At 51.6% G+C, this 56,029-nt stretch carries 54 protein-coding genes, 2 tRNA genes, 4 other RNA genes and 2 pseudogenes (2 of these 62 only partly in view); 25 read left to right on the top strand and 37 right to left on the bottom strand.

The genetic code is table 11. From position 1 onward, the window contains the following. The 8 genes and pseudogenes from ACJ9Y9_RS08510 to ACJ9Y9_RS08545 all read right to left on the bottom strand — a co-directional run. Positions 1–391, bottom strand: partial view of a malonic semialdehyde reductase gene (locus tag ACJ9Y9_RS08510; RefSeq protein ID WP_028019117.1) — the 5' portion only. 200 nt of this gene lie to the left of the window's left edge; the window shows 391 of its 591 coding nt (coding positions 1–391); its start codon is at positions 389–391; its stop codon lies beyond the left edge, outside the window. A 9-nt stretch (positions 392–400) separates the two neighbouring features. Beyond that, positions 401–1,201 carry a pyrimidine utilization protein D gene (rutD, locus tag ACJ9Y9_RS08515; protein ID WP_028019116.1) on the bottom strand — a complete coding sequence of 267 codons (801 nt, stop codon included), beginning with the start codon at positions 1,199–1,201 and terminating at the stop codon, positions 401–403. 7 nt (positions 1,202–1,208) lie between these two features. Next, positions 1,209–1,595: a pyrimidine utilization protein C gene (gene rutC / locus ACJ9Y9_RS08520; protein ID WP_028019115.1), complete on the bottom strand. Its 387-nt coding sequence runs from the start codon at positions 1,593–1,595 to the stop codon at positions 1,209–1,211. Between the two features lie 11 nt (positions 1,596–1,606). Beyond that, positions 1,607–2,296 (bottom strand): pyrimidine utilization protein B, encoded by a 690-nt coding sequence (gene rutB, locus ACJ9Y9_RS08525; protein WP_028019114.1) that lies wholly within the window; start codon positions 2,294–2,296, stop codon positions 1,607–1,609. Beyond that, a complete protein-coding gene (rutA, locus tag ACJ9Y9_RS08530; protein ID WP_028019113.1) occupies positions 2,296–3,387 on the bottom strand; it encodes a pyrimidine utilization protein A in 1,092 nt (363 codons plus the stop codon). The genes rutB and rutA overlap by 1 nt, the downstream gene beginning before the upstream one ends. A gap of 311 nt (positions 3,388–3,698) precedes the next feature. After that, positions 3,699–4,136, bottom strand: a pseudogene (locus tag ACJ9Y9_RS08535) (SymE family type I addiction module toxin); the annotation flags it as partial. Between the two features lie 600 nt (positions 4,137–4,736). Further along, on the bottom strand, positions 4,737–6,839 hold the full coding sequence (locus ACJ9Y9_RS08540) for a UvrD-helicase domain-containing protein (protein ID WP_028019112.1): 2,103 nt from the start codon (positions 6,837–6,839) through the stop codon (positions 4,737–4,739). A gap of 61 nt (positions 6,840–6,900) precedes the next feature. After that, positions 6,901–9,126 (bottom strand): AAA family ATPase, encoded by a 2,226-nt coding sequence (locus ACJ9Y9_RS08545; protein ID WP_032667000.1) that lies wholly within the window; start codon positions 9,124–9,126, stop codon positions 6,901–6,903. A gap of 321 nt (positions 9,127–9,447) precedes the next feature. Here ACJ9Y9_RS08545 and rutR point away from each other — a divergent pair, with 321 nt between their 5' ends. Beyond that, entirely contained in the window at positions 9,448–10,086 is a 639-nt protein-coding gene (rutR, locus tag ACJ9Y9_RS08550; RefSeq protein ID WP_028019111.1) for an HTH-type transcriptional regulator RutR, read from the top strand. Here the strand turns inward: rutR and ACJ9Y9_RS08555 are convergent. Both ACJ9Y9_RS08555 and putA read right to left on the bottom strand, forming a co-directional pair. Continuing rightward, entirely contained in the window at positions 10,083–10,478 is a 396-nt protein-coding gene (locus ACJ9Y9_RS08555) for a lysozyme inhibitor LprI family protein (RefSeq protein WP_028019110.1), read from the bottom strand. The genes rutR and ACJ9Y9_RS08555 overlap by 4 nt on opposite strands. Before the next feature lie 51 nt (positions 10,479–10,529). Next, complete coding sequence (gene putA / locus ACJ9Y9_RS08560; protein ID WP_407226083.1) at positions 10,530–14,492, bottom strand: trifunctional transcriptional regulator/proline dehydrogenase/L-glutamate gamma-semialdehyde dehydrogenase; 3,963 nt, start codon at positions 14,490–14,492, stop codon at positions 10,530–10,532. Between the two features lie 422 nt (positions 14,493–14,914). Here putA and putP point away from each other — a divergent pair, with 422 nt between their 5' ends. Beyond that, the gene (putP, locus tag ACJ9Y9_RS08565; protein ID WP_028019108.1) at positions 14,915–16,423 is read left to right on the top strand and encodes a sodium/proline symporter PutP; all 1,509 of its coding nucleotides are present in this window, start codon (positions 14,915–14,917) and stop codon (positions 16,421–16,423) included. 117 nt (positions 16,424–16,540) lie between these two features. Next, a complete protein-coding gene (locus ACJ9Y9_RS08570) occupies positions 16,541–16,960 on the top strand; it encodes a DUF3574 domain-containing protein (protein ID WP_028019107.1) in 420 nt (139 codons plus the stop codon). A 31-nt stretch (positions 16,961–16,991) separates the two neighbouring features. Here the strand turns inward: ACJ9Y9_RS08570 and ACJ9Y9_RS08575 are convergent, their stop codons facing one another. Further along, positions 16,992–18,176, bottom strand: a complete 1,185-nt coding sequence (locus ACJ9Y9_RS08575; RefSeq protein WP_028019106.1) for a NupC/NupG family nucleoside CNT transporter — start codon at positions 18,174–18,176, stop codon at positions 16,992–16,994. Between the two features lie 257 nt (positions 18,177–18,433). On the opposite strand from ACJ9Y9_RS08575, the gene efeU reads away from it, so the two are divergent. The 4 genes from efeU (at position 18,434) to phoH (ending at position 23,014) form a co-directional block, all read left to right on the top strand. Further along, complete coding sequence (gene efeU / locus ACJ9Y9_RS08580) at positions 18,434–19,267, top strand: iron uptake transporter permease EfeU (protein ID WP_028019104.1); 834 nt, start codon at positions 18,434–18,436, stop codon at positions 19,265–19,267. 40 nt (positions 19,268–19,307) lie between these two features. After that, a complete protein-coding gene (gene efeO, locus ACJ9Y9_RS08585) occupies positions 19,308–20,435 on the top strand; it encodes an iron uptake system protein EfeO (RefSeq protein WP_028019103.1) in 1,128 nt (375 codons plus the stop codon). A gap of 5 nt (positions 20,436–20,440) precedes the next feature. Further along, positions 20,441–21,724 (top strand): iron uptake transporter deferrochelatase/peroxidase subunit, encoded by a 1,284-nt coding sequence (efeB, locus tag ACJ9Y9_RS08590; RefSeq protein ID WP_028019102.1) that lies wholly within the window; start codon positions 20,441–20,443, stop codon positions 21,722–21,724. Positions 21,725–22,225: 501 nt separating this feature from the next. Beyond that, positions 22,226–23,014, top strand: a complete 789-nt coding sequence (gene phoH, locus ACJ9Y9_RS08595; protein ID WP_008503509.1) for a phosphate starvation-inducible protein PhoH — start codon at positions 22,226–22,228, stop codon at positions 23,012–23,014. Between the two features lie 81 nt (positions 23,015–23,095). Here the strand turns inward: phoH and ACJ9Y9_RS08600 are convergent, their stop codons facing one another. The 6 genes from ACJ9Y9_RS08600 to ACJ9Y9_RS08625 form a co-directional block, all read right to left on the bottom strand. Beyond that, on the bottom strand, positions 23,096–23,779 hold the full coding sequence (locus ACJ9Y9_RS08600; protein WP_315959264.1) for a DUF2076 domain-containing protein: 684 nt from the start codon (positions 23,777–23,779) through the stop codon (positions 23,096–23,098). Between the two features lie 170 nt (positions 23,780–23,949). Then, positions 23,950–24,086: non-coding RNA, RtT sRNA (locus tag ACJ9Y9_RS08605), on the bottom strand. A 46-nt stretch (positions 24,087–24,132) separates the two neighbouring features. After that, positions 24,133–24,269, bottom strand: a non-coding RNA gene (locus tag ACJ9Y9_RS08610) — RtT sRNA. Between the two features lie 46 nt (positions 24,270–24,315). Then, positions 24,316–24,403: transfer RNA gene (locus ACJ9Y9_RS08615), tRNA-Ser, on the bottom strand. Positions 24,404–24,540: 137 nt separating this feature from the next. Next, on the bottom strand, positions 24,541–25,218 hold the full coding sequence (locus ACJ9Y9_RS08620; protein WP_028019100.1) for an isochorismatase family protein: 678 nt from the start codon (positions 25,216–25,218) through the stop codon (positions 24,541–24,543). Between the two features lie 20 nt (positions 25,219–25,238). Beyond that, positions 25,239–26,099, bottom strand: coding sequence for a pirin family protein (locus ACJ9Y9_RS08625; RefSeq protein WP_028019099.1), 861 nt, complete (start codon positions 26,097–26,099; stop codon positions 25,239–25,241). 109 nt (positions 26,100–26,208) lie between these two features. Here ACJ9Y9_RS08625 and ACJ9Y9_RS08630 point away from each other — a divergent pair, with 109 nt between their 5' ends. Next, positions 26,209–27,114: a LysR family transcriptional regulator gene (locus ACJ9Y9_RS08630; RefSeq protein WP_407226084.1), complete on the top strand. Its 906-nt coding sequence runs from the start codon at positions 26,209–26,211 to the stop codon at positions 27,112–27,114. Positions 27,115–27,429: 315 nt separating this feature from the next. Here the strand turns inward: ACJ9Y9_RS08630 and ACJ9Y9_RS08635 are convergent. From ACJ9Y9_RS08635 to ACJ9Y9_RS08645, 3 genes are all read right to left on the bottom strand, one after another. Continuing rightward, positions 27,430–27,566, bottom strand: a non-coding RNA gene (locus ACJ9Y9_RS08635) — RtT sRNA. Between the two features lie 46 nt (positions 27,567–27,612). Then, positions 27,613–27,749, bottom strand: a non-coding RNA gene (locus ACJ9Y9_RS08640) — RtT sRNA. A 46-nt stretch (positions 27,750–27,795) separates the two neighbouring features. Then, positions 27,796–27,883 (bottom strand) — tRNA-Ser (locus tag ACJ9Y9_RS08645). A gap of 232 nt (positions 27,884–28,115) precedes the next feature. Between ACJ9Y9_RS08645 and ghrA the strand changes: the two genes are divergently transcribed. The 4 genes from ghrA (at position 28,116) to ACJ9Y9_RS08665 (ending at position 31,031) form a co-directional block, all read left to right on the top strand. After that, the gene (gene ghrA, locus ACJ9Y9_RS08650; protein WP_028019097.1) at positions 28,116–29,054 is read left to right on the top strand and encodes a glyoxylate/hydroxypyruvate reductase GhrA; all 939 of its coding nucleotides are present in this window, start codon (positions 28,116–28,118) and stop codon (positions 29,052–29,054) included. Between the two features lie 84 nt (positions 29,055–29,138). Then, positions 29,139–29,876, top strand: a complete 738-nt coding sequence (locus tag ACJ9Y9_RS08655) for a phosphatase (RefSeq protein WP_028019096.1) — start codon at positions 29,139–29,141, stop codon at positions 29,874–29,876. Between the two features lie 21 nt (positions 29,877–29,897). Further along, positions 29,898–30,452 (top strand): molecular chaperone, encoded by a 555-nt coding sequence (locus ACJ9Y9_RS08660; RefSeq protein ID WP_028019095.1) that lies wholly within the window; start codon positions 29,898–29,900, stop codon positions 30,450–30,452. 96 nt (positions 30,453–30,548) lie between these two features. Continuing rightward, positions 30,549–31,031, top strand: a complete 483-nt coding sequence (locus tag ACJ9Y9_RS08665; RefSeq protein ID WP_075204560.1) for a DUF1097 domain-containing protein — start codon at positions 30,549–30,551, stop codon at positions 31,029–31,031. A 43-nt stretch (positions 31,032–31,074) separates the two neighbouring features. Here ACJ9Y9_RS08665 and csgG read toward each other — a convergent pair whose 3' ends face one another. The 4 genes from csgG to csgD are packed head-to-tail and all read right to left on the bottom strand — an operon-like array spanning position 31,075 to position 33,416. After that, positions 31,075–31,908, bottom strand: coding sequence for a curli production assembly/transport protein CsgG (gene csgG / locus ACJ9Y9_RS08670; protein ID WP_028019093.1), 834 nt, complete (start codon positions 31,906–31,908; stop codon positions 31,075–31,077). 26 nt (positions 31,909–31,934) lie between these two features. Next, positions 31,935–32,348 (bottom strand): curli production assembly/transport protein CsgF, encoded by a 414-nt coding sequence (csgF, locus tag ACJ9Y9_RS08675; protein ID WP_028019092.1) that lies wholly within the window; start codon positions 32,346–32,348, stop codon positions 31,935–31,937. A 23-nt stretch (positions 32,349–32,371) separates the two neighbouring features. Continuing rightward, positions 32,372–32,761, bottom strand: a complete 390-nt coding sequence (csgE, locus tag ACJ9Y9_RS08680; RefSeq protein WP_028019091.1) for a curli production assembly/transport protein CsgE — start codon at positions 32,759–32,761, stop codon at positions 32,372–32,374. Positions 32,762–32,765: 4 nt separating this feature from the next. Beyond that, positions 32,766–33,416, bottom strand: a complete 651-nt coding sequence (csgD, locus tag ACJ9Y9_RS08685) for a biofilm master transcriptional regulator CsgD (protein ID WP_028019090.1) — start codon at positions 33,414–33,416, stop codon at positions 32,766–32,768. A 761-nt stretch (positions 33,417–34,177) separates the two neighbouring features. Between csgD and csgB the strand changes: the two genes are divergently transcribed. The 5 genes from csgB to ymdB all read left to right on the top strand — a co-directional run bounded on the left by csgB (position 34,178) and on the right by ymdB (position 36,649). Continuing rightward, a complete protein-coding gene (csgB, locus tag ACJ9Y9_RS08690) occupies positions 34,178–34,633 on the top strand; it encodes a curli minor subunit CsgB (RefSeq protein ID WP_028019089.1) in 456 nt (151 codons plus the stop codon). A 41-nt stretch (positions 34,634–34,674) separates the two neighbouring features. Then, positions 34,675–35,127, top strand: a complete 453-nt coding sequence (gene csgA, locus ACJ9Y9_RS08695) for a curli major subunit CsgA (RefSeq protein WP_407226085.1) — start codon at positions 34,675–34,677, stop codon at positions 35,125–35,127. A gap of 61 nt (positions 35,128–35,188) precedes the next feature. After that, on the top strand, positions 35,189–35,521 hold the full coding sequence (gene csgC / locus ACJ9Y9_RS08700; protein WP_032666989.1) for a curli assembly chaperone CsgC: 333 nt from the start codon (positions 35,189–35,191) through the stop codon (positions 35,519–35,521). A 160-nt stretch (positions 35,522–35,681) separates the two neighbouring features. Continuing rightward, positions 35,682–36,002 carry a type 1 fimbrial protein gene (locus ACJ9Y9_RS08705; RefSeq protein WP_028019086.1) on the top strand — a complete coding sequence of 107 codons (321 nt, stop codon included), beginning with the start codon at positions 35,682–35,684 and terminating at the stop codon, positions 36,000–36,002. Positions 36,003–36,106: 104 nt separating this feature from the next. Further along, a complete protein-coding gene (gene ymdB / locus ACJ9Y9_RS08710; protein WP_028019085.1) occupies positions 36,107–36,649 on the top strand; it encodes an O-acetyl-ADP-ribose deacetylase in 543 nt (180 codons plus the stop codon). 34 nt (positions 36,650–36,683) lie between these two features. Here the strand turns inward: ymdB and mdoC are convergent, their stop codons facing one another. Further along, positions 36,684–37,823: a glucans biosynthesis protein MdoC gene (gene mdoC / locus ACJ9Y9_RS08715; protein ID WP_028019084.1), complete on the bottom strand. Its 1,140-nt coding sequence runs from the start codon at positions 37,821–37,823 to the stop codon at positions 36,684–36,686. 254 nt (positions 37,824–38,077) lie between these two features. Between mdoC and mdoG the strand changes: the two genes are divergently transcribed. The 3 genes from mdoG (at position 38,078) to ACJ9Y9_RS08730 (ending at position 42,464) form a co-directional block, all read left to right on the top strand. Further along, positions 38,078–39,631, top strand: coding sequence for a glucans biosynthesis protein MdoG (gene mdoG / locus ACJ9Y9_RS08720; protein WP_028019083.1), 1,554 nt, complete (start codon positions 38,078–38,080; stop codon positions 39,629–39,631). Next, a complete protein-coding gene (mdoH, locus tag ACJ9Y9_RS08725) occupies positions 39,624–42,152 on the top strand; it encodes a glucans biosynthesis glucosyltransferase MdoH (protein WP_028019082.1) in 2,529 nt (842 codons plus the stop codon). Before mdoG ends, mdoH begins: the two co-directional genes overlap by 8 nt. Before the next feature lie 84 nt (positions 42,153–42,236). After that, positions 42,237–42,464, top strand: coding sequence for a YceK/YidQ family lipoprotein (locus ACJ9Y9_RS08730; RefSeq protein ID WP_013097162.1), 228 nt, complete (start codon positions 42,237–42,239; stop codon positions 42,462–42,464). 6 nt (positions 42,465–42,470) lie between these two features. Here the strand turns inward: ACJ9Y9_RS08730 and ACJ9Y9_RS08735 are convergent, their stop codons facing one another. The 3 genes and pseudogenes from ACJ9Y9_RS08735 to ACJ9Y9_RS08745 form a co-directional block, all read right to left on the bottom strand. After that, positions 42,471–42,845: a MysB family protein gene (locus ACJ9Y9_RS08735; RefSeq protein WP_023311118.1), complete on the bottom strand. Its 375-nt coding sequence runs from the start codon at positions 42,843–42,845 to the stop codon at positions 42,471–42,473. 97 nt (positions 42,846–42,942) lie between these two features. Then, a pseudogene (mdtG, locus tag ACJ9Y9_RS08740) lies at positions 42,943–44,182 on the bottom strand (multidrug efflux MFS transporter MdtG). A gap of 140 nt (positions 44,183–44,322) precedes the next feature. Beyond that, a complete protein-coding gene (locus ACJ9Y9_RS08745) occupies positions 44,323–45,249 on the bottom strand; it encodes a Kdo(2)-lipid IV(A) acyltransferase (protein WP_028019080.1) in 927 nt (308 codons plus the stop codon). Between the two features lie 222 nt (positions 45,250–45,471). On the opposite strand from ACJ9Y9_RS08745, the gene ACJ9Y9_RS08750 reads away from it, so the two are divergent. Continuing rightward, the gene (locus tag ACJ9Y9_RS08750; protein ID WP_028019079.1) at positions 45,472–46,521 is read left to right on the top strand and encodes a rhodanese-related sulfurtransferase; all 1,050 of its coding nucleotides are present in this window, start codon (positions 45,472–45,474) and stop codon (positions 46,519–46,521) included. A 41-nt stretch (positions 46,522–46,562) separates the two neighbouring features. Here ACJ9Y9_RS08750 and ACJ9Y9_RS08755 read toward each other — a convergent pair whose 3' ends face one another. From ACJ9Y9_RS08755 to mdtH, 9 genes are all read right to left on the bottom strand, one after another. Beyond that, positions 46,563–47,138 (bottom strand): YceI family protein, encoded by a 576-nt coding sequence (locus ACJ9Y9_RS08755; RefSeq protein ID WP_028019078.1) that lies wholly within the window; start codon positions 47,136–47,138, stop codon positions 46,563–46,565. Position 47,139: 1 nt separating this feature from the next. Beyond that, a complete protein-coding gene (locus tag ACJ9Y9_RS08760; protein ID WP_028019077.1) occupies positions 47,140–47,706 on the bottom strand; it encodes a cytochrome b in 567 nt (188 codons plus the stop codon). A gap of 208 nt (positions 47,707–47,914) precedes the next feature. Then, complete coding sequence (locus ACJ9Y9_RS08765) at positions 47,915–48,028, bottom strand: YceO family protein (RefSeq protein WP_032666986.1); 114 nt, start codon at positions 48,026–48,028, stop codon at positions 47,915–47,917. A 60-nt stretch (positions 48,029–48,088) separates the two neighbouring features. Continuing rightward, positions 48,089–49,207: an N-methyl-L-tryptophan oxidase gene (gene solA / locus ACJ9Y9_RS08770; protein WP_028019076.1), complete on the bottom strand. Its 1,119-nt coding sequence runs from the start codon at positions 49,205–49,207 to the stop codon at positions 48,089–48,091. 116 nt (positions 49,208–49,323) lie between these two features. Continuing rightward, complete coding sequence (gene bssS / locus ACJ9Y9_RS08775; protein WP_008500827.1) at positions 49,324–49,578, bottom strand: biofilm formation regulator BssS; 255 nt, start codon at positions 49,576–49,578, stop codon at positions 49,324–49,326. Positions 49,579–49,853: 275 nt separating this feature from the next. Beyond that, complete coding sequence (gene dinI, locus ACJ9Y9_RS08780) at positions 49,854–50,099, bottom strand: DNA damage-inducible protein I (RefSeq protein ID WP_028019075.1); 246 nt, start codon at positions 50,097–50,099, stop codon at positions 49,854–49,856. Positions 50,100–50,173: 74 nt separating this feature from the next. After that, positions 50,174–51,220: a dihydroorotase gene (gene pyrC / locus ACJ9Y9_RS08785; RefSeq protein ID WP_028019074.1), complete on the bottom strand. Its 1,047-nt coding sequence runs from the start codon at positions 51,218–51,220 to the stop codon at positions 50,174–50,176. A 126-nt stretch (positions 51,221–51,346) separates the two neighbouring features. Further along, a complete protein-coding gene (locus ACJ9Y9_RS08790) occupies positions 51,347–51,907 on the bottom strand; it encodes a lipoprotein (RefSeq protein WP_028019073.1) in 561 nt (186 codons plus the stop codon). Positions 51,908–52,032: 125 nt separating this feature from the next. Further along, positions 52,033–53,241, bottom strand: a complete 1,209-nt coding sequence (gene mdtH, locus ACJ9Y9_RS08795) for a multidrug efflux MFS transporter MdtH (protein WP_028019072.1) — start codon at positions 53,239–53,241, stop codon at positions 52,033–52,035. 236 nt (positions 53,242–53,477) lie between these two features. On the opposite strand from mdtH, the gene rimJ reads away from it, so the two are divergent. The 4 genes from rimJ to murJ form a co-directional block, all read left to right on the top strand. After that, positions 53,478–54,062 carry a ribosomal protein S5-alanine N-acetyltransferase gene (rimJ, locus tag ACJ9Y9_RS08800; protein ID WP_013097146.1) on the top strand — a complete coding sequence of 195 codons (585 nt, stop codon included), beginning with the start codon at positions 53,478–53,480 and terminating at the stop codon, positions 54,060–54,062. A 9-nt stretch (positions 54,063–54,071) separates the two neighbouring features. Next, complete coding sequence (locus ACJ9Y9_RS08805) at positions 54,072–54,722, top strand: YceH family protein (protein ID WP_028019071.1); 651 nt, start codon at positions 54,072–54,074, stop codon at positions 54,720–54,722. 2 nt (positions 54,723–54,724) lie between these two features. After that, entirely contained in the window at positions 54,725–55,648 is a 924-nt protein-coding gene (locus ACJ9Y9_RS08810; protein ID WP_028019070.1) for a Gfo/Idh/MocA family protein, read from the top strand. A gap of 129 nt (positions 55,649–55,777) precedes the next feature. Then, positions 55,778–56,029, top strand: the 5' portion of a protein-coding gene (gene murJ / locus ACJ9Y9_RS08815; RefSeq protein WP_028019069.1) for a murein biosynthesis integral membrane protein MurJ. Its footprint extends 1,284 nt past the window's final position; 252 of the gene's 1,536 nt are visible here — the first part of the coding sequence; the start codon lies at positions 55,778–55,780; the stop codon falls past the right edge of the window.

The raw sequence follows: 56,029 nt of genomic DNA on the forward strand, positions 1-56,029 counted from the left end.
ATGCGGCCTGCATTGAGCTGTTGCGAAAGGCGGTCTCTTCGGCAAGTGCCGGGCTTGAGGTAAACCAGCTTCTGGCATCGCCATGCGGGAACAGTTCGGGCAGGCGCTCGTAGAATTCCCCGTCCCAGGCCACAATGGCCGTAACCGGGGCGGTGAGGGTTTTCTCCAGGTTGCCGCTGGAGAGGGCCGGGCGCAGCTTCTCTTTTCCCTCTGCACTTCTTACAAACACAATCCGCGCCGGGGAGCAATTGGCGGACGTGGGTCCCCATTTCATCAGGTTGTAGATCTCGCGCAGCGTCTCGTCGCTGACCGGAATGTCCTGCCAGCCGTTGTGAGTGCGCGCGCCAGTAAATAACGTCTCCAGCGCGGTGGGGTTAATGGCTTCGCTCATCAAAACTCCTTATAAAACGGGTTCAGGGCTGTGCAGCAGGCTGGCAAGCCCGTTCAGCAGCAGGGTGTTAAAGATGTCAGGTTCGGTGACATTGCAGGCATGGCCGCCCTGGCGCATCACCGCCTTGTGGCTGTGTGGGATCGCTACCTGCAGTTCCGTGGAACACACCGAGGGCACCAGCATGTCGTCAACGGAACAGATGATGTGTACCGGGCAGCGAATGCGTGCGGCGTGGCGGCTGAAGTCGGCCTTTTTCAGTGCGTCCAGCCTGCGCAACAGGTTGGCTTTGCCCTGAAAGTGAGTCAGCGCCAGGGCGTCTTCTGCCTCAAGACGCGGCGCGCGGGCGGCCATCCAGTCAGCCGGGTAGAGGAACAGCGGCTGTGCCTCTACCCACGCCTGCGCACCACCCGCATGCAGCAGACGCTCGCGGATCTGAAAGCAGCGGCGGGTATGGGCGTTCAGGGTCAGCCAGCCGTTGACGCACACCAGCGCAGTCAACGATTCTGGTTTATCGAGCGCCAGCTGCAGACCCACCAGCGCTCCCAGCGCATGGCCCACCACGCAGTAGCGCGTGATCCCGGCATCATTCAGCGCCTGCGCCAGCTCGTCGGCCATCTCAGCAAGGCTATAACCTTCCGGCAGGGTGGCGGGATTATTGCCCGTACCGCGCTGGTCATAGCACACCACCTGATACTCCTTCTCAAGTGTGGCCAACTGGGGCAGCCAGTAGCTGCCGCTGCCGCCGAGTCCGGCAATCAGCACCACCACGGGTGCCCCCTCATACGGGGGCTGTGAGGCAGAGAGTTTCATGGCGGCCTCACTTCGCGATGTGTGCAACGGACGCAATCTCAACGAGCGCCTCCGGCTTCACCAGCCCGCACTGAATGCAGAACCGGGCCGGTTTATCACCGGGGAAGAACTCCGCGTAGATTTCGTTAATCGCGGCGTAGTTTTTCCAGTCGGTGATAAAGATGCTGTTGAAGGTCACATCCTCCATGGTGCCACCCGCTGTTTCGATCACATTTTTGATCGTCTCCAGCACGTGGCGCGTTTGCGCCTTTGGGTCGTTGATAAACACCACGTTATTGTCTTTATCAAATGGCAGCGTGCCGGAGACATACACCACGCCATCGGCAAGGGTGCCGGGAACAAACGGGGCAATCGGCGTACTGGTGCCAGCGGGGATGATTACAGATTTCGGCATCATGTGTCTCCTCAGGCAATACGGGCGAGTGGGGGATTCAGGGCGTCGCAGAAATCAGCCACATTACTCACCCAGCCAAAAAAGGTTTCGATATTAAACAGAGCCGCTTTCTGGGCGAATTCCGGCCCCGCCTGATGCGTTGCGTCTTCCAGCACGACACCGAAATACTCAAGGAAAAAGCCGTCGCGCAGCGTGGATTCCACACAGACGTTGGTGGCAATGCCGGTGAAGACCAGGTGGCGAATACCCCGGCTGCGCAGCAGGCTGTCGAGTGGGGTGTTGAAAAAGCCGCTGTAGCGTGGTTTGGGCAGCACGATATCGCCTGCCTCAGGAACCAGTTCATCCACCAGCTGGTAATCCCATCCGCCTTTTGCCAGCAGCTTGCCCTGTAACTCGGGTTGTTTGCGCATGGTTTTCAGGGCGTTCGATTTGTGGAAGTTGGGCGAGCCAGGGCCTCCAGCCTCCACGTATTGATCGTCCCAGCCGTTCTGAAACCAGATGATGAGCATCCCGGCGGCGCGGGCAGCGGCTACGGCGGTTTTAATGTTCTCAATCACCGGTTTGGTGGCGGAAACGTCGAACCCCGCCAGATCCAGATAGCCGCCCTGGCTGGCGTAGGCGTTTTGCATATCCACCACAATCAGGGCGCTCTGCTGTGCATCAAACGTGATGGTTTCCGGACGTGCAGCAAGTGTCGTCATTACGCAACCTCCTTTGTGATAGCGGGAATATGGGCGCGGCACTGCATCAGCGGTTGGATACGCTCGCCGAAGGTTTCCACGCCGGTGAGGAAATCATCGAAGGTCAGCAGGACGCCTTCAGCGCCAGGCACTGCGGCCACTTCATCCAGCATTCTGGCGACGCTGGCGTACGAGCCAACCAGCGTGCCCATATTGATATTGACGGCGGAGGTCGGGTCGGCCATCTGGCGCACGTTGGTATCTGAGCCGGAACGGGTATCCTTCTGGCTCTGTTCGGTGAGCCAGCTTAGCGCCTCCTCGTCTGCGCCATCTTTGTAACGCTCCCATCTGGCGCGAGCGGCGTCGTCGGTCTCGTCGGCAATCACCATAAACAGCACGTAGGAACCTACGTCGCGCCCGGTTTTGTCGGCGGCCTCTTTCATCCGTGCGGCGGTCGGGGCGAAGGCGGCAGGCGTGTTTACGCCTTTTCCGAAGCAGAAGTTGAAGTCAGCGTATTTAGCAGAGAATTCCATCCCCGCGTCGCTCTGTCCGGCGCAAATGACTTTCATAGGGACAGAAGGCTGCGGGCTGACGCGACAGTCATTCATGGTGAAGAAGTCACCTTTGAAATCGCTTTTGCCGGTGCCCCACAGATCGCGCAGAACCTGCACATACTCGGTGAGGTAGTCGTAGCGACGAGAGAAGTAATCGTCACCCGGCCAGAGTCCCATCTGTTCATACTCCGGTTTTTGCCAGCCGGTCACCAGATTGACGCCAAAGCGCCCGCCGGAGATGGAGTCGATGGTGGAGGCCATACGCGCCACAATTGCAGGTGGCAGAGTGAGGGTGGCGGCGGTGGCGTAGATCTGAATACGCGAGGTTACCGCGGCCAGCCCGGCCATCAGAGTGAAGGACTCCAGGTTGTGATCCCAGAATTCGGTTTTGCCGCCAAAGCCGCGCAGCTTGATCATCGAAAGCGCAAAATCGAAATGGTAGTGCTCCGCTTTCTGCACGATGGCTTTATTCAGCTCGAAGGTCGGCATGTATTGCGGTGCAGTGGTCGAGATAAGCCAGCCGTTGTTGCCGATAGGGACGAATACGCCAATTTTCATCACGAACCTCTCTTCATCTCAGTGTGGGGTGAAAGTCAGACGTGGCGCTGCATCCTGCATATCCTGTTCAGCCTCGTGAAAAGGGTTTTGCAAAGGGGATGCCAGTTTTTAAAATGGCTTTGTTATTATGGTGTTAACGTGAAGTTGGTGAATTGAGTGCAAATAAAGTGGACTAAATGGTCAAAAGAAATGCACACAAAGCAGGCAACAGTGCGCGATGGCGGTGCAGGGGGGGAGGGGGATGCAGCACGATCCCGGTGCGGGCCGGGATCGCAAGTTAGCGTTTTTTGTGGTTTCAACTGCTCGTTCATGCGTTTAGGCTCCGGCAGATCGCCCGTATCATTCAGTGCCCCCGGGAACGTCGACAGCCACGCTTTCACCTTCTGTTTATTGGTATGCACCGCGCTTAACCCTTCTAAACAGCCCCACAGCTCGCGGGTATTCTGCGGGGTGATCACGATGCAATCCGGCATCACGCGGATTTTTACCGCGCGACCATACGCAAACCCGGCGCGGGACAACCAGTCACCGGACAGCGGCAGATAGTTATGCTCCATGCGCGTATACAGCTCACCGCATGATCCACCCGCCTCATCCCGCGCATGAACACGCCCGGAATGGGTCGGCTCCCCGTGCAAGTCCCGCGGGTTCTTTTTGCATACCTGCTCGCGAATTTCTTCGCCATTTTCAAATACTGCATTTTCCGTTTGGGCAACAGCCCGCTCTGGCATAAAATTCTTCGCAGCCATATTCAACTCTCGATTAGTTGTTTGTGGTTAGCGGTATAAGGGTGGTGGAACACCTTTATATCGCGATCTTGGTTATCTACTTTTCTCTATAAAACTCACTGTTTGTGTTGGCGGTTTCAGTACGCTGATTATACTCTTATGGATAAAAACACAGAGGTAAAAATGTCGGGGAAATGGTGAAAATGCGAGGAGGGTCGAGGAAAGGTGTGAGTGGGTAGGGAATGATAATCTTGAGTAATGTTTTACGGAAATGTATATATATTTAGAAATATTATGGGTATATATTTATATCGATTATTTGTTTCCATAAATTAGCTATAATCCTTGAATCAATTCTTGAGTTACCCACTCTGGCGATTATTTCGTAAAAGAGCTGTTGGTTAAAAATTTGCTGGGTGAGGTACGAGTGACGGGTATTCTTAAAAATCACAATGTAATAAAATTACGCATAAGATGTCATCTTTCAAGGTGAAATAGCCTGTAGGAATTATCTCCCGCAGGCTGTATTTAGGTTTGGTTTTATTATGTTAGATAAAAATATCAGTAATCACTTCCCTTAGTTATAACCACCATTAGGGAATATATAAATTGCATGGGTTCTTAACATGCATTAATTGACCATGTTGTGCTCTTTCCAAAAATAGATTCAACACCATTTTGGATTTCCGAGATATCATCCAGATACATTATTCTTAAATTTTGAATCGCTCGAGAGCAGGCAACATAGAGTAAGTTTTTGGTATTAGCATGTGCTTTTTCATAAATAGGGTCGGATAATAAACGGTTACGTTCAGCCTCATTCTGCTGTAAAAAATCAAAATATCTCTTAAATTTACATATATCTTTACCAAAACTATGCTCTAAAATAATGGCAACATTCATATACTCTTCACCTTTTGTGCCATGATAAGTATGAAAGTTAATGTCACTAACCTCAATGCCATCAATAAAATTAACCCATTTGATTAAGGATTCGATTGGTAACAATAAAATACTGTCGATCTTTTCTTTCGCCACTTCCTCATCATCCGAATCACTATTCATTAATATGTTAATACTATCAATTGATAAATATTCAAGTGAATCAAGGGATGTAAGACTATCTTTATCATAGTTAACGCGGTTGATTAATAATTTTATCATGGCCTCATTTATATTACTATTTTTAAGGCAGTCTGTGATTAATTTCACCCAGTCTCCATATGACTGAATGTCTTTATTTTGTAACGCACTAATAGCCAAGCTTGCTTTGGAGAACGCGAGGTCATTTCCTAATGGACCAAAAATATTATAGTAGGAAACTATATCCTGCTGTATATCCTGATAAAGCTTAACAAAATGATAAATGGTTAAAACTGTTGGATGTAGTTTTTCTAATTGCTGAGACAAGACTTGGGTGTTCAAATTATCATAAAATATTGATGAATTTTTATACACATCATAAACATCTTCAAACCCGTTAAATGTTGCCATAAGACGATTGGTTAATACCAGACAATGAATTTTGCGATCGTTAATATCGAATTTGTCCGTATTACATAAATCTTTTTTATAATCAGCCAGGAAATTTCTCGCTGCCTCTATTTTATTGTCGTTGGCATAATGAGATAATATTACTAAACCCATGTTCCTTTCATCAAAGATAGGTTTTTGAACTATTTCATCAGAGCGAATGTCATTAGCGACATTAATTATTTGTTGATGTGAACGCCGATTGAATATTTTATATATATCACTAAGTCCACTATGAATTTGTGCGATATCTCGACCAACACCATCTTCATAAATACACTGTGCAGTATCGCCGAAGTAACCTACCATCCAGTCTTTATTATGTTGTATAGCATAGTCATGGAGGATTTTGATAAGTTTAATAACGTTGCTGTGCGTATCTTGATATTCATCGATAAAGAAGTAAGGGTAACTATCAATAATAACACGGCAAAGAGTTGGATAAGTTTTAACGAGTTCCAATCCGTACTCAAGCAAAGTGTCATGGCTAAACTTCATATAGTGAAGCCTATCTATATTCACTCTGCTGTCGTAGAATACACGATTTAAGGTATTATTTTCTATTTTCTCTAGGCACTCTTTAAGTCTTTGTTTTTTGTAGAAAACCTCAACAACAAATTTGAAGTTTTTTATATTGCTTAAGCATTCATGTAAAAAATCCGGTTTATCGAAAAATGTGTCATTTTCATAGGCCTTTTTGAAACATTTAGCGCTAAGATTTTTAGAACGATAGAAAAAATCTCTTGTCTGCATGGCATATTGATAAAAATCTTGTCGCTTCGTTTCATCAAGATTAATATAAAACTTAGCCTTGTCAGGTTTAAATAATTCATTAGAATAATGATTTAATGCATTATGAATCTTAGCTTTATGGCAAATCAAAAGTTGAGGTTGAGCCTTTTTAATTATATCCCATAGCATTTCATGGATAGTTGAAACATGAACTTTATCTGAATTACCCAATCTGTTCTTAATTTCATTTACCGCTACATTAGTATAGGTGATACATGCTACTTTTTGCGGGCTATTAGTCGCTGCTATTTTGTTGCGCGTAACATATTTCAAAGTTTCTATAAGAGCATATGTTTTCCCAGCACCAGCACCAGCATTAAAACGAAAACTTTTAAAAACATCAATATGGCTAATAACGTTTCTTTGGACTTCTAATTCTAGAATCTCATTTTTTGTCATCAGGTTAAGCCTCTATAGTACCGTTTTTATAACTACTTTTTTAATGAGGTATTTTGTTTTTTTACAGTTTAGATTCTAGCCATTTTAAGCCACTTTCTAGATAATTGGGCAACTTGGGTAAATCTTCGCCTACTTCCGCAGAAAGGAATTTAAACAACAATTTGTTTGAAAAATCACTTTTACTATCAGAAAGTTTCTTTTGTAGCATATAAGATCTACTAAATAAATTTTCTCTTGAATTGTGACCGTTGTAATTTAATGTATCTCGATATATATTAGGTTTACATTCTTTGAGTACTTCATTAATAAAATCATTGTTATAATTAGTTAGGATTAATGCCTCTTCAAAACTAGTGGCATATTGTTTCTGAATTGGGTCTTTTTGGAATACGACATAAATATTCTCATCCTCAAAAAAATCTATATCATCAAGCTTGTCAGAATCAGTTTCTGATTTATTTTGAAGTTGTACATTTAATTCTTTTAAGGTTGCATTAGTTGTTGTACGTCCACTTAGATCAGTAATTTGAACATAATCCTTTTCTTTGCCTTGCGTGTACGGTGTATCACCATCTTTGGGTTGTTGGCCGCATATGCTACAAACTTCACTTTCGTTATGCTTTTCGTTCTTTTCACACTTCTCACGTTTAATATCTAGATCGGTAACAATTAGGCTCGGAACGCTCAGTTTTTTCGCCAAAGGCAGATACAATTTACCGTGAGCACCATTGATGTTAAAAACGGAAATATAATGATTACTTAGTTTTTGATGTTTTTCTAGGTAATAATTAATTAGAGTCTCCTCTGTAATTCCCTCAACGAAGATGACTGCATCAGAGAAAAATAACTCTGATATTTTATATTTTATATGTTTTTTAATGAAGTTAAGTTTTTCCTTTTTATTTTCGTCCTCATTAGATACTACAACTTCATCAGTTAAGTTTATCGCTTTCGTACATCTATTAATAGATGTCAAGTAGTTAAGGTTATTGAACGTATTACTGCTGTGAATCTTACTATTGACGATATGAGAGGAATGAGTCGTAATTGCTAATTGGCATTGTAGTATTTTTTTATTGGCAGCATAGCTATTGGCAATTTCTAACGCTTTTTTTACAGCATTATCAATGCGTTTGATGAAAAACTCCTGCATCTGAGGATGCATAAAAGCTTCAGGTTCTTCAATAAAAAGTAAATTAATTCTGCTGAGATGGCTTTTGTCTTCATAGCTGTCAACAAAATGTATTATTTCACCAATGATATTTAGTAGGTTTATGTAGCCTAAACCAAATTGGTCTTCTGGAATATAATCATCACCATCCATGAAATTATATTTGATTAGTCCCTTCATAATGGCATCATAACTAACATTTCCCGATAAGCTAAGATCAACTTTATTTGAGTTTTCTACTTGACCCAAAACTTGAGATATATCAGAACTTTTAGCGCCAACGTCTAGCGAAATCTGCTTGTTAATTCCCAGGATGCTTTTTTCCAATGTTGTGCGAGAATGAGTATCATTGCTGAACTGAAATGAAACTATTTTATTGAAAACGTCGCTTAGGACCCCTTCTTTTAGATGACGATTCGCTTTAATTTCTTTGATGTTTATTAGTTTTTTAAGTGAAAACTTTTCTGCTATCTCGTCTGATAGATCAACAAATAAAATATGATATAGATTTCCATCCACCTTAATAAGAGTGGTATCTTTCGATAGTAATGAATGGAATTTTTCGAAATGTTGTTTTTTTTCTAATTCACGGTCATCAAAACTAATTGTGCTAAAAATGTTTTTAACTTCTTCTTTGAACGCTGCCTCTTCAGCAAGAACAACTTTAACAATAATACATACAGTAACAGGTTTTCCATTTCCTTTTTCACTAATTGAGATGAAAGGAGATAAATGGGTCATCAAATCATCATCGCTAAAATCAATTTTAACCCTTAAAGTAAACTCTAGATTTGGTGTTTCTACATCTTCAAACTTTGTAGCAGGATTTTCTTCAAATTGTTTTTTATACTGACTAAATAGCTCATTAAGATAAGATAGATTGAAATCGGATGCTGACGGTTGAACATTCTGGCATAACATTTTCAACGCATTGACGATAGTTGTTTTTCCAGAATTGTTCTTACCTATTATTAAGGTTGTTGACGGAGCGATTACTGATTTTGTTTGATCTTCATCGATGCCCATTTCAATAACTGAAGGTTGAACGAAGCATATTGTATTATCTAGAGAACGAAATTTTCTATAATTTTTTATAGTGATGCTTTCTAAATACACGGTATTTCCTCCACCTATATCGGTTTAACTAGTTTGTATTGAAAATGTCCATACCATATTAACTATGTTTGTTATTTATTCAATACTATATTCAGTTTTAAATGGTTTTATTATTAAATTTGCTTTCCACTGAGCTCTAACTACTAAAATATTACGCCCACAATTGCTACATAAACCACCTATTCACCACTATACCCCCTACACATCGGCTTTCCACACCACGCTTTCGATTTTGTGTTTCTGCACAACCCCCATCCCCCAAAATGTCGAGACAACCCCCCGCATTTGCTATGCTATGGCAAACCAATAAGGAGAGCGCTGATGACACAAGGTGCAGTGAAAACACCCGGTAAACGTTCGCAGGCCGTGAGCGCCAAGAAGCAGGCGATCCTCAGCGCGGCGCTGGAGACTTTTTCACAGTTTGGTATTCACGGCACGCGCCTGGAGCAGGTGGCGGAGCAGTCCGGAGTGTCCAAAACCAATCTGCTCTACTACTATCCGTCGAAAGAGGCGCTCTATGTGGCGGTGATGCAGCAGATCCTTGATATCTGGCTGGCACCCCTCAAGGCATTCCGTGAAGAGCTGGCTCCGCTGGTGGCTATTAAGGAGTACATCCGCCTGAAACTTGAGGTGTCGCGTGATTACCCGCAGGCATCAAGGCTGTTCTGTCTGGAGATGCTGCAGGGCGCGCCGCTGTTGCAGGCGGAACTGACGGGGGATTTAAAGCAGCTGGTTGATGATAAATCGGCCATTATTGCCGGATGGGTCGCCAGCGGGAAACTGGCACCGGTCGACCCGCATCATCTGATCTTTATGATTTGGGCCTCCACTCAGCATTACGCTGACTTTGCGGCCCAGGTTGAGGCGGTGACCGGAAAAACGCTCCAGGATGAGGCGTTTTTCCAGAGCACGCTGGAAAATGTGCAGCAGATGATCATTGAAGGGATCCGCGTGCGTTAGTTTCCCGGCGGGAGAGGGCAGCTTAAGTCGCCCTCTTCACACTGCATCAGCGAGGCCAGAAACGCTTCACGCTCCACGGTTTTTTCCGCCAGACACTGATTAACGATCATGGGCTGAACGCTGCCTCCTTCTGTACCCGAACCGATAAATGTGCAGTCCGCATCGCGCAGGGCAATCCAGGCCTGCTGCGCCTTTTTCAGCAGATCTCGCTGGGGGGCTGCCGCGCGTTTGATGACGGCCTGGTACGTCTGGTTGAGTTTTTTATCGGCAGCCTGATACTGCTGCGCGCTACAGGTGTTTAGTTCAAGCTGAGTGGTCGCTTTGTCGCACTCATCGGCCAATGCGCTGGCGCTCATCAGCATTACTGCGCCCGCAATAAGAAATCGTTTCATACACTCCCCAATAAAATAAGGCTCCGTCTCCGGAGCCTTATTAGCACAGCGTTAGCCGATTGTCATCAGGCTGGCGTTACCCCCTGCGGCGGCGGTGTTGACGCTGAGTGAGCGCTCAACGTACAGACGCTCCAGCAACAGGTTGGTTTCACCGCGGGCGAAGCCCTGCACCGAAACAATCGCCCCGCTGCGGGCAGCAACCTGCTCGCACAGTTCACGGAGCTGGTCAGAATCACCGTGGTAGATAACGGCGTCAAACGGCTGCGTCAGCAATGCATCCGCTTTCGCGAAGTGAATGCGTGACGAGACTGCTTTCGGCAGCTGTTTAGCCAGGTCACGATGCAGCGCATCTTCCGGCCACAGCACTTCACAACCGGTCGCCGCGGCAGCAGCCAGCTGCACCAGCGCATCCTGCTCGTTATCCGCCACGCACAGCACGCGCTCACGCGGCATCAGCGTCCAGGTGTTGCGCTCGCCGGTTGGACCCGGCAGCAGACGCTGGGTACCGGCCTGCGCCAGCTCGCCATACTGCTGCGCGAGAGCACGCAGTTCAGGACGTTTTTCCGCCCATGTGATAAGTGCTTCCAGCGGCTGCGTCAGCACGGTTTTCAGCTGCGTATCCACCGGATAGTCTGCGTCCTGACGTGCCAGGGTGACGCCCAGCGCGTTCTCCGGACGGTTCGCCAGCAGACGGTACAGATAGAGCGGACCACCCGCTTTCGGACCCGTACCGGACAAGCCTTCGCCGCCGAACGGCTGCACGCCCACGACCGCGCCAACCATGTTACGGTTGACGTACAGGTTGCCCACTTTGGCGCTACCGGTCACCTGAGCGATGGTTTCGTCAATACGGGTATGGACACCCAGCGTCAGGCCATAGCCAGAAGCGTTGATCTGCTCAATCAGCGCGTTAAGGTTGTTACGGTTGTAGCGCACCACGTGGAGTACCGGACCGAAAACCTCTTTTTTCAGTTCGTCGAAGCTCGCCAGTTCAATCAGCGTTGGCGGCACAAAGGTACCGGTGCGCCATTCGCGGGCATCTTCGCTGGTTTCACGTACGGCCTGGAACACCGGACGGCCTTTGGCACGCATGGTCTGAATGTGGTTTTCGATGTTGGCTTTGGCTTCCGCGTCGATCACCGGCCCGATATCGGTGGTGAGACGGCCCGGATTGCCCATACGGCATTCGGACATTGCACCGCGCAGCATCTTCAGCGTGTGGTCGGCCACGTCATCCTGCAGGCACAGCACGCGCAGGGCGGAGCAGCGCTGGCCGGCGCTGTCGAAGGCGGAAGCCAGAACGTCAACCACCACCTGCTCGGTGAGCGCGGAGGAGTCAACGATCATGGCGTTCATGCCGCCGGTTTCCGCGATGAGCGGCGTCGGACGACCCTGCGCGTCAAGACGGGTGGCGATGTTGCGCTGCAGCAGGGAGGCCACTTCGGTCGAGCCGGTGAACATCACGCCGCGCACGCGGTTATCGGCGGTGAGCTTCGCACCGACCGTTTCACCACGGCCAGGCAGCAGCTGAACCACGCCCGCCGGAACGCCGGCCTCCAGAAGAATGTTGATGCCCTGGGCGGCAATCAGCGGGGTTTGTTCTGCCGGTTTTGCCAGCACGCTGTTGCCCGCCGCAAGCGCCGCGGCAATCTGGCCGGTGAAGATCGCCAGTGGGAAGTTCCACGGGCTAATACAGACGACCGGGCCAAGCGGACGGTGGGTTTCGTTATCGAAATCATCACGCACCTGACCGGCGTAGTAGTGCAGGAAGTCGACCGCCTCGCGCACTTCGGCAATGGCGTTGCTGAAGGTTTTACCCGCTTCGCGCACCAGAATGCCGATGAGCTGTTGCATCTGATCTTCCATCAGCACCGCAGCGCGTTCGAGAATGGCGGCACGCTCCTCTGGAGGGGTGGCGAACCAGATAGGGGCGTTATTCACCGCGCTGTCCAGCGCCTGATCCACTTCCGCGTCAGTCGCTTCACGTACGTAGCCGACGATATCTTTTGGCTCTGCCGGGTTAATCACTGGCTGCATTTCTCCATCAGCGACAGGTTGCTCCAGCATTGGTTTAGCTTGCCATTTCTGCAGCGCGCTGTTGAGCAGGGCAGAGGAGAGGGATGCCAGACGATGTTCGTTGGCGAGATCCAGACCTGCCGAGTTCACGCGGCCTTTGCCGTACAACTCGCGCGGCAGGGCAATCTTCGGATGCGGCAGGCCAATCTGGCCTTCCTGCGCCGCCATCTTCTCAACCGCCTGCACCGGATCGGCCACCAGCTCATCAAGCGGCAGCGTGGTGTCGGCAATACGGTTAACGAAGGAGGTGTTCGCACCGTTTTCCAGCAGACGACGCACCAGGTACGCCAGCAGGGTTTCGTGGGTGCCCACCGGGGCATAGATACGGCACGGACGGTTCAGCTTGCCGTCCGCCACTTTACCGGTGACCTGCTCGTACAGCGGTTCACCCATGCCGTGCAGGCACTGGAATTCATACTGGCCCGGGTAGTAGTTCTGTCCGGCCAGGCTGTAGATCGCCGCCAGGGTGTGGGCGTTGTGGGTAGCGAACTGCGGATAGATCAGGTTCGGCACGCCGAGCAGCTTTTTCGCGCAGGCGAGATAAGAGACGTCGGTGTACACCTTGCGGGTATAGACCGGATAGCCTTCCAGACCGTCCATCTGGGCGCGTTTGATTTCGCTGTCCCAGTAGGCACCTTTCACCAGACGGATCATCAGGCGTCGACGGCTGCGGCTTGCCAGGTCAATCAGATAATCAATGACGAACGGACAGCGCTTCTGGTAGGCCTGAATAACGAAACCAATCCCGTTCCAGCCCGCCAATTCTGGCTCGAAGCACAGTTTTTCCAGCAGATCGAGAGAGATCTCCAGACGGTCGGCCTCTTCGGCGTCGATGTTAATACCAATATCATACTGGCGCGCCAGCAGGGTCAGGGATTTCAGTCGTGGGTAGAGTTCTTCCATCACCCGGTCGTACTGCGCGCGGCTGTAGCGCGGGTGCAGCGCGGACAGCTTAATGGAGATGCCCGGACCTTCATAAATCCCGCGACCGTTTGACGCTTTACCAATGGCGTGGATCGCCTGCTGGTAAGAAACCATATAGGCCTGCGCGTCGGCGGCGGTCAGGGCCGCTTCACCCAGCATGTCGTACGAGTAGCGGAAACCTTTATCTTCCAGCTTGCGGGCGTTTGCCAGCGCTTCGGCAATGGTTTCACCCGTGACAAACTGCTCGCCCATCAGACGCATCGCCATATCCACGCCCTTGCGGATCAGCGGCTCGCCGCTCTTGCCGATGATGCGGTTCAGGGAGCGGGAGAGGTTAGCTTCGTTATGGGTCGAGACCAGCTTGCCGGTAAACAGCAGACCCCAGGTGGCGGCGTTAACGAACAGCGACGGGCTGCGGCCAATGTGTGACTGCCAGTTACCGTTACTGATCTTGTCGCGGATCAGCGCGTCACGGGTGGCTTTATCCGGAATACGCAGCAGCGCTTCCGCGAGGCACATCAGCGCCACGCCTTCCTGTGAAGAGAGGGAAAACTCCTGCAGCAGACCCTGAACCATCCCGGCGCGGCCGGTGGCGGTTTTCTGGTTACGCAGCTTGTCCGCTAATTGATACGCCAGGCTGTGTGCCTGCGCGGCAATCGCTTCCGGCAGGCGGGCCTGTTCCAGCAGCATCGGCACGGCGTCGGTTTCGGCACGACGCCAGGCGCCGGTGATGGCGGCACGGCTGACGGATTGCGGCAGGATCTGCTCGGCAAATTCAAGGAACGGCTGATGACTGTCTTCGCCCGCGATCGGGGCTTCCTCGCTTTCATTCGCCGCGCCGGCCAGCAGGGCAGGCAGCTCTGGCAGACCGTCTTCACTCTCCAGTCTTTCCAGATAGTTAAAAATTGCCTGCTTGATTAGCCAGTGTGGTGTGCGGTCAATGCGGGTGGCTGCGGACTTAATCCGTTCGCGCGTTGCGTCATCCAGCTTAACCCCCATGGTGGTCATACCCATGCCAAAACTCCTGTTGTTCTTTAATAGTGTTCTGTCGTTAGCGTGAAATATCCACCATGTTGCAACTTTGTGCAACCGTGTTAAATGTGACCTGGTTTGCAACCCAGAAAATGAATGGATTGTTAATGAATGGTTAGCTGGAAAAAAGAGCTGGCTTCTGCATCGCAGGCCTGTTTTTATGCGGCGCTTAACATTTTTAAAAGGTGCAACCCTTATAAGTGTGAGCGAGTGCAACCTATAGAAAAGTTGTATCAAGCCAGGGATGAATTTGATGTAAATGCAGTGTTAAATCGTTTGTCAGCGGGGTGCGCATACGGCAGGATAGCGCGCCCAACGGAAACACAAGATACATTCACCACGTTCCGGTGATCATATAACAAGGCAGCCCGGACGGTTGTCGCTCGACTTTTTGGAGAATTTGAATGGCTATTAGCACACCGATGCTGGTGACATTTCTCGTTTATATTTTTGGCATGATCCTTATAGGGTTTTTGGCATGGCGTTCAACAAAGAACTTTGACGACTACATTCTGGGCGGACGTAGTTTAGGCCCGATGGTGACCGCGTTATCTGCGGGGGCATCAGACATGAGCGGCTGGCTGCTGATGGGGTTACCAGGCGCGATTTTCATCTCCGGTATTTCAGAAAGCTGGATTGCCATCGGCCTGACTGTCGGGGCATGGATCAACTGGAAACTAGTGGCAGGCCGTCTGCGTGTGCATACCGAGGCCAATAATAACGCCCTGACGCTGCCGGATTACTTCACCGGACGCTTTGAAGATAACAGCCGCATCCTGCGCATTATCTCTGCGGTGGTTATTCTTCTGTTCTTCACCATCTACTGTGCCTCCGGCATTGTGGCGGGCGCGCGTCTGTTCGAAAGCACCTTCGGCATGAGCTACGAAACCGCCCTCTGGGCCGGTGCTGCGGCGACCATCCTGTATACCTTCGTGGGCGGTTTCCTGGCCGTAAGCTGGACAGACACCGTGCAGGCGAGCCTGATGATCTTCGCCCTGATCCTGACCCCGGTGATTGTGATTTTCACCGTTGGCGGCTTTGCCGATTCGCTGGAAGTGATCAAACAGAAGAGCATTGAAAACGTCGACATGCTGAAAGGGCTGAACTTCGTTGCCATCGTGTCGCTGATGGGCTGGGGTCTGGGTTACTTCGGTCAGCCGCATATCCTGGCGCGCTTTATGGCCGCGGACTCTCACCACACCATCGTGCATGCGCGTCGTATCAGTATGACGTGGATGATCCTGTGTCTGGCGGGGGCGTGTGCGGTAGGCTTCTTTGGTATCGCGTACTTCAACAATAACCCGGCACAGGCGGGCGCTGTTAACCAGAACGCCGAACGTGTGTTTATCGAGCTGGCGCAGATTCTGTTTAACCCGTGGATTGCCGGTATTCTGCTCTCCGCGATCCTGGCGGCAGTGATGTCTACCCTGAGCTGTCAGCTGCTGGTCTGCTCCAGTGCCATCACCGAAGACCTGTACAAAGCTTTCCTGCGCAAAGGTGCAAGCCAGAAAGAGCTGGTGTGGGTAGGGCGCTTTATGGTTCTGCTGGTGGCGCTGGTGGCGATTGCACTGGCGGCCAACCCGGAAAACCGCGTGCTGGGCCTCGTGAGCTACGCATGGGCGGGCTTTGGTGCGGCATTTGGTCCGGTAGTGCTCTTCTCCGTCATGTGGTCACGTATGACCCGTAACGGCGCGCTGGCGGGAATGATTATCGGTGCACTGACCGTTATCGTCTGGAAACAGTTCGCATGGCTGGGCTTGTACGAAATCATACCGGGCTTCATTTTCGGCAGCATTGGTATTGTGGTCTTCAGCCTGCTGGGGAAAGCGCCGTCCGCCTCCATGCAGAAACGCTTTGCTGAAGCAGATGCGCATTACCGCTCTGCACCGCCGACTAAGCTGCAGCCGGAATAAATTTTTCCTCGGAACACTGAAGGCCGGGCAAGCGCTAGCGCTGCCCGGCTTTTTTCTTGCCAAAATCCGTAATTTCCTGTGATATCCATGTGCTTATAACAATGAGGATAGCGAAGCATGACAATCAAAACAGGGGTAATGGCAGCGGCATTATTGATGCTGGCTGGCTGCACTGCGCCATCGCAACACGCGGCGGTAGAGACCTGCAAAGCGGATAACCAGATGCAGCAAACCACGCTCTATTTCGGACTGAACCGTCCGGCTGGGGCGCAGATCACCAGTAACGAGTGGCAGCAGTTTGTTGATCAGGACGTTACACCGCGTTTTCGTGATGGTCTGACGGTATTTGATGCGCGTGGGCAGTGGTTGGGGAACGACGGGAAAGTGGCGCGTGAACCGAGTAAAGCATTGATGCTGATCCACGGTAAAGATGCGCAGAGTGAAAAGAACATCGAAGCGTTACGCGGGATTTATAAATCCCGCTTCGCGCAGGAATCGGTGATGCGTGTCGACCAGCCGGTTTGCGTGCAGTTTTAATCACAACGGCGGGATATCCCGCCGTTCTCATTTACAACACTAAACCCGCAAAACTCGCTGACAGCAGACTCACCAGCGTCGCGCCATACACCAGACGCAAACCAAAACGTGACACCACGTTCCCCTGCTGCTCGTTCAGGCCTTTAATCGCCCCGGCCACAATGCCGATGGATGCAAAGTTCGCGAACGACACCAGGAAGATGGACAAAATACCCAGCCCGCGCGGTGACATCTCATGGGCGATTTTTTGCAGCTCAATCATCGCCACAAATTCATTCGCCACCAGTTTGGTTGCCATAATACTGCCCGCATTTAAGGCATCGCTCAGAGGAATGCCCACCAGCCACGCCAGGGGATAAAATACATACCCCAGGATTTGCTGGAAGCTCATGCCAAACAGGCTGGAGAAGAGGGCGTTAACGGCGCTAATAAGGGCAATAAAGCCAATCAGCATCGCCAGAATAATCATCGCCACTTTAAAACCGGCCAGAATATACTCGCCGAGCATTTCGAAGAAGCTCTGGGATTCATGCAGTTTTTCAAGTTTGATATCCGGCTCCGCTTCCGGGCGCGCCGGGTTGATGACGGAGAGAATAATAAAAGTGCTGAACATGTTCAGAATCAGCGCCGCCACCACAAATTTGGCATCGAGCATGGTCATATAGGCGCCAACAATCGACAAAGAGACTGTCGACATGGCTGTAGCTGCCATCGTGAAGAGACGACGTGAGGAGAGATCGCCCAGCACGCCTTTGTAGGCAATGAAGTTTTCAGACTGGCCGAGGATCAATGAACTCACCGCATTAAAGGATTCCAGTTTGCCCATACCGTTCAGTTTTGACAGCAGCGTGCCGATCACCCGAATAAATATCGGCAGAATTCGCCAGTGTTGCAGAATACCGATCAGCGCGGAAATAAAAATAATCGGACAAAGTACGCCGAGGAAAATGAACGCCAGCCCTTTTTCACCCATCCCGCCAAAGACAAAATTGGTGCCTTCGGCAGCAAATTTCAGCAGTGATTCAAAAAACCCTGAGACGTATTTAATCAGGAATAACCCGCTTTCGGCGTGCAGGAAAAAGAACGCCAGAGCAATCTCAATGACAATCAGCTGTAAAACAAAACGAATGCGAACTTTTCGGCGGTCGAAACTCACCAGCCAGGCCAGCGCAAGAATAATCACCAGCGCCAGCAGGAAATGGACAATCTTAAACATAATTAATTTTCACCAGGTGTTTGAGGCAGGTATTTAGCCACAGCCCTGATTAACCGTAAATGGGCATTTTCGTTATAACTTATAAACTTAACGATAACGATAACGATGGCAACTATTACCAGACTTTGCGTTTACAACTCGTCATCAAAACAACACACATTTCGCTTGTTTTTCTCTTCGCCGTAATGATAATCACTATCACAAGAATTTACCTTTCTTTGCATCAGTTGACTGCGATAAACATTTAAGGTGTCGGCATGTTTGTTCCATTTCTCATTATGTTGCGTGAAGGGCTCGAAGCTGCCCTCATCGTCAGTCTCATCGCCAGTTATCTGAAGCGAACCCAGCGCGGACGCTGGATTGGCGTCATGTGGGTGGGGGTGTTCCTTGCCGCGGCGCTCTGTCTGGGCCTGGGCATCCTGATCAATGAAACCACCGGTGAATTCCCGCAGAAAGAGCAGGAGCTGTTTGAAGGCATCGTTGCGGTGATCGCGGTGGTGATCCTCACCTGGATGGTGTTCTGGATGCGTAAAGTCTCCCGTAACGTAAAGGTACAGCTGGAGCAGGCGGTGGATAACGCCCTGCAAAAGAGCAATAACCACGGCTGGGCGCTGATCATGATGGTCTTTTTCGCCGTCGCGCGTGAAGGCCTGGAGTCCGTTTTCTTCCTGCTGGCGGCGTTTCAGCAGGATGTCGGCATTTGGCCGCCGTTAGGTGCGATGCTGGGCCTTGCTACGGCTGTGGTGCTGGGTTTCCTGCTCTACTGGGGCGGCATTCGCCTTAACCTGGGGGCCTTCTTCAAGTGGACGAGTCTGTTTATTCTGCTGGTGGCGGCAGGGCTGGCGGCAGGGGCGATTCGCGCCTTCCATGAAGCGGGCCTGTGGAACCATTTCCAGGACGTGGCGTTTGATCTCAGCAACGTTCTTTCCACTCATTCACTGACCGGCACTCTGCTCGAAGGCATCTTCGGTTATCAGGAAACCCCGAGCATCAGCGAAGTGGCGATGTACTTTATCTATCTCATTCCGGCGCTGGTGCTGTTCGCAATGCCGCCGCGTACCGGCACGCAGGCGTCGCGCGTTACACCATAATATTTGCTTTAGTTACAACATACTTTTAAAGGGAAGAGCCATGGCAATTCAGTTCCGTCGTAGTGCATTATGCGCAGGCATCGCCGCGCTGTTCGCTTCTGCATTCTCCGCCTGGGGTGCGGATGTTCCTCAGGTTAAAGTCACCGTCAATGACAAGCAGTGTGAGCCGATGACCCTCACGGTTAACAGCGGCAAGACCCAGTTTATTATCCAGAACCACAGCCAGAAGGCGCTGGAGTGGGAAATTCTGAAGGGTGTACTGGTGGTGGAAGAGCGCGAAAATATCGCTCCTGGCTTCAGCCAGAAGATGACCGCCAACCTGCAGCCGGGCGAGTATGAGATGACCTGCGGTCTGCTGACTAACCCTAAAGGTAAGCTGATCGTCAAAGGTGAAGCAACGGCCGATGCGACGAAAGGTGCGGCGGTGCTGAGCCTGGGTGAGGCGATTACCGCCTATAAAGCGTATGTCTCCAAAGAGACGGCCGACCTGGTTGCGGGTACCAAAGCCTTTACCGATGCGGTGAAAGCAGGTGATATCGAAAAAGCGAAATCCCTCTATGCGCCAACCCGTCAGCACTACGAGCGTATCGAGCCGATTGCCGAGTTGTTCTCTGACCTTGATGGCAGCATTGATGCCCGCGAAGACGATTTCGAGCAGAAAGCGGCCGATCCGAAATTCACCGGTTTCCACCGTCTGGAGAAAGCCCTGTTTGGCGACAACTCCACCAAAGGGATGGAGAAATACGCTGAGCAGCTGAACGGTGATGTGCTGGAGCTACAAAAGCGCATCAGCGAGCTGGCCTTCCCGCCGTCAAAAGTGGTGGGCGGTGCCGCAGGGCTGATTGAAGAAGTGGCCGCGAGCAAAATCAGCGGTGAAGAAGATCGCTACAGCCATACCGACCTGTGGGATTTCCAGGCTAACGTTGACGGTTCACAAAAAATTGTCGATCTGCTGCGTCCTCAACTGCAGAAAGAGAACGGCGAACTTCTGGCTAAAGTGGATGCTAACTTCAAAAAAGTCGACGCCATTCTGGCGAAGTATCGTACCAAAGACGGCTTTGAAACCTACGATAAGCTGACCGATGCCGACCGCAACGCGCTTAAAGGCCCGATTACCGCCCTGGCGGAAGATCTCTCCCTGCTGCGTGGCGTACTGGGTCTGGACTAAGCACGATGAATAAGCATAACGAAAGCGAGGTGGTTGAGCCTTCACGTCGTCGGTTGCTAAAAGGGGTAGGGGCGCTGGGGGGCGCTCTTGCGCTGGCTGGTGGGTGTCCGGTGGCGCATGCGGCGAAACCGCAAAGCGCGCCCGGCACGCTGTCCCCTAATGCTCGCATGGAGACGCAGCCGTTTTACGGTGAACATCAGTCGGGCATTCTGACACCGCAGCAGGCGTCGATGATGCTGGTGGCATTTGACTCACTGGCGAGTGATAAAGCGGATCTGGAGCGTCTGTTCCGTCTGCTGACGACACGTATCGCGTTTCTCACCACAGGCGGGCCGGCACCGGAAACGCCAAATCCGCGTCTTCCGCCCATGGACTCCGGTATCCTGGGGCCGTTTATCGCCCCGGATAACCTGACGATGACCGTTTCGCTCGGTGAATCGCTGTTTGATGCGCGCTATGGACTGGCAAAACAGAAGCCAAAAGCGCTGCAGAAAATGACGCGTTTCCCGAATGACTCGCTGGACGCTGCTCTTTGTCACGGTGACCTGCTTCTGCAGATTTGCGCCAATAGCCAGGACACGGTGATCCACGCCCTTCGGGATATTATCAAGCACACGCCGGATCTGTTGAGCGTGCGCTGGAAACGGGAAGGGTTTATCTCAGACCATGCTGCCCGCAGTAAAGGGAAAGAGACACCGGTTAACCTGCTGGGCTTTAAGGACGGTACGGCCAACCCGGACAGCCACGATGGTGCGCTCATGAAGGAGGTGGTGTGGGTCACTGCCGATCAGGGCGAACCGACATGGGCCGTTGGGGGAAGTTATCAGGCCGTGCGGATTATTCAGTTCCACGTGGAGTTCTGGGACCGCACACCGCTCAAAGAGCAGCAGACGATTTTTGGTCGTGATAAGCAGAGTGGGGCACCGCTGGGCATGAAGAATGAGCATGATGTGCCCGACTACGCCGGCGATCCGAATGGCGATGTGATTGCGCTGGACAGCCATATTCGTCTGGCTAATCCGCGCACCAAAGAGACGCAGTCCAGCCTGATGATGCGCCGTGGCTACAGCTACTCTCTGGGCGTAACCAACTCCGGCCAGCTTGATATGGGGCTGCTGTTCGTCTGCTATCAGCACGATCTGGAAAAAGGCTTCCTGACCGTGCAGAAGCGGCTAAATGGAGAAGCGCTGGAAGAGTACATTAAACCTATCGGCGGCGGCTATTTCTTTGCCCTGCCAGGCGTACGCGATCAACACGCGTATCTCGCTCAAGGGCTGATTGAGGCCTGATCGCTGTCCCTGCGCCACGTTCGCAGGGACATTATTTTTTCATATGACAATTCTGTTGTTATATTTCTGTAATATTTCTGTATGAGACTGATTTCAACTGTAGGGACAGTCTTAAAGGTTGCAATCAGGTAAAATAAATGTTGCATTTATGATAACACCTGATGTAATTAAGATAAGACAGCGGTAGTTCCCGGCAGTGATGCTGAATCACTATGGAGATCGCGAATGGTTGCGTCCTGTACTGGACATGGTAAACACAACAACCGCAGCACCCGGCGCGGAGGCTCAGACTCCGGCAGCGATTTCCTCACCACTAAATTCTCCCCCCTTCCTCAAGAATCTCATTCGACCGACGTGCAGAACGGTGCGCGTAGCTGTTCCGTATCGTCATCCGATAAAGCAAGCAATGGCTTACAAGGAAGCCAACCCTCTGATGTTCGTGCGCATAATCGTGCTGAAACTGGCGCGTGTGATGAATACCAACAACTCAAGGTGCTATCCATGGGAAGACAAAAAGCAGTGATCAAAGCTCGTCGCGAAGCAAAACGTGTGCTGAGACGGGATTCACGTAGCCATAAACAGCGTGAAGAAGAATCGGTCACCTCGCTTGTGCAGATGAGTGGCGTAGAAGCAATTGGCATGGCGCGGGACAGCCGTGACAATTCTCCAATTGTGGCGCGCAATGAGGCTCAGGCGCACTACCTGAATGCTATCGAGAGTAAACAGCTCATCTTTGCAACCGGTGAAGCCGGATGCGGGAAAACCTGGATCAGTGCAGCCAAAGCGGCGGAAGCGCTGATCCATAAGGACGTGGAGAGGATTATTGTCACCCGTCCGGTACTGCAAGCTGATGAAGATCTCGGCTTCTTGCCCGGAGACATTTCGGAGAAGTTTGCCCCATACTTCAGGCCCGTCTACGACGTGCTGGTGAAACGACTGGGGGCTTCCTTTATGCAGTACTGCCTGCGGCCAGAGATTGGCAAGGTGGAAATCGCGCCGTTCGCCTATATGCGCGGACGTACATTTGAAAATGCGGTCGTCATTCTTGACGAGGCTCAGAACGTGACCGCTGCGCAAATGAAGATGTTTTTGACGCGCCTCGGGGAGAACGTGACGGTTATCGTTAACGGCGATATTACCCAGTGTGACCTGCCATCCGGCGTGAAATCCGGACTGAGCGACGCTATGTCACGTTTTGAGGAAGATGAGATGATTGGGGTGGTCCGCTTCACCAAAGATGACTGCGTGCGATCGGCGCTGTGTCAGCGCACGCTGCAAGCGTATTATTGAGTTTGTTGTTCTGTTCAAAGCCCGGGAAACCGGGCTTTGTTCTTTTCCCTTGTATGTTTAAAGTCACTTTAGCTAACGTCGTTAAATAAAACTGTCGTCATCATCGCTGTAGTCGTCATCTGCATCGTCGTTCTGCCAGGTGTCGTTATTATTGCCGAACGGATCGTCCTGGTTGAGGAAGCGGGTGTCAGAGACATTATTAAAGTCGCCGTATTGATTACCGATAAACGGCTCATTACCGGCGGGCGTTGTCGGTTCTTCGATGATGTTCACGATCTCTTCCGGCCGCGACTGATGGAACATACTGGTCAGCATCTCGGCCAGCACGACGCCACCGGCCACGCCAGCGGCTGTTTGCAGCGCGCCTGCCATAAAACTGCCGCCGCGAGGAGCCGAAGCTGGCGCTGCCGCCCGTGAATAATCCTGCGCCGGTGGCTGTTGCTGCTGGGCATTCCAGCTGTTGTCCGGCTGCGGGTTGCTTTTCCCGCCACCAAACAGGCCGCCGAGGAAACTGCCGCCCGTCGAGGGTTTGCTTTTTTGCGCGGCTAATTCGCTTTCAAGCTCCTGAACCCGGGACTGTAGGCGTTTCAGCGCCGCTTCCTGAATCAAAATCGATTGCGCCATATAGTAGGGGGCCGCAGGCTGCTGTCTGACGAATTCCGCGATCTGACGCTCTGCATCGGCATCCCGTTGGCTGTTTTGTTGTCCGGTCTGTTTCAGACGTTCGAAAAGGCCGTTGATTAGCTGCTGTTCTTCATATTGCATGACAATAACCTTCCGCTCTCCAGGGGGGATACCACCTAGTTTATCAGCGGTGATAAACTGTGTCTGGAGAGTGAAATGTTTGTTTAAGATTGGTTGCAAGTTAGCTGAAACTCGCTCTGCTTTTGGGCGAAAAAAAAGCCCGTACTTTCGTACGAGCTCTTCTTTAAATATGGCGGTGAGGGGGGGATTGACTCGCTTTGCTCGCCCTGCGGGCAGCCTGTTCGCTGCGCTCTCAGTCTGTCCAACTGGCTGTCGCCAGTTGTCGAACCCCGGTCGGGGATTCTCATCCCCCCTGCATGAGTGCAACATGCGAAAAAAAAGCCCGCATTTTCATGCGAGCTCTTCTTTAAAGATGGCGGTGAGGGGGGGATTGACTCGCTTTGCTCGCCCTGCGGGCAGCCTGTTCGCTGCGCTCTCAGTCTGTCCAACTGGCTGTCGCCAGTTGTCGAACCCCGGTCGGGGATTCTCATCCCCCCTGCATGAGTGCAACATGCGAAAAAAAAGCCCGCACTTTCGTGCGAGCTCTTCTTTAAATATGGCGGTGAGGGGGGGATTCGAACCCCCGATACGTTGCCGTATACACACTTTCCAGGCGTGCTCCTTCAGCCACTCGGACACCTCACCATATTGTTTTGCTGCCTGACCGCTTGGGGGGCAACGGGGCGCTACTATAGGGAGTTGCGCTAAAACGGTCAAGCAGATTTTCTGCTTTAGTGCCTGTTCGGTTAAGCCTTAATCAGCTCATGTCGCTTAGAGCCGGATTAACGCTGTGAATCGAGCACTTCGCTGTTTTTTACCACTTCCTGTGCTTTGCCGTAGCTTTCGATCAACAGCTGATAAGCCGGGAAGATGTGGGTATACACCTCGGCCCACTTGGCCGCGTCTTCACGGTTCCAGGTTCGCTGGATTTCTGAGGCGACTGCCGCTGTATCCATTGGCACTACGCCAGCCTGGACGACACGAGCCAGGGTGATCTCTTGTGCCATTTTGCTGTAGGTACCGGACGCATCGATCACCGCAAAGACTTTATAACCATCAGCAACCGCACTAATTGACGGGAAAGCCATGCAAACGCTGGTGATGGTACCCGCGATAATCAGCGTGCTGCGCCCGGTGGCTTTCACTGCCGCCACAAATTCCGGGTTATCCCAGGCGTTAATCTCTCCTTTACGTGGTACGTACTGCGCATGCGGCGCGTTGGCGTGGATTTCCGGGATAAGCGGGCCGTTCGGCCCCTGGGGAACGGATGCTGTCGTGATTACCGGGATCTTCGCCAGGGTAGCGATCTTTGCCAGCGCTGCCGCACGGGCACGCAGTTCCGGCATTGGCATATCCCCAACGGTCTGGAAAAGACCGCTCTGGTGATCGATAAGCAACATCACCGCATCGTTCACATCAATAACCGGACGCGCTCCGTTGAAATTTGCAGGTGTGGACATTTTCTTCTCCTTTATTACGTTCAGATCTGGCCGAAGCGGCCGGAGTTGAAATCACGAATGGCTTCGTTGATTTCGCTTTTACTGTTCATGACAAACGGGCCGTAGCCCACAATGGGTTCGTTCAGTGGCTCACCGGCCATCAGCAGCACTTTTGCATCGCTACTGGCTTCCAGATGCACTTTGTCGCCTTGCTGGCTTAAGACGACCAGTTGCGCTTCACCCGCTTCAGCCGTGCCGTTTACCGTGACGTTACCTTCCAGTACCACCAGCGCGGCGCTCCAGCCTTCTGGCTGATTGAGCGTCAAATGGCTTCCCTGATTCAGCGCAATATCCCAGACATTCAGCGGTGAAAAGGTGTGAGCCGGGCCGGTCACATCCTGGTAGCGACCGGCAATAACTCTCAGCGTGCCGCTGTTATCCAAAAGCGTCACGACTGGAATGTCGCTTTTGGTGATGCTCTGGTAGCCCGGGGCCGCCATCTTGTCTTTCGCCGGAAGGTTGACCCAAAGCTGCATCATTTTGAGTTCTCCGCCTTTCTGCGAGAACGCGCTGGAGTGGAACTCCTCGTGCAAAATGCCTGCGCCTGCCGTCATCCACTGCACGTCGCCGGGGCCAATTACACCGCCTTTGCCCGTGGAGTCACGATGCTCGACTTCACCGGAATAGACGATAGTGACCGTTTCGAAACCCCGGTGAGGATGTTGGCCTACGCCGCGTTTCGCACCATCTGCCGGAAAGGTGTATGGGCCCGCGTAGTCCAGCAGCAGGAACGGGCTGAGAGGCTCCCCGTGCGTCTGATAAGAGAACATTGAACGGACCGGGAAACCGTCGCCCACCCAGTGCTGTCGGGGAGCGGTATAAATACCTGTTACGTTTTTCATGATGAACTCCTGATGTTCTGTTGATGCAATTAGCTTATATTCAGGTTTAATATCCCGGTAGATAGTGAAAATGGCATTCACTGTTCTAATAATGGAACGATGAGGATTTATGCAGGATCTCAATGACTTCGTCTGGTTTGTGAAGGTGGTGGATTACGGTGGCTTTGCGGCGGCGGGAAGGGCGCTTGACCTGCCAAAGTCCAGGCTAAGCCGCCGGATCGCGCAGTTGGAAGAGCGCCTTGGCGTGCGGCTCATCCACCGAACAACCCGGCAATTTACGGTGACTGAGGTCGGGCAGACCTTCTATCAGCACTGTAAAGCGATGATGGTGGAGGCGGAGGCGGCAGAAGAGGCCGTGGCGGCACTGCAGGCAGAACCGCGCGGCATTGTCAGGATCACCTGCCCGATAACCCTGTTGCATGTCCATGTTGGTCCGATGCTGGCAAGATTTATGGCGCGTTATCCCGGCATCAATCTTCAGCTTGAGGCGACCAATCGACGGGTAGACCTGGTGGGAGAGGGCGTGGATATCGCGATCCGCGTCCGCCCTCGCCCGTTTGATGACAGCGAGCTGGTGTTAAGGGTGCTGGCTGACAGGGGGCATTGTCTGGTCGCGAGTCCGGCGTTGATTCAACGCATGGGAGAACCGATAGCCCCGTCTGAACTCAGTGCCTGGCCCGGGCTAAGCATGAACGAGGGGAAACATATTCATAAATGGGCGCTGTCCGGGCCTGGAGGTGCTAAAGCGGAGATCCATTATTACCCTCGATTGATCACCACCGATATGCTTGCGCTACGTGAAGCTGCCATGGCTGGCATCGGCGTGGTGCAGCTGCCGATTTTGATGGTGAAGGATCAGCTGGCGTCAGGCGAACTGATTCGGGTACTTGAGGCCTGGGAACCCCGACGGGAAGTGATTCACGCTGTTTATCCATCAAGACGCGGGTTGTTACCTTCTGTCAGGACGCTGGTGGATTTTCTGACCGAAGAATATGCGAAGATGGTTGAAGAATAGTTTTTTGTAGGTCGGGTAAGCGCAGCGCCACCCGACATAAAGAGCGCAGGGAGCGTCAGGATTCTCACCCCCCCCGCAGAGTGCAACATGCGAAAAAAAAGCCCGTACTTTCGTACGAGCTCTTCTTTAAATATGGCGGTGAGGGGGGGATTGACTCGCTTTGCTCGCCCTGCCGGCAGCCTGTTCGCTGCGCTCTCAGTCTGTCCAACTGGCTGTCGCCAGTTGTCGAACCCCGGTCGGGGATTCTCATCCCCCTGCATGAGTGCAACATGCGAAAAAAAAGCCCGTACTTTCGTACGAGCTCTTCTTTAAATATGGCGGTGAGGGGGGGATTGACTCGCTTTGCTCGCCCTGCGGGCAGCCTGTTCGCTGCGCTCTCAGTCTGTCCAACTGGCTGTCGCCAGTTGTCGAACCCCGGTCGGGGATTCTCATCCCCCCTGCATGAGTGCAACATGCGAAAAAAAAGCCCGTACTTTCGTACGAGCTCTTCTTTAAATATGGCGGTGAGGGGGGGATTGACTCGCTTTGCTCGCCCTGCGGGCAGCCTGTTCGCTGCGCTCTCAGTCTGTCCAACTGGCTGTCGCCAGTTGTCGAACCCCGGTCGGGGATTCTCATCCCCCCTGCATGAGTGCGACATGCGAAAAAAAAGCCCGCATTTTCATGCGAGCTCTTCTTTAAATATGGCGGTGAGGGGGGGATTCGAACCCCCGATACGTTGCCGTATACACACTTTCCAGGCGTGCTCCTTCAGCCACTCGGACACCTCACCATATTGTCATCCCGTTGTTGTCGGGACGGGCGCTAATGTAAGGAAAAGCCGAACTGCCGTCAACTCACTTTTTCAGTAATTTAGCGTGTTTAGACAAACTTCAGGCAACCTGATTCTTAAATGTGCTGAAAGCGTCTTTTTTATCAGCAGCACAGTCGCGCAATAAATTTGTTATGCTGGCAATCCAGTTGAAAATCAAAATAATTCAGCGCAATAAAAGGCAGGAATGACTATGGATATACTCTTCTATCACCCCACGTTTGATGCGGCATACTGGATCAAGGCGCTTACCGCGGCGTTACCCGGCGCACGCGTTCGCGAGTGGAAGCGGGGTGACAACGAACATGCTGACTACGCGCTGGTCTGGCATCCGCCGGTAGAAATGCTGCAGGGGCGTAAACTGAAAGCTGTCTTTGCCCTGGGCGCCGGTGTGGACTCCATTCTGAGCAAGCTGAAGGCTCACCCGGAAATGCTGCCGGAAGATATTCCTCTTTTCCGCCTCGAAGACACCGGTATGGGCCAGCAAATGCAGGAGTATGCCGTGAGCCAGGTTCTGCACTGGTTCCGCCGCTTTGATGACTATCAGGCATTAAAACAGCAATCCCACTGGGAACCGCTGCCTGATTATCAGCGCGAAGATTTTACCATTGGTATCCTCGGTGCTGGTGTGCTGGGGTCAAAAGTGGCTGAAGCGCTCGCACCGTGGGGCTTTCCGTTGCGCTGCTGGAGCCGCACCCGCAAAGATTATCCGGGCGTAGAGAGCTTTGCCGGAGCAGATGAACTGCCGGCCTTTCTGAAAGGCACGCGCGTGCTGATTAACCTGCTGCCTAATACGGCGGAAACGGTAGGGATTATCAATGAAGCGTTGCTCAACCTGTTAGCCGATGAGAGCTACCTGATGAACCTGGCGCGTGGTGTGCATTTGGTCGAGCCCGATTTGCTGAAGGCCCTGGACAGCGGAAAGCTAAAAGGCGCCATGCTGGATGTCTACAGCCGCGAGCCGCTGCCTGCGGAAAGTCCTCTGTGGGCGCATCCGCGTGTGGCCATGACCCCGCACGTGGCTGCCGTGACGCGTCCGGCAGAAGCGGTGGCGTATATATCCCTTACCATCAGCGAAATGGAAAAGGGTAAGGCAGTCACCGGACAGGTCGACAGGCAGCGCGGCTACTGAGAGAAACCCGGCGTTCGCCGGGTTTTTGCTAATATTCGCCGCTGATAACTGCTATTCTTTGGAAAAACCGCAGAGGAGAGAGAGATGTATCCCGTTGACCTGCATATGCACACCGTCGCCAGCACCCACGCGTATAGCAATCTCCACGATTATATCGCCCAGGCCAAGCTTAAAGGCATCAAGCTGTTCGCGATAACCGATCATGGCCCGGACATGGCGGATGCGCCGCACTACTGGCATTTTGTGAATATGCGGATTTGGCCACGTCTGGTTGACGGCATTGGGATACTGCGTGGTATCGAGGCGAACATTAAAAATACCGACGGTGAAATTGACTGCACCGGTCCGATGCTCACTTCCCTGGATCTGATCCTGGCCGGTTTCCACGAGCCGGTTTTCCCTCCCCAGGATAAAGAGACCAACACCGCGGCGATGATTGCCACTATTGCCAGCGGCAATGTGCATATTATAAGCCACCCGGGTAATCCAAAATATCCGATTGATATTCAGGCTGTCGCCCAGGCGGCAGCGAAACACCGCGTGGCGCTGGAGATTAACAACTCCTCCTTTGTTCACTCGCGTAAGGGCAGTGAAGCAAACTGCCGTGAAGTGGCCGCTGCCGTGCGAGATGCCGGAGGTATGGTGGCGCTGGGCTCTGACTCCCATACCGCGTTTACGCTGGGTGATTTTAGTGAGTGCCTGAAGGTGCTTAATGACGTTAACTTCCCGGAAGCGCAAATCCTGAACGTGACCCCACGCCGCCTGCTCGATTTCCTCGAGTCGCGCGGCATGGAACCGATTGACGAATTTGCCGATCTTTAATTGTGTAATGGAATAATAAAAATGAACGAGTTCTCCATCCTTTGTCGCGTGCTGGGTACGCTCTATTATCGCCAGCCGCAAGACCCTCTGTTGGTTCCGCTCTTTACGTTAATTCGTGAAGGTAAACTGGCGCAGAACTGGCCGCTGGAACAGGATGAGTTACTGGAGCGTCTGCAAAAAAGCTGCGATATGCAGCAGGTAGCGACCGACTACAATGCGCTGTTCGTGGGTGATGAATGCCGCGTTTCGCCATACCGTTCTGCCTGGCAGGAAGGGGCGACAGAAGCGGAAGTCCGTGCTTTTCTCTCCACTCGCGGTATGCCGTTGAGCGATACACCAGCCGACCATATTGGTACGCTGCTGTTGGCTGCATCCTGGATCGAAGACAACGCAGGTGATGATGAGAATGAAGCTATCGAAACCTTGTTCGAAACGTATCTGTTGCCATGGGTCGGAACGTTTCTTGGCAAAGTCGAAGCACATGCGACTTCGCCATTCTGGAGAACGCTGGCTCCGCTGACTCGAGACGCCATCGCGGCAATGTGGGATGAGCTGGAAGAAGAACACGAAGAGTGATTTAGATCACATTAACTCTGCAACTATACATTTCAACTTGCACGTAATGTGCTAGCGATCTCATTTCTATGGTGCGCTTCTGCTAAGATGCGCACCATGAACATATTACTTTGTATCGCATTAACCACTGGTATTCTCTCCGGGCTTTGGGGATGGGTAGCTGTGTCTCTCGGGCTGCTCAGCTGGGCTGGGTTTCTTGGCTGCACGGCCTATTTCGCCTGCCCGCAGGGGGGTGTTAAAGGTCTCTTTATTTCAGGCTGCACCCTGATGAGCGGTGTTATCTGGGCGCTGGTGATTATGAAAGGCAGCGCGCTGGCCCCGCATCTGGAGATGCTGGGGTATGTCATGACGGGCGTGGTTGCTTTTTTGATGTGCATCCAGGCAAAACATCTGTTGCTTTCGTTCGTGCCGGGAACTTTTATGGGGGCGTGTGCGACCTTTGCAGGGCAGGGTGACTGGAAACTGGTTGTCCCCTCGCTGGCGCTGGGGTTGCTGTTTGGCTACGCCATGAAGAACAGCGGTCTTTGGCTGGCGGCGCGGCGGGAAAAAGCGCAAAGCATCACTGCGGTGAGTGAATAAAAAAAGGCGAGATAATCATCTCGCCTTTTTTATGCGCTTCCTGTCAGGATTCCGGAGGAACTGACATATCGCGGTATTTCACCAGTATCGGGTTCTGCACGTCTGCTTTGTTTTGCAAATCCCACAACCCGCGATCGATACCATCGTTAATTAAGAAGATAACGCCGGTTTCAATGGCAGACATCAGGCACATCATGACCGGTTCGTTAGAGGTGTAACCAATTTCACCCTCCAGCAAACGCTGGTAGTCGATGAAGCGGAATACCCCCGCCTGTACTTCATAAGACAGAATGGTTTTGCTGGTGTTCACCGAAGAGAGCACTTCGCCCGTACTGACGTTAACCACACGCAGGTTAACGGCGATTTGGTCGAGCTGATACTGGGTATCAGCGCCGATACCGAAGTAACGTGCTCCTACACCACCCGATTTAACGTTACTTTCGTAACCGATAATCGAACCTTCAATCATGACATTCGCGGCTGCCAGAGATTGCAGAGGCGTCCGGTTATTGTCCGCGACGGTGCCATTTTCCTGTGCTGCACGAATAATTTTTCGTTCATTCAACAGGTTCTGTAGCCCCTGGCGTTCCAGAGGAATAAACCAGTGTGAATCCTTGAGTGCGGTAACCAGCATGGCAGTGGCGCTTTGCGGCACCGCCGTGGAGAAGTTACTTGCCGGGTAAGGTTTAAATTGCCCGGTTTCATCCTGAATGTTGTAAACAGAGACAAATATCTTACCGGTTGGTGACGGTAAATGTGTTAAATCACGATAACTTTGGGCCCGAGGCATTAAAGTAGGTTTTGCAGCTTCTTTAGGTGGAGCAGTTAAACAACCGCTCAATAAGCACACTGCAACAAATATCAGGAAGCGCTGCATGATCATTGTCCTTATTTTGCTGTTGTTTAAAAGTCAGTTGAATTACTTTGTAGACCGGAAACCTGGATCGTTGAGGTTTTTCCTGATTTACGATCGGTAACATTCAACTGGAGCTGTCCGTCCGTGTTGGCGATGTCGACAATAAAGTCGTTGGTGACCATTCGACCGGGTTTACCGGTATTAATGTTGGTCAGTAACCCACCTAAAATCTGCGACTGAATAGCCTGTGTGAAGTTGTCCAGAGCAGACGGGGTATCAACGCTAAAATCCTTATAACTCGGGTCCTTATAAGAGTTTTGCGCCTGAGCTTCATTCAGCAGGAACGCACCGTTGTTAGGGTTACCGCCAAAGTTAGGGTTACGGAACTGGAACGTCATGTTCCCGGCCCAACTTATGGGGGTGATCAGCATTATCGAAACAACTGCATATGCAATACGCATGACAGCCTCCGCATATCGGTTCGCTAGAACTCGTCTTTTGCTAAATCGCTGGTGCTTAATAGGGCTTTATCTATTTGCAGGCGATTAATAGCGTCTTCTGATTGTGCCAGTGCTAAGGATACGTTTTTGTCGAAGTCCATTTTTGTGGGGAATAAAAACGTTTGATAAATAACGTACTGATTAGCCGTTATTGTTATCCAACTTCCCCATCGTGCACTGGGCCGCTCGTTGATTGTTATATTTCCAGTGTATGTGCTGTCCCATTTATCACTGAAGGCACGGTAAAAACTGTGCCCGATCGATGAGACGGTGTGGTCTGTTAACAATCCGGGAACTTCGACCTCGACGGCCTTCAGATTCCCGGCAGCGAGCAGGAAACTCGCTGCGGCGATCCAACTCAACGTGCGCTTCATGTGATTAACGCCTGAGGTTATCGTTTGCCCACGAAACCGCCTGAGTTCGGTTTTTCACAGCTATCTTCTTGAAAAGATTATAAAGGTGCGTCTTTACCGTATTTTCGCTGATAAATAACGAACGGGCGATTTCAATATTTGAAGCACCAATGCGTAACTTGTTCAGGATCTCTTTCTCACGGTGCGTTAGCAGTGCTGACTCTGAACTGTTATAGCGATAATTTCCGGAGTGTGTGATGAGGTAGCTGGCAAGTTTTTGCGAAAAATAACACTCTCCGCGCAATATACCTTGCAGCCCCTCTACCACCCGGTCCTCTTCTTCCGTGACGTAGAACACGCCATTGATATGCGGCCAGCTTTCAATATCTCTGAAAGGATACTCATCAGGCGTATTCAACAATAGCACGCGGATATTATTGTTTTTCCTGCTTAAAATATCCTGCCAGTAATGGATAAGCTTTTTATCAGCTTCCATCATATCGAGAAGAATAATGCTGCCAGGTGCAATATCATCGAAAGAACGTTGAATATTATGCAATTTCCCGCTCAGTGATAAAGATTGCTTTAAATGTTGTAATAAAGCTGTCGCTTGCAAAGAAGGTTTTGTGATCAACAGTAATGTATGACCATGTAAACTATGGACTTCATTATACATGATGAAACCCCACTTTTTTTTGGCACCTGGCAGCTGTCCTCCTGTAAAAAGAGGACACCAGAAGTACTGACAGATGTTGCACTGCTGTGTGTAGAATCAGACCATAACCTCCACAGGGAGGTAAATATAAAACCAATTTCGTACATCTAATTTCAATCTAGCTTTTACGAAGTTTAAAGCAAGTGTTAATCATGTAACTAAATGTAAAAATCAATATTAATTTGTGATGTTTGTCGGTATTGAATGCCGCATTTTGATAATAAAGTTGTACATGCAAATATGTGTGCACAGATTTTAAAAATCATACAAATATTTATAATTAATTGATTTTATTGTTTATTTGTTATTTTTTAATGATTGTTGAAAGGTATGAGATGCCGATTTTTTCTAAGTCATGGAATGACGATGTTTCTGTCTTAAGAAAACACGCCTCGTGTCACGTGATGAGAAAAATGGCATCCTGCCGTTCCGTTTAAACAAGGCGGGATGAAGCGTGGACAGCCCTCGCGATGTTGTACAAGCTGGCGAGAAGAAATGTTTAATAAAAAAATAAGCTGTCCTGTTTAAAGCAATTTTTTCCTTAAATTACGACTTTGTGGTGACCCGACAAATAAAAATAAGCCGCGTGGGTGAGATATTTAAAATGTTTCAGCGGACATACTCTTCACCGTAACGACGCGTTAACACATCACGAGTCGTTTTAACAATATCATTGTTACACGGTTATGGAGTACTTAAATAGCCAGGTCCAGGGTGACAACATGAAAAACATATCGTTATTTATGATGTTTACATTGCTGGGTGCGCCTGGATTTGTAACCGCGGCTAATTCAGATATGGCGAATACTGAATATAATTTCGCGGTTAACGAATTAAGTCTTTCGTCTTTAAATCAGGCAGCCATTATTGGTCAACGGGGCATTCTAAATGACGCTCAGGTTCACCAGGACGGTTCAAAACTATTATCCATAGTTTCCCAGGATGGGGCAGGTAACAGAGCGAAAGTTGATCAATCAGGGAGTTACAATATGGCCTGGATCGATCAAAGCGGCAACGGGAACGATGCAGGTATTACGCAAGATGGATATGGTAATAGTGCGAAAATTATCCAGAAAGGGTCGGGTAATAGAGCAAACATTACGCAGTACGGTACACAGAAAACCGCAGTTGTAGTGCAGAAACAGTCGCAAATGGCAATTCGCGTCATCCAGCGCTAACTATTTCGCGACAACTTTAATCAATCCGATGGGGGTTTACCATGAAATTTTTCAAAGTGGCAGCACTCGCAGCAATCGTAGTTTCTGGTAGTGCAATGGCTGGTCTGATTGATCAGGGCGGATGGGGTCATGGTCATGGCCATGGCGGATACGGTGGCCCAAATTCTACCCTGAATATTTACCAGAACGGTGGCGGTAACTCTGCTGTAGCTTTGCAGACAGATGCCAGAAATTCAGTTCTGAATATTAGCCAGACCGGTGGCGGTAACGGTGCTGATGTTGGTCAGGGGTCTGATGACAGTAAAATTAACCTGACCCAGAACGGTTTCGGCAACAGTGCAACACTTGATCAGTGGAACAGCAAAAATTCTACTATGAATGTTAGCCAGTACGGTGGCCTTAACGGTGCATTGGTCGACCAGACTGCTTCTAACTCAACTGTCAACGTTACCCAGATTGGTTTTGGTAACCACGCGACAGCTCATCAGTACTGATACTGAAATCTGTGCTACAAAAAAACAGGGCATCCGCCCTGTTTTTTTTCGGGAGTTCATCATGAATACCTTAATTCTCCTCGCCGCACTTTCCAGCCAAATCACGTTTAAAACGTCACAGCAGGAAAATATGACCACTATTATTCCACAGGTCACTCTGACGGAGCCGTGCAATTGCCAGGTTCAGATAGTCTCTGAGCGAGAAGGGCAGGGCGGGCAAAGCTCTTCGCGACAGCAAAATACACTTTTTATACCCGCTAATCAGACGATTGATTTAATGCGTTTGAGTTTAAATATTGACGCGGGGGATACGGTAAAAATCGTTGTCACCATTACTGATGGAAAGTCGCTTCATTTATCACAACAATGGTCGCCGGCGGAAAAGAGTTTATAATCATTCATTAAATCAATGTGTTATGAATGTGGCGGGCCTACGGCGTTGAGCTATGCTGATATCAGGAACTGAGTAGTGATGTTCCGTAACGCGAGCCTTCGTTTGCCTTAATGAAGCGCGTTTACCCCTCAAGGACGATTCTCATTGAGGAGTGCATATAATGACCAAATATTTAGCTCAGCTTGCTACAGGCTTGGGTTTGATGGCTTCTGCTTTCATTCTCCCCGCTTATTCAGCCACCCTTGCAAATGGTGGGGTAATTCATTTTCGTGGTGCCATTGTTGCAGACCCCTGTGAAGTCACGCCGCAACAGCGACAGTTTGCCATGTCATGCCCGGATAATAACCGTATGCAAACGCGAATGGTCAGTTATGAAGAGGCGCTTAATGGCACGGAGACCGATTCCAGCCTCGCCACTCTCAGCATGAAATACCTTAATCCTGAAAAAACGCTCGCGATTGTCCAGATCCAGTATCGCTAATTCACTCTTCCGCTCCGCGGCGGAAGAGGATGTTGTCTGATAGTTTTTTCTCCCTGGCTCCTCTGCGATACACTTAAGAAAAAGGCGGGTTGCAGAGGGGCTTTATGAAACCGCAAATTGAAATCATTCATGGCGATATTACGACCATGCACGTCGACGTTATCGTCAATGCGGCCAATCCATCTTTGATGGGGGGCGGTGGTGTGGACGGTGCTATCCACCGGGCTGCGGGACCGCAGTTGCTGGAGGCCTGCAAAGTCGTGCGTCAACAGCAGGGAGAATGCCCTCCTGGTCATGCGGTGATTACGCTTGCAGGCAATCTTTCTGCCAAAGCGGTTATTCATGCTGTAGGTCCCGTCTGGCACGGTGGTGACCAGCATGAAGCGAGTCTTCTGGAGGAGGCATACCGAAACTGTTTGCGACTGGCTGCCGATAATGGCTATAAAACGATGGCATTCCCGGCCATCAGTACCGGCGTATATGGCTATCCGAAAGCGGCTGCAGCGACTATCGCCGTAGAAACGGTTTACCGTTATCTGTCGCTCAAACCGATGCCTGAAAAGGTTATCTTTGTCTGTTTTGACGAAGAAACCACCCATCTTTATCAACGGCTTCTGACCCAGCGTGGGCAGGAATCAGAAGCCTGAAACAACGGAGGCGCACTGAGTGCGCCGCCGTTGTTTATGACGCTTTCGCGGGTGGTTTTCCTGAAAAGAGAAAACGCAGAAGTGGGATCCGCAAATGGATCTCATAGAGTACGATGGCAACACCGACGACAAACACCAGTCCGGTAAAGAAACCCAGCGTGTTGGATGTAATATGCGGCGTGATGTAAGCCCCGAAAAACAGCGTCAGGGGATGATGCACAAGATAAATAAACAGCGATGCATTAACGAAGTAAGTCACGCGAGTGGACTTAAAGTTCAGCAGGCGGTGGCCGAGCGCGAATACCACATTGACCATCCACAAGCCCAGCAGCATGGTGATCACACTTTCCGTTTCATACATCCAGGCGTCGCCGCTACCGTAGCGCTGATTCAGCAGATAAGCCGCAAACGCGAGTGTAGCCCCCAGCGCGCACCATGGCGATGGAGTGGTAAACAGAGATTTAAGTTTTGGATGAATAAATGCCAGCGCGCCGATTAAAAAGAACGGAATGTAGAACAGCGACTGCATCACCACGAAATTAAATAACCCATCGCTTAAAATCGGCGGATAGACGATAAACAGGGTACGTCTCAGGGCGGCATAGGCGACCCCTAACAGCAAAAAGAACACCGTCAGTTTGCCCATCGTAATATTGGCGAAAAAGGTATCGGCTTTATAACTCAAATGGTGGCGCAGGCGGCTAAAAATCAACACACTGACCGTCGTAAGCACTACCAGCACCAGCAGGAACCAAAGGTGGGACACCAGCTCCCAGACCAGCGTGTTGTACTTTTCATACAATGAAAGATTCGGCCAGTTCTCCGCCTTGCCTTTGACGTATTGCAACATAATGAACTGCGGCAGCGTCAACAGCGGAATGGCGGTCAACATCGGGATACCTACGCGTTCCACGCGCACTTTCCACCAGCGTTTGAGCGGGTAACGCAGAAACAGCATGTAAGAGAAATAGCCGGATATGACAAAAAACACCTGCATACGGAAGGCGTGAATAAAGTCATTAAACAACGTCAGCCACCAGGAGGGCATCTGGCTATTAACATGCCAGGTGTGGCTGGAGTAAATCAGTGAGATGTGAAAGGGGATCCCCAATAGCATCAGCCATGCCCGGATCGAGTCGAGGAAATATTCACGTTCTGTTGGTGTTGAGCTCATATAACTTTGTGCATTCTCAGACTTTTCGTCTTATCCCTAAGACTCATAATGGTTACATTCGAAGCCAACCCTACACCAAGACCGACACCCTGTCTCCAGGATAAGCACGTAAAGTGAATCGCGGGTTCTTTCATTTGCTTAATCCATGAGCCAGCAGCTGAACAAAGCAGTGATAATGTTGTCGGATTGCCTGAGTTTCCATTAAAATGGATCGGATCGATATAAGCACACAAAGGGGGAAGTGCTTACTTATTATGAAACATAAACCACAGATGATGAAAATGCGTTGGTTAGGTGCTGCAGTCGTGTTATCACTGTATACCTCATCGGCACTGGCCTTTAACATCGATGATGTCGCAAAACAGGCAAAATCGATGGCAGGCAAGAGCTACGAAGCGCCGAAAAGTAACTTGCCCTCCGTTTTCCGCGACATGAAGTATGCGGACTATCAGCAGATCCAGTTCAATCACGACAAAGCGTACTGGAACACTATTAAGACCCCGTTCAAGCTTGAGTTTTATCATCAGGGTATGTACTTCGACACGCCTGTTGCCATCAATGAAGTGACGGCAACGGCTGTACGTAAGATCAAGTACAGCCCGGATTATTTTAATTTCGGCGATGTGCAACACGACAAAGATACGGTGAAAGACCTGGGCTTCGCAGGCTTCAAGGTGCTTTACCCGATCAACAGCAAAGATAAAAACGATGAAATCGTCAGCATGCTTGGTGCCAGCTACTTCCGCGTGATCGGCGCGGGGCAGGTATACGGGCTTTCTGCGCGCGGTCTGGCTATTGATACCGCGCTGCCATCAGGTGAAGAGTTTCCACGTTTTCGCGAGTTCTGGATTGAACGTCCAAAACCAACGGACAAACGTCTGACCATTTACGCGCTGCTGGATTCCCCACGTGCAACCGGTGCTTATCGCTTTGTGATTATGCCAGGTCGTGACACGGTGGTTGACGTGCAGTCTAAAGTTTACCTGCGTGACAAAGTGGGCAAACTGGGTGTTGCACCGCTGACCAGTATGTTCCTGTTTGGGCCAAACCAGCCGTCACCAGCAACGAACTTCCGCCCGGAACTGCACGATTCCAATGGCCTGTCTATTCATGCCGGTAACGGTGAGTGGATCTGGCGTCCGCTGAATAACCCGAAACATCTGGCCGTAAGTAGTTTTGCGATGGAAAACCCGCAAGGTTTTGGTCTCCTGCAACGTGGTCGTCAGTTCTCCCGCTTTGAAGATCTGGACGATCGTTATGACCTGCGTCCAAGTGCCTGGGTCACGCCGAAAGGTGACTGGGGTAAAGGGAAGGTTGAGCTGGTTGAAATTCCAACCAACGATGAAACTAACGATAACATCGTGGCTTACTGGACACCGGATCAGCTGCCGGAAGCCGGTAAAGAGATGAACTTCAAGTACACCATTACCTTCAGCCGCGACGAAGATAAGCTGCATGCGCCGGATAGCGCGTATGTTGTGCAGACTCGCCGCTCAACGGGGGATGTGAAACAGTCTAATCTTATCCGTCAGCCTGACGGCACTGTGGCCTTTGTTGTGGACTTCACAGGCCAGGATATGAAGAAACTGTCACCGGATACCGCCGTTGCTGCTCAGGCCAGCATTGGGGATAACGGTGAAATCGTTGAGAATACCGTGCGTTACAACCCGATAACGAAGGGCTGGCGTCTGACTCTGCGTGTGAAAGTGAAAGATCCGAAGCAGACCACTGAAATGCGTGCTGCGCTGGTCAGTGACGATCAGCCGCTGAGTGAAACCTGGAGCTACCAGCTACCTGCCAATGAATAATACATCTGAATATATTGATGCCATGCCGCTGACGGATATCGAAAAAGCGGCACTGCCTAAGAGCGACATCCGCGCGGTTCATACCGCGTTGGATGGTGAACATCATCAGTTTTCCCGGGATGATGATACGCCGCTGGGGTCAGTTAAGGCTCGTCTGGAGCAGGCATGGCCGGACTCGCTGGCAGAAGGGCAGTTGATTAAAGACGACGAAGGACGCGATCAGCTTCAGGCAATGCCGAAGGCTACGCGTTCCTCGATGTTCCCCGATCCGTGGCGTACCAACCCCGTTGGCCGCTTCTGGGATCGTCTGCGCGGACGTGATGTAACGCCGCGCTATCTGTCTCGCCTGACGAAAGAAGAGCAGGCCTCTGAACAGAAATGGCGTACCGTGGGGACAATCCGTCGTTACATCCTGCTGCTTCTGACGCTGGCACAGACGGTTGTCGCGACCTGGTATATGAAAACCATTCTGCCTTACCAGGGCTGGGCGTTCATCAACCCGACTGACATGATGGGCCAGGATCTCTGGGTCTCCTTTATGCAGTTGCTGCCTTATATCCTTCAGAGCGGCATCCTCCTGCTGTTCGCTGTCCTGTTCTGCTGGGTATCGGCCGGTTTCTGGACCGCACTGATGGGCTTCCTGCAGCTGCTGATGGGGCGTGACAAATACAGTATTTCCGCGTCAACGGTCGGGGATGAACCCCTTAATCCTGAGCACCGTACTGCGCTGATTATGCCTATCTGTAACGAAGACGTTGACCGCGTATTTGCGGGGCTGCGTGCGACCTGGGAGTCCGTTAAGGCGACCGGAAACGCGGAGCATTTCGACGTTTACATCCTGAGCGACAGCTACAACCCGGATATCTGCGTTGCAGAGCAAAAAGCCTGGATGGAACTGATTGCGGAAGTGCAGGGCGAAGGCCAGATCTTCTACCGCCGCCGCCGCCGTCGTGTGAAGCGTAAAAGCGGCAACATTGATGACTTCTGCCGTCGCTGGGGTAACCAATACAGCTATATGGTGGTGCTGGATGCTGACTCCGTCATGAGCGGTGACTGCCTGAGCGGTCTGGTGCGTCTGATGGAAGCCAACCCGAACGCCGGTATTATTCAGTCATCGCCGAAAGCATCCGGTATGGACACGCTCTATGCGCGCTGTCAGCAGTTCGCCACCCGTGTTTACGGGCCGCTGTTTACTGCGGGTCTGCATTTCTGGCAGTTGGGCGAATCGCACTACTGGGGCCACAACGCCATTATCCGCGTGAAGCCGTTCATTGAACACTGTGCGCTGGCACCGTTGCCGGGTGAAGGTTCGTTTGCCGGCTCTATTCTGTCGCATGACTTCGTAGAAGCGGCGCTGATGCGTCGTGCTGGCTGGGGCGTCTGGATTGCCTACGACCTGCCGGGATCATACGAAGAGCTGCCGCCGAACCTGCTGGATGAGCTTAAACGTGACCGCCGCTGGTGTCATGGTAACCTGATGAACTTCCGTCTGTTCCTGGTAAAAGGGATGCACCCGGTTCACCGTGCGGTGTTCCTGACGGGCGTGATGTCTTATCTCTCCGCACCGCTGTGGTTTATGTTCCTTGCGCTCTCCACTGCGCTGCAGGTGGTGCATGCCCTGACTGAGCCGCAATACTTCCTGCAACCGCGCCAGCTGTTCCCGGTGTGGCCGCAGTGGCGTCCGGAGCTGGCGATTGCGCTGTTTGCTTCCACCATGGTGCTGCTGTTCCTGCCTAAACTGCTCAGTATCATCCTGATCTGGTGCAAAGGCTCGAAAGAGTACGGCGGTTTCTGCCGCGTGACCCTTTCACTCCTGCTGGAAGTGCTGTTCTCCGTGCTGCTGGCGCCGGTGCGTATGCTGTTCCATACCGTGTTTGTGGTCAGTGCGTTCCTGGGCTGGGAAGTGGTCTGGAATTCACCGCAGCGTGATGACGACTCGACGCCGTGGAGTGAAGCCTTTATGCGTCATGGCTCGCAACTTCTGCTGGGCCTGGTGTGGGCGGCGGGGATGGCGTGGCTGGATCTGCGCTTCCTGTTCTGGCTGGCGCCGATTGTATTCTCCTTGATTCTGTCCCCGTTTGTATCGGTCATCTCCAGCCGCTCAACGGTTGGCCTGCGAACCAAACGCTGGAAGCTGTTCCTGATCCCGGAAGAGTATTCCCCGCCGCAGGTACTGGTCGATACCGACAAATATCTGGAGCAGAACCGCAATCGCACGCTGGATGATGGTTTTATGCACGCCGTGTTTAACCCGTCGTTCAACGCGCTGGCAACGGCGATGGCGACAGCACGCCACCGTGCCAGCCAGGTACTGGAGATTGCCCGCGATCGCCACGTTGAGCAGGCGCTGAACGAGACCCCGGAAAAACTCAATCGCGACCGCCGTCTGGTCCTGTTGAGCGACCCGGTCACGATGGCGCGTCTTCACTACCGCGTGTGGTCCGCTCCGGAGAGATACTCTTCGTGGGTAAATTACTATAAAGAACTGAAACTGAACCCGCTGGCGTTGAAGGCGAAGTAAGTTGTTAAGTAGAGTGGGTAAGCGAAGCGCCACCCGCCAAATAAAATACCGGCTTAATCGCCGGTATTTTTTTAGAGGTTTGAGATGAAAATTATCATCGTCGTCATGATGGCATGCCTGCTTAGCGGCTGCGGCAGCATCATCAGTCGCACCATTCCAGGGCAGGGCCACGGTAATCAGTACTACCCGGGTGTGAAATGGGATGTTCGTGATTCCGCGTGGCGCTATCTTACCGTGCTTGATTTACCGTTTTCGCTGATTTTCGACACGCTGCTGCTGCCGATCGATGCCAGCCACGGCCCTTACGAATAGCGTAAATTAACGCTCGTCCCACTCATCAGCTGCGGTTTGACCCTCTTCCGTATCCAGCGGTGGCTCGAGCTGAAACTCGCCCTCATCCCACTCGTGCAGGGTGTTCTCCTCCAGCCATTCCTGCCGCAGTTCGATTTCATCATAGTCGCCGTCAAAAACGGCCTGCGCACCTTCACCACTTAATATCGGCAAACATTCTCCTTCTTCCCCTTCATCGGCAAAGAATTCGGCCTGCCACATAATATCCCCATCCTGCAGAACGTATTTTTGGATATTAAGTTGTTGCACGTCAGCATCTTCTTCTTCAACGCCGGGGTTATCGGCGAGGAACTCTTCACGAGCGGCATCAATAGCTTCTTCCAGCGTGGCGTACATGGTCATTGGTGTCTCCCTGTTTTCCAGAAGGTTTCAGGGAAATAATAGCTGAATATAAGATCCTGCAAGTATGAATGCGAAAATAAGCTGTCAGGCGTTCGTGTTATTCAGCCACCGGTCGTAACGCACGGGATAAACTGAACCACGAGTAAATTGCATTGAACAGCACCACGCCCGCCGTCACGATAAAGACGGCGCGAAAACCGAAGCTTGCAGAAATGCCTGCCCCGATAAGCGGCCCGGTCACGTTACCGATGTCACGAAATGACTGGTTATAGCTAAAGATACGCCCGGCTATCTGGTTCGTGGAGTTGTAGACCAGCAGGGTCTGAACGGCGGGGAGTAACGCCCCGTCGGCAGCGCCCAGCAAAAAGCGCAGAACGCCCAGTTGCCACGGGGATTGCACCATCGACATAGGGATAAGCAGCAGAACGGAAATCACCAGCGCGCAGATCAGGATCTTTTCCGGACCCACCCGGTCCCCCAGTTTGCCTAGTCTCGGGGCGCTAAGGAGCGCCGCCACGCCGGGAACGGAAGCAATCAGCCCGCTGATGAACGCAATATTGTTGACGTTACCGGCCAGGTCGCGAACGTACAGCGTCAGAATGGGGGCAATCGAACCGGTAGCTACCTGAATAATCAGGGTCGTCACGAACAGGCTCAGCACCAGTCTGGGGTTTTTCAGTGAGGTAAGAACATCCCTAGCGTGAAGCATCTCTTTTTTGGCGACAGGCGTGAAGTTTTCCCGAATACAGATCAACGTGACGACAAAGCACAGGAAAAGCACGCTGGCGGTGATGAAAAAGACGGGCCGCAAGCCGTAATTATCCGCCAGCAATCCGCCGGCCAGTGGCCCCAGCAAGGCACCACTCACGCCACCCGTTGAAAGCGTTCCCAGTGCCCAGCCGCTCTTGTGACGCGGAATTTGGGTGGCTATCAGGGCATTCGCATTGGGAATAAATCCACCGAGCAAGCCCAGTAATGCGCGTAAAATCAGGAACTGCCAGACGTTTTGCGCAATACCCATCAATGCCATGATGATGGCCATCCCCAGCGCCGAACGTAGCAGCATAATTTTACGCCCCTTACGGTCGGCAAGGCCGCCCCTTACGGTCGGCAAGGCCGCCCCAGAAGGGTGAGGCAATCGCGGAAAAGAGAAACGTGACGCTGAACACCAGGCCAGACCACATATTGAGCGCGCTATGGCCCGTTACGCCCAGTTGCTCGACGTAGAGAGGCAGGAAAGGCATGACCAGGCTAAACGCCGCACCGGTAAGAAAACAACCAAACCATGCAACTGTGAGGTTACGTTTCCAGTTTATGGGGGCATCTGAGGGTGACATAACAATCCGCATAATGAGGTGCAGAACACCTGAGGCATGAAGTAATAAGCCTGCTAATTATGCGCCTGGGTTATGATTGCTGCAATGAGGAGGAGCTTTAAATGCTAAAACAGCATGCGGCCCTGAAGACCGCATGCGAGTTAATAGCGGGAAGGCGTGCCCTGTGGCCGCGTTTTAAAGCGACGGTGCAACCACATATACTGTTCCGGCGCTAGCATGATGCACTTCTCCACAACGCCGTTCATCCAGCGAGCGGTGGTCTCTGCATCATCCAGCGGCGGCGCGAGTTCAGGTTCCAGCATAATCAGCTCGTAACCAGACCCATCCGGTTTACGACGGGGAACAAAGGGCACGATGGCGGCTTTGGACATCCGCGCCAGCATCCAGGTGCCGGTTGTTGTGGCGGCTTCTTCAACAGCAAAGAAGGGGACAAATACGCTGGATTGCGGACCATAGTCGTGGTCAGGGGCGTACCAGACCACTTCACCGGATTTAAGCGCGCGTATCATGCCCTTCAGATCTTTACGGTCGATCATGCTTTTGTTGGAACGCATACGGCCGTTGGTCTGGATTAAATCGATGACCGGGTTATCGTTGGGGCGATAAACGCCAATACCCGGTGCCTGCATGCCAAACATTCGCGCCCCGATTTCCAGCGTCAGAAAATGCACGCCAATCAGCAGGACACCTGTCTGATTCGCCTGCAGCGTATGCACTGGCTCCATGCCGGTTCCTGTCACTTCGCTCCAGCGCGCCATACGTTTGTCCGGCCAAAACCACGCCATACCGGTTTCCATAAGCCCCATACCGACAGATTCGAAATTTTTCGAGACCATGTCATGTCGTTCTGACTCGCTCATCTGCGGAAAGCACAATTCAAGGTTGCGGTACGCAATTGTGGCACGACGCTTCATCAACTTTTGCGCGAGATGGCCCAGAGATTTACCCAACCAGAAAATAACAGGGTAGGGAAGTTGCACCAGAAGCCATAAAAAGCCAATGCCAAGCCAGGTCAACCAATAGCGGGGATGCAAAAGGGCGACGGTAAATTTGGGTAACTGGGTCATGTCTTTCCTGTGTTCTAACGTCCTGTTTCGCTATTGTCTCATTTTTTGAGACATAGCCAAAATATCTGCGTTCGAAACGTGCACGAATACAGCAATTGTTAAGCCTGATTAACCAGGGCGAGTGAAATGTAGCGTAAATTGTGTGGATGTAAATTAACTTTGTTTGCTATATCATGCCGACCGATTTTTCATTCTCTCTAACGATCCCAGGACTTGTACACCATGCCAGTGTTACACAACCGCGTTTCGAATGAGATGTTAAAAGCGCGTATGTTGGCTGAAACCGAACCGCGCACAACCATCTCATTCTACAAATATTTCACGATCAACGATCCGCAAGCGACTCGCGATGAACTTTACCAGGCATTCACCACGCTGAATGTATTCGGACGTGTCTATCTCGCTCACGAAGGGATCAACGCGCAGATTAGCGTACCGGAAAGTAAAGTGAATGCTTTCCGTGATTTCCTTTACCGCTTCGATCCGGCACTTGATGGCTTACGCCTGAATATTGCTCTGGATGATGACGGAAAATCGTTTTGGGTGCTGCGTATGAAAGTGCGTGAACGCATCGTGGCGGATGGCATTGACGATCCTGAATTTAACCCGGCAGATGTCGGTGATTACCTGAAGGCCGCAGAAGTGAATGCGATGCTGGACGATCCGGATGCCGTGTTCATTGATATGCGTAACCACTATGAGTATGAAGTGGGGCATTTCGAAAATGCGATGGAAATCCCGGCGGATACTTTCCGCGAGCAACTGCCCAAAGCGGTTGAGATGATGCAGGAACATAAAGATAAAAAGATCGTTATGTACTGCACCGGCGGTATCCGCTGCGAGAAGGCCAGCGCGTGGATGAAACACAACGGGTTTAATAAGGTCTGGCATATTGAAGGGGGGATTATCGAGTACGCCCGCCGTGCCCGTGAGCAGGGTTTGCCGGTGCGCTTTATCGGTAAAAACTTTGTCTTTGACGAGCGAATGGGTGAGCGTATTTCTGAGGACGTGATTGCTCAGTGCCATCAGTGTGGCGCACCGTGCGATACCCATACCAACTGCAAAAATGACGGCTGTCATCTGCTGTTCATCCAGTGTCCGGCCTGTGCTGAGAAGTTTAACGGTTGCTGTAGCGAACTGTGCAGTGAAGAGAGCATTCTGCCAGAAGAAGAGCAGCGTCGCCGTCGGGCTGGACGGGAAAATGGCAATAAGATTTTCAATAAATCTCGCGGCCGCCTGAATACCAAACTGGGTATCCCCGACCCGGAATAATGGTAACGCCCGGCAAGGTGAAAACCTGCCGGGCGAATTTATTATTTCTGTTGAACCCCTTCCACAGAAATAACCAGCTCGACATCCTGAGATGCCGGGCCTAAATCTGTTGTGATATTGAAATCTTTCAGATGAATTTTACCTGTTGCTTCAAAACCTGCACGTTTACCGCCCCAGGGATCATCTCCCTGACCGATTAATTTCGCATCCAGGGTGACGGGTTTTGTTACGCCGTTAAGCGTCAGGTTTCCGGTAATATCCAGCTTATCACCCGCTTTTTTCACCTCCGTAGAGGTGAAGGTGGCTTGTGGGTATTTAGTGACATTCAGGAACTCTGCACTGCGCAAGTGTTTATCTCGTTCAGCATGGTTCGTGTCGACGCTGTTGGTATTAATGGTCACATTGACTTTATCGGTCGCAGGATTTTTCTCGTCGAAGCTGAATGTGCCGTCAAAATCCTTAAAGGTACCGTACAGCCAGCTATATCCAAGGTGCTGAATACGGAAATTGACGAAAGCATGTTGGCCCTCTTTATCAATTTTATAATCAGCCGCCACGGCGGAACCGGTGGTGAATAACAGAGAACCCAGTGCGATACCCAGCAGGTGTTTTTTCATTTTATACTCCAGAGTCAACTGACGAGCGGCCAAGCATGCGCTTTAGCGTATCGTCTTTATCAATAAAGTGGTGTTTGAGGGCGGCAAGCCCGTGCAGTACAGACAGGATCACGACGCTCCATGCCAGCCAGAGGTGAACGACCCCAGCAGTGTCAGCCTGAGAGCCCGCATCGCTAAACGTTGCCGGGACGTCAAAAATACCAAAGACGCTAATAGGTTTGCCGTCTGCCGTCGAGATGAGATAGCCGCTAATGAGGATGGCAAAGAGCAGTATATAGAGCGCAATGTGCGCGGCAACGGCACTAATGCGAGTCAATTTACTGTGGGTCTTCGGTGCGCTGGGCGGTGGAGAAATATGTCGCCAAATCACGCGAATAACCAGTCCCAGCATCAACAGGACGCCAATGCTTTTATGTAACTCCGGTGCCTGATGATACCAGCCATCATAATAGCTGAGTGTTACCATCCAGAGACCCAGTCCGAACATAGCATAGACGGCAATAGCAAATATCCAGTGCAAAAATATGGATATTATTCCATAGCGCCGGGAAGAGTTACGTAATTGCATCAGAATGTCCATTTTCAAATTAACCGAAGGGTAAAAATGAACGGGAAGGTGTGATATTGCAACTGAAATAAATGTATATTGATTTTTATTTTATTTATTTCAGCGATTTTGAAAAGGATCGATAAAGGTAATTCAATCTCTTCGTGCAAGATGAAATTTAGATTTTCAATAAAACTAAATTAATGTCAATTATTGTCAGTCTGGCTTTTCAATAAAATACAATGTAAACAAAATCAATAATGGCCAACAGTGCCCACAATAAGATATAGAGCATTAAATGCTCGCGAATATTATTCATAAGAAAGTTAACGATCCTGCGCATAACGCTCCGCAATGCAGTATGAATGAAACGGGCTCCGGGATGTCCGGAGCCTGTTAGGGATTATCTGTTAAAACGCGAGAGTGAGAAGGGGCTCAGATCAAACTGTGGCGTGATACCCTGAGCAAACTGCGCGGCGATTTCGCCCAGCACGGAAGCAAACTTAAAGCCGTGGCCGCTCAGTCCTGTGATGAGCAGAGTGTTGTCATGCCCCGGCAGCGTATCAATGATAAAGTCTTCATCTGGCGTGTTGTCGTAGGTACAGGCCGCGCCATACAGCAAGCCGCCGATGCCTGGAAGAATATTGCGCAGGAACGAGAAGGCCTCTGACCCATCCTGTGGGTAAGCGCCGAAGGGTTTACGCTCCTCAGGGGAGGAGATAGCCTGGCCCCCGTTGTGTTTACCGATTTTCAGTGCGTCTTTTTCTGACGGGAAGCCGTAGAACTGGTCGCCGTTGGGTAATTCGCCGGTGAAGGCCGGGAATTTATTCTGGGCGCTGTAACGACCATCCGACTGGAACCAGGAGAAGACCTTGCGCACCGGCTGGATCGGCAGAGCGGGCAGCAGGCGGGTAACCCAGGTTCCCGCGCTGACCAGCAGGCGATCCGCGGAATATTCACCGTCAAGGGTCGCTACCGTGACGCCATTATCGTCATGGGTGATAGCGTCTACCGGACAGTTGAACAGCTGCGCGCAGCCTGCCTTCGCGGCAAGCTCGATCCAGGTCTTGATCGCCGTTTCGCAATGCAGCACCCCGGAGTGGGCTTCAAAGAGGCCGATATAATCTTCCGGGACGGTAATTTCGGGCCAGCGCGCGGTAATACCCGTCGCGTCCAGCTTCTCAACGTCCAGATTGAAAGCTTTCGCGCTGCGTTCGACGTTGGCGAGAAAATCAGAACTGGCCGGGCCGAGGTTGATCACCCCTGTGCGCTCGAAAATGCGATCTTCAGTCTGTTTCGCCAGGTCATCCCACAGCGCCTGTGCGCGGAGCACCAGCGGAACATAGCGCTCCCCTTCACCATATGCATGGCGTATGAGTCGGGTGTCGCCATGATGGCTACCCTCTGTATGAGGAGGGCGGTGGGCATCAATCATCAGGACGTTCAGCCCTGCCTGTGTCGCATAATATCCGGCGGCAGAACCTACGGAGCCGCTACCAATAATGATTAAGTCGTATCTCATATGCATCTCGTAAACTCACGTTATGTGAGCAGAGTAATTAACAACGCGGGGTTAGACAAGGGTGAAATAAATAAGGCACCGCAAGGGTGCCTGTTGAGTGAAAGGTTGGCATTCGTTTAGTGCCGCTTATACTCATTTTCCTGATAGTCGCCAGATTCTATTTTTGCAATACCTGCCTCTAAAATAGAAATAAACTGACGAGCGACGTCTGTTGTTAGCCACAGCGTCTGTCCAACTTCCGCTTCTTCACGGTTGAGTTGATTCGGGGTTTGGTAGTGCAAACGCAGCATCAGTGCATCGTAGCTATCTACGGTACTGATATCCCAGCCTACAAGCGGATGGGTCTGGATGACTTCACTATTCTTTTCCATTATAACCCCCTTAATGCGTGTTAGAAGACAACGGCTCTGAGGTTCAATGCATGTTTTTCTGAAGCTTTTTCAGTATACCAAGTAATAAGGGTTTCGACGGGAAAAATAAACAGGTAGCAACACATTTTTCTGCTTTTTAGGATTGTTCGAACAATAAAACACCATCTCGTTCACGATTTTTAAAGAAGATATCGGAATAATTTGAACTTTCAGAATTTTCAGGCGAAAAAAAAGCCGGGGCGACCCGGCAAAAAAAACGCAATGAGGGAGCAGTATTAATCTGTGATGAACCAGTCGTCAGCGCTTTCCCATGTTTCTTGCAGAATTTCGCTGATGCGATCTTTATCTTCTTTCGCAGCACCAATGACGGAGAGGTTGTTTGCTGTCGCATAACGAACCGTTACGGCACCGGTATTGTCGGGAAAGGTGTTGTTAATTCGACGGGATAATTCCCCTGCCAGCGCATCCAGCGCGCCAACAGGCAGGACGGTGGTTTTGGCTATGGTGACTTCAATACGCATAAATGCCCCCTGTGTAATATACTGTTTATTTATACAGTTATGTTATCGATTTGACAACAGGGGGCACTGAATATTTAGCGTTTTACTGTCCAGTGAACGGTTTCGCCCGCCAGGAATGGGACAAGGGTGTCATCCGTCAGGGCAATGGATTCCTCAACCTGGCTTGCTTTACGCTCCAGTTCGATGAAGGTGTCATTGACCGGCAGACCATAGAAGCGCGGGCCGTTGAGGGAGCAGAACGCTTCAAAATGCTGCAGTGCGTTCATCTCCTCAAACACGGTCGCGTAGCTTGCGAGGGCGGTTGGGGCGTTGAAGCAGCCCGCGCAGCCGCAGCTTGCCTCTTTACGATGGCGGGCGTGAGGCGCGGAATCGGTCCCGAGGAACGCGCGGGAGAACCCGCTGGCTACCAGCTCGCGCAGGGCCTGCTGGTGAATGTTGCGCTTGAGGATCGGCAGGCAGTACAGGTGCGGACGTACACCGCCCACGAGCATGTGGTTACGGTTAAACATCAGATGCTGAGGGGTGATGGTGGCGGCAATAAGATCGTTGCCGTCACGCACATACTCTGCCGCGTCTTTGGTGGTGATGTGTTCGAACACGACTTTAAGCGCAGGCAGTCGCTGGCGCAGCGGTTCCATCACGGTCTCAATAAAGCGGGCTTCACGGTCAAAGATGTCAATCTCAGCGTGGGTGACTTCACCATGTACCAGCAGCGGCATGCCCAGTTTCTGCATGCGTTCCAGCACCGGCATGATGGCATCAATACTGGTGACACCGTGGCTGGAGTTAGTGGTGGCATTCGCCGGGTAGAGTTTTGCCGCAGTGAATACACCTTCGTTAAAACCGCGCTCTACTTCGTTCGGATCCAGTGAATCGGTCAGGTAGCAGGTCATCAACGGGGTGAAATCATGCCCTTCGGGAACGGCATCAAGGATGCGCTGGCGATATGCGATTGCGGCATCGACGGTGGTGACTGGTGGAACCAGGTTAGGCATGACAATCGCGCGGCCATAAATTTCGCTGGTATAGGGCACGACGGTTTTCAGCATATCGCCATCGCGTAGATGGATATGCCAGTCGTCTGGGCGGCGGATTTTAAGAACCTGGGGTTGTGCAGTCATGGAAGCTCCGGCTTGTCAGGAATCAGTCATTAGGATGGCTGTTTTTGCCGGACACAAATCATAAGCGGAAACGTTTTCGTTTGCACACTTTTCCGTAAAAAAAAGGGCGCCTCAGCGCCCTTCAGGTTAATCGGTGAAAGGAATGACAATTTCTCCCGGTTTCACCTCTATCCCTTTTGCATATTTTTTCGCAAGGGCTTCACCCTTGCTCTTGTCTTCACTTAAGACATACGCAGGCTGCTGATTAAAATAATTACGCAGCGACTGGTTCAGATAGGGCATCAGCGTTTGCAGAACCGGAGCCATCTTATCCGGGGAAACCTGGGCATCGACCACTTCCATCTCCTGCAGGAAAATCGCGCCTTTCTCTTTATTGAAAACGGGAAGAGCCTTCAGTTTGAGCTTAATGTTAGCTTTCTGGTTGCCAAAGAGGGAAGACATATCAAGATCTGCATCTCCTGCCAGAGTGACTTTGTTTGGCTCTTCACGCCCAATCTGGCTGGTGAGATTGGAAAGGACGATATGTGCGTCGGCAAGCCCTGGCACGCCAATGTCTTTAGAGAAATTGTTATGTTTTTCCAGCGCCTGATTAATTTCCTGTTCACTGACGGTATATTGCGTTAGCTGGTTACAGCCAACCAGCAGACCGCTGACAATCAATGCTGCGGCGAAAACAATTTTCTTCATAGTGTTCCTCAACGAAAAATCGGCGCTTCTGTCCTGTGACGTCAGTATGTCAGTGTGAAATTGCAGAAACCAGCAGAAAAAACTGAGAAATGGGAGCGGGAGTGTGCTCCCGCTCAAGGGAAGTGCTACGCGCCAGGCTCGAGCATGCCGCTCGCGCTGCGTTTCTGGCTGAACTGCCACCACAGGGCCAGCAGTGTGATTAAACCCACCACGCCGAGCATCATCCAGGGCAGTTCGGGTTGATTCAGGGCTTTACCGGCATCAAATAACCAACCGCCGCCGGTGTAACCTAATGCGCCGCCAAGCGCCAGCCCCAGCCGGCTGAACCCCATATAGCTGCCACGCGCCCGCGCATCCGCAAGCGAAGCGCTCAGCGTTTCACGGGCGGGCTCGGCGATGATAGAACCAATATAGAACGTGCAAATCAGCGTAAACAGTTGCTGAAGGGAGTTCACCAGGCCGATCGGCATCATGCTCAGCGTCATCAGGAACAGCCCGGCCATCAGGCGATGCTCCAGACGAAAACGCCGTTCGCTCCAGCGGGCAATCGGATACAGCAGCGTCAACGACAGGCAGGCTTCGATGGCATACATCCATTTGACGGCAGCTGGGGTTCCCGCAATGTCGTTAACCATGATCGGCAGCATCAGCATCACCTGTACGGCGAGCATGTAGTAACCCGTCAGGGTTAACACGTACGTGACGAAACGCTTGTCGCGCAGCACACGACCGAGGCCTTCCCGGACGGGGGCTTTGACCGTCGACAGTTTCCAGGCAGGCAGGAACAGGCCATTAAACAGCGCGCACAGAATAAAGAGCACCGCACCAGCGGCGCACACCAGACGGAAGTCATACTGCAGCAGCCAGCTTCCCAGCAGCGCGCCGATAACCGCACCCGCACTGTCCTGCATCATCAGAATCGAGAAGAAACGCCCTCTGTGCTGCGGACGAATGAGCTTCACCACCAGCGCAGTGCGTGGCGGATCAAACAGCGTGCCCCCGATACCGGAAAGGAAGCAGGAGAACCACAGCAGCCAGGGCTCCTGAGCGACCGCCATCGTGGCAAAACCTGCCGCGCGCAGCAGCATACCGGTAACGATCATTGGTTTCGCGCCAAAACGGTCAGCGATGGCGCCACCAAAGACACCGAGACCCTGCTGGATAAACTGGCGTAACCCCAGGGCAATGCCAACCATCAATGCCGCCCAGCCCATTTGATCGACAAAACGAATCGAGATAAGGGGGAATACGACAAAAAAGCCGAGCACGACCAGCATGTTATCGACGAGCAGGAAATATTTACCCAGGCTCCTGGCCTGTGATACGCGGGACATTTTCCCTCCGGGGAAAATAAGAAGGTGAGCACGCTAACATTCTGCGGTGTCATTCCGCTTTTTCCCACCCCTGTACGTGACAATATTTTTTTATCAAAAGGGTGCTTTGATAGAGAGTTCTCATCGAAAATGGTGAAAAGAGGGCAAAATGGTATGTCACTGTTTTCACAGACGGCGCAGGCGCAGGTATAGTAAAGCTAATGGGTAAGCAGAAGTGACGGGAAGGAGTGGGATCGATGTTTGGCTATCGCAGTAATGTGCCAAAAGTGCGTCTGACAACGGACAGGCTGGTCGTTCGTCTGGTGCATGAGCGTGATGCCTGGCGTCTGGCGGACTATTACGCCGAGAATCGCCAGTTTTTAAAACCCTGGGAACCCGTTCGGGATGAGAGCCATTGTTACCCTTCTGGCTGGCAGGCGCGTCTCAGCATGATTGCGGAATTTCACAAGCAGGGAAGTGCTTTCTATTTTGCGCTACTGGATCCCGAGGAGAAAGAGATCATTGGGATTGCCAATTTTTCCAACGTGGTGCGGGGATCGTTTCACGCCTGTTACCTTGGCTACTCCATCGGCCAGAAATGGCAGGGACAGGGGCTAATGTACGAGGCGCTAACGGTGGCTATTCGCTATATGCAGCGTACGCAACATATCCATCGCATTATGGCGAACTACATGCCGCATAATCAGCGTAGCGGTAATTTGCTGGCGCGATTAGGGTTCGAGAAAGAGGGCTACGCCAAAGATTATCTGTTGATAGACGGAGAATGGCGTGACCACGTTCTGACAGCATTAACCACCCGGGACTGGACTGCAGGTCGTTAAGGAGAAAAGATGAAATATCAGCTAAGCGGTACCGAAGCGCGCGTGATTGGGTGCTTACTCGAAAAACAGGTCACCACGCCAGAGCAGTACCCGCTCTCTGTCAATGCCGTGACGATGGCCTGCAATCAGAAAACCAACCGTGAGCCAGTCATGAACCTGAGTGAACACGAAGTTCAGGATGTGCTGGATGAGTTGGTCAAACGGCACTACCTGCGGACCGTCAGCGGCTTCGGTAACCGTGTGACGAAATATGAGCAGCGTTTCTGTAATTCCGAATTTGGCAATCTGAAGTTGAGCGCCGCAGAAGTCGCGGTGATTACCACGCTGTTGCTGCGCGGGGCGCAAACGCCGGGTGAGCTGCGTACTCGCGCTTCCCGCATGCATGAGTTTGCGGAAATGCAGGAAGTTGAGCAGGTTCTGGAAGGGCTGGCCTCGCGTGAAGAGGGGCCTTATGTGGTGCGTCTGGCGCGCGAGCCAGGTAAACGTGAAAGCCGCTATATGCATCTGTTCAGCGGCGAAGTTGATATTTCAGTAAAGTCTCTGGTAACCGATGTAAGTGTTGAACAAGATGATTTGGTTACGCGCGTGGCCACGCTGGAAGACGAGGTCGCAGGACTGAAACAGCGTCTGGATGCGTTGCTGGCACACCTGGGAGACTAAGGATGAAAAAATTACGCGTAGGCGTGGTAGGTCTGGGCGGCATCGCGCAAAAAGCCTGGCTACCGGTATTGGGTGCGGCGACGGACTGGACGCTTCAGGGGGCATGGTCACCGAATCGCGAGAAGGCCGAGCGGATCTGCGAAACGTGGCGCATCCCTTATGCCAATTCTCTTCAGGATTTAGCCCACGAGTGCGATGCGGTCTTTGTTCATACCTCAACGGCAACCCACTATCAGGTGGTGAGTGAGCTACTCCATGCAGGGGTTCATGTATGTGTGGATAAGCCGCTGGCTGAAAATGTCCAGGACGCGGAACGACTGATTGAGCTGGCGGCGCGTAAAAAACTGACGCTGATGGTGGGTTTCAACCGCCGCTTCGCGCCACTTTACCAACAGCTGAAAGCGCAGTCCGGCAGTCTGGCCTCGCTCCGTATGGATAAACACCGTACCGACAGTATCGGACCCAACGATTTACGCTTCACGCTGCTGGATGACTATCTGCACGTCGTGGACACGGCGCTGTGGCTCAGTAACGGTAATGCGCAGCTGCAAAGCGGGACGCTCCTGACGAATGAGCAGGGTGAGATGGTCTATGCCGAACATCACTTCGCGATTGACCATCTGCAGGTAACGACCAGCATGCATCGTCGTGCGGGCAGTCAGCGTGAGTCCGTTCAGGCGGTGACTGACGGTGCGCTTTACGAAATCACCGATATGCGTGAGTGGCGGGAAGAGAAGGGCAACGGCGTGGTGACGCTTCCGGCGCCTGGCTGGCAGAGCACCCTGGAGCAGCGCGGGTTCGCAGGATGTGCCCGCCACTTTATCACCTGTGTGCAAAATCAGACGGTTCCTGAAACGTCCGGCGAGCAGGCCATTATGGCGCAACGCATTGTGGAACGGCTCTGGCGAGAGGCGATGAGTGAATAATTCGCTGTAACATCTGCGGATAGTAATTCGTTGAAATCCGGGTAGACTAAGCGCCGGTTGTTGGTTTCGCCGGGTGGCGCTTACGCTTACCCGGCTTACAAATCCGTAGGGTTGTGGAAATTCACATTAATGAACTTATTAAAATCGCTGGCAGCCGTCAGCTCGATGACCATGTTTTCCCGCGTACTCGGTTTTGCGCGCGATGCAATTGTGGCAAGGGTCTTTGGTGCAGGGATGGCTACGGACGCCTTTTTCGTCGCGTTCAAATTGCCAAACCTGCTGCGTCGTATTTTTGCGGAAGGGGCATTTTCTCAGGCTTTTGTTCCGATCCTAGCGGAATATAAAAGCAAGCAGGGTGAGGACGCGACGCGCGTATTTGTC

It is taken from the genome of Enterobacter sp. CPE_E1241, from assembly GCF_045618265.1.
Taxonomy (GTDB): Bacteria; Pseudomonadota; Gammaproteobacteria; order Enterobacterales; family Enterobacteriaceae; genus Enterobacter; species Enterobacter adelaidei.

What these genes read in the sequence shown, in the direction of transcription:
- rutB (WP_028019114.1), bottom strand. Translation starts at nt 2,296, where the DNA reads ATGACGACACTTGCTGCACGTCCGGAAACCATCACGTTTGATGCACAG.
- mdtH (WP_028019072.1), bottom strand. Translation starts at nt 53,241, where the DNA reads ATGTCCCGCGTATCACAGGCCAGGAGCCTGGGTAAATATTTCCTGCTC.
- ACJ9Y9_RS08665 (WP_075204560.1), top strand. Translation starts at nt 30,549, where the DNA reads ATGAACATATTACTTTGTATCGCATTAACCACTGGTATTCTCTCCGGG.
- ACJ9Y9_RS08705 (WP_028019086.1), top strand. Translation starts at nt 35,682, where the DNA reads ATGACCAAATATTTAGCTCAGCTTGCTACAGGCTTGGGTTTGATGGCT.
- phoH (WP_008503509.1), top strand. Translation starts at nt 22,226, where the DNA reads ATGGGAAGACAAAAAGCAGTGATCAAAGCTCGTCGCGAAGCAAAACGT.
- ACJ9Y9_RS08735 (WP_023311118.1), bottom strand. Translation starts at nt 42,845, where the DNA reads ATGACCATGTACGCCACGCTGGAAGAAGCTATTGATGCCGCTCGTGAA.
- ACJ9Y9_RS08745 (WP_028019080.1), bottom strand. Translation starts at nt 45,249, where the DNA reads ATGACCCAGTTACCCAAATTTACCGTCGCCCTTTTGCATCCCCGCTAT.
- efeB (WP_028019102.1), top strand. Translation starts at nt 20,441, where the DNA reads ATGAATAAGCATAACGAAAGCGAGGTGGTTGAGCCTTCACGTCGTCGG.
- ACJ9Y9_RS08555 (WP_028019110.1), bottom strand. Translation starts at nt 10,478, where the DNA reads ATGAAACGATTTCTTATTGCGGGCGCAGTAATGCTGATGAGCGCCAGC.
- mdoG (WP_028019083.1), top strand. Translation starts at nt 38,078, where the DNA reads ATGAAACATAAACCACAGATGATGAAAATGCGTTGGTTAGGTGCTGCA.
- mdoH (WP_028019082.1), top strand. Translation starts at nt 39,624, where the DNA reads ATGAATAATACATCTGAATATATTGATGCCATGCCGCTGACGGATATC.
- ACJ9Y9_RS08620 (WP_028019100.1), bottom strand. Translation starts at nt 25,218, where the DNA reads ATGTCCACACCTGCAAATTTCAACGGAGCGCGTCCGGTTATTGATGTG.
- efeU (WP_028019104.1), top strand. Translation starts at nt 18,434, where the DNA reads ATGTTTGTTCCATTTCTCATTATGTTGCGTGAAGGGCTCGAAGCTGCC.
- ACJ9Y9_RS08760 (WP_028019077.1), bottom strand. Translation starts at nt 47,706, where the DNA reads ATGCAATTACGTAACTCTTCCCGGCGCTATGGAATAATATCCATATTT.
- ACJ9Y9_RS08730 (WP_013097162.1), top strand. Translation starts at nt 42,237, where the DNA reads ATGAAAATTATCATCGTCGTCATGATGGCATGCCTGCTTAGCGGCTGC.
- rimJ (WP_013097146.1), top strand. Translation starts at nt 53,478, where the DNA reads ATGTTTGGCTATCGCAGTAATGTGCCAAAAGTGCGTCTGACAACGGAC.
- mdoC (WP_028019084.1), bottom strand. Translation starts at nt 37,823, where the DNA reads ATGAGCTCAACACCAACAGAACGTGAATATTTCCTCGACTCGATCCGG.
- csgG (WP_028019093.1), bottom strand. Translation starts at nt 31,908, where the DNA reads ATGCAGCGCTTCCTGATATTTGTTGCAGTGTGCTTATTGAGCGGTTGT.
- ACJ9Y9_RS08570 (WP_028019107.1), top strand. Translation starts at nt 16,541, where the DNA reads ATGACAATCAAAACAGGGGTAATGGCAGCGGCATTATTGATGCTGGCT.
- ACJ9Y9_RS08600 (WP_315959264.1), bottom strand. Translation starts at nt 23,779, where the DNA reads ATGCAATATGAAGAACAGCAGCTAATCAACGGCCTTTTCGAACGTCTG.
- ACJ9Y9_RS08810 (WP_028019070.1), top strand. Translation starts at nt 54,725, where the DNA reads ATGAAAAAATTACGCGTAGGCGTGGTAGGTCTGGGCGGCATCGCGCAA.
- ACJ9Y9_RS08630 (WP_407226084.1), top strand. Translation starts at nt 26,209, where the DNA reads ATGCAGGATCTCAATGACTTCGTCTGGTTTGTGAAGGTGGTGGATTAC.
- solA (WP_028019076.1), bottom strand. Translation starts at nt 49,207, where the DNA reads ATGAGATACGACTTAATCATTATTGGTAGCGGCTCCGTAGGTTCTGCC.
- csgE (WP_028019091.1), bottom strand. Translation starts at nt 32,761, where the DNA reads ATGAAGCGCACGTTGAGTTGGATCGCCGCAGCGAGTTTCCTGCTCGCT.
- ACJ9Y9_RS08765 (WP_032666986.1), bottom strand. Translation starts at nt 48,028, where the DNA reads ATGCGCAGGATCGTTAACTTTCTTATGAATAATATTCGCGAGCATTTA.
- ACJ9Y9_RS08660 (WP_028019095.1), top strand. Translation starts at nt 29,898, where the DNA reads ATGAACGAGTTCTCCATCCTTTGTCGCGTGCTGGGTACGCTCTATTAT.
- ACJ9Y9_RS08750 (WP_028019079.1), top strand. Translation starts at nt 45,472, where the DNA reads ATGCCAGTGTTACACAACCGCGTTTCGAATGAGATGTTAAAAGCGCGT.
- ACJ9Y9_RS08540 (WP_028019112.1), bottom strand. Translation starts at nt 6,839, where the DNA reads ATGACAAAAAATGAGATTCTAGAATTAGAAGTCCAAAGAAACGTTATT.
- ymdB (WP_028019085.1), top strand. Translation starts at nt 36,107, where the DNA reads ATGAAACCGCAAATTGAAATCATTCATGGCGATATTACGACCATGCAC.
- rutD (WP_028019116.1), bottom strand. Translation starts at nt 1,201, where the DNA reads ATGAAACTCTCTGCCTCACAGCCCCCGTATGAGGGGGCACCCGTGGTG.
- rutA (WP_028019113.1), bottom strand. Translation starts at nt 3,387, where the DNA reads ATGAAAATTGGCGTATTCGTCCCTATCGGCAACAACGGCTGGCTTATC.
- ACJ9Y9_RS08655 (WP_028019096.1), top strand. Translation starts at nt 29,139, where the DNA reads ATGTATCCCGTTGACCTGCATATGCACACCGTCGCCAGCACCCACGCG.
- ACJ9Y9_RS08805 (WP_028019071.1), top strand. Translation starts at nt 54,072, where the DNA reads ATGAAATATCAGCTAAGCGGTACCGAAGCGCGCGTGATTGGGTGCTTA.
- ACJ9Y9_RS08575 (WP_028019106.1), bottom strand. Translation starts at nt 18,176, where the DNA reads ATGTTTAAGATTGTCCATTTCCTGCTGGCGCTGGTGATTATTCTTGCG.
- csgF (WP_028019092.1), bottom strand. Translation starts at nt 32,348, where the DNA reads ATGCGTATTGCATATGCAGTTGTTTCGATAATGCTGATCACCCCCATA.
- putP (WP_028019108.1), top strand. Translation starts at nt 14,915, where the DNA reads ATGGCTATTAGCACACCGATGCTGGTGACATTTCTCGTTTATATTTTT.
- csgB (WP_028019089.1), top strand. Translation starts at nt 34,178, where the DNA reads ATGAAAAACATATCGTTATTTATGATGTTTACATTGCTGGGTGCGCCT.
- rutR (WP_028019111.1), top strand. Translation starts at nt 9,448, where the DNA reads ATGACACAAGGTGCAGTGAAAACACCCGGTAAACGTTCGCAGGCCGTG.
- csgD (WP_028019090.1), bottom strand. Translation starts at nt 33,416, where the DNA reads ATGTATAATGAAGTCCATAGTTTACATGGTCATACATTACTGTTGATC.
- csgC (WP_032666989.1), top strand. Translation starts at nt 35,189, where the DNA reads ATGAATACCTTAATTCTCCTCGCCGCACTTTCCAGCCAAATCACGTTT.
- efeO (WP_028019103.1), top strand. Translation starts at nt 19,308, where the DNA reads ATGGCAATTCAGTTCCGTCGTAGTGCATTATGCGCAGGCATCGCCGCG.
- csgA (WP_407226085.1), top strand. Translation starts at nt 34,675, where the DNA reads ATGAAATTTTTCAAAGTGGCAGCACTCGCAGCAATCGTAGTTTCTGGT.
- ACJ9Y9_RS08790 (WP_028019073.1), bottom strand. Translation starts at nt 51,907, where the DNA reads ATGAAGAAAATTGTTTTCGCCGCAGCATTGATTGTCAGCGGTCTGCTG.
- putA (WP_407226083.1), bottom strand. Translation starts at nt 14,492, where the DNA reads ATGGGTATGACCACCATGGGGGTTAAGCTGGATGACGCAACGCGCGAA.
- ghrA (WP_028019097.1), top strand. Translation starts at nt 28,116, where the DNA reads ATGGATATACTCTTCTATCACCCCACGTTTGATGCGGCATACTGGATC.
- pyrC (WP_028019074.1), bottom strand. Translation starts at nt 51,220, where the DNA reads ATGACTGCACAACCCCAGGTTCTTAAAATCCGCCGCCCAGACGACTGG.
- dinI (WP_028019075.1), bottom strand. Translation starts at nt 50,099, where the DNA reads ATGCGTATTGAAGTCACCATAGCCAAAACCACCGTCCTGCCTGTTGGC.
- bssS (WP_008500827.1), bottom strand. Translation starts at nt 49,578, where the DNA reads ATGGAAAAGAATAGTGAAGTCATCCAGACCCATCCGCTTGTAGGCTGG.
- rutC (WP_028019115.1), bottom strand. Translation starts at nt 1,595, where the DNA reads ATGCCGAAATCTGTAATCATCCCCGCTGGCACCAGTACGCCGATTGCC.
- ACJ9Y9_RS08755 (WP_028019078.1), bottom strand. Translation starts at nt 47,138, where the DNA reads ATGAAAAAACACCTGCTGGGTATCGCACTGGGTTCTCTGTTATTCACC.
- ACJ9Y9_RS08625 (WP_028019099.1), bottom strand. Translation starts at nt 26,099, where the DNA reads ATGAAAAACGTAACAGGTATTTATACCGCTCCCCGACAGCACTGGGTG.